The sequence below is a fragment of the Enterococcus sp. 3G6_DIV0642 genome (assembly GCF_002140635.1).
Taxonomy (GTDB): Bacteria; Bacillota; Bacilli; order Lactobacillales; family Enterococcaceae; genus Enterococcus_D; species Enterococcus_D casseliflavus.
This window is the reverse complement of record NZ_NGLH01000001.1, coordinates 1,271,141-1,328,811: the sequence shown is the minus strand read 5'-3', so window position 1 is coordinate 1,328,811 and position 57,671 is coordinate 1,271,141. Positions and strand designations below refer to the sequence as shown.

At 42.7% G+C, this 57,671-nt stretch carries 36 protein-coding genes (1 of these 36 cut by a window edge); 10 read left to right on the top strand and 26 right to left on the bottom strand.

All coding sequences use genetic code 11. The annotated features are described in order from the left end of the window. Positions 1 to 1,414, bottom strand: the 5' portion of a protein-coding gene (locus A5878_RS06265; RefSeq protein WP_086294966.1) for an oligopeptide ABC transporter substrate-binding protein. The gene continues 380 nt to the left of window position 1, outside the view; the window shows 1,414 of its 1,794 coding nt (coding positions 1-1,414); the start codon lies at positions 1,412 to 1,414; its stop codon lies beyond the left edge, outside the window. 376 nt (positions 1,415 to 1,790) lie between these two features. On the opposite strand from A5878_RS06265, the gene A5878_RS06260 reads away from it, so the two are divergent. The 5 genes from A5878_RS06260 (at position 1,791) to A5878_RS06240 (ending at position 6,548) form a co-directional block, all read left to right on the top strand. Continuing rightward, positions 1,791 to 3,092, top strand: coding sequence for a DUF1576 domain-containing protein (locus A5878_RS06260; protein ID WP_081116754.1), 1,302 nt, complete (start codon positions 1,791 to 1,793; stop codon positions 3,090 to 3,092). Next, positions 3,089 to 3,439, top strand: a complete 351-nt coding sequence (locus A5878_RS06255; protein ID WP_005225673.1) for a hypothetical protein — start codon at positions 3,089 to 3,091, stop codon at positions 3,437 to 3,439. Before A5878_RS06260 ends, A5878_RS06255 begins: the two co-directional genes overlap by 4 nt. Before the next feature lie 167 nt (positions 3,440 to 3,606). After that, positions 3,607 to 3,969 carry a YxeA family protein gene (locus A5878_RS06250; RefSeq protein WP_010747916.1) on the top strand — a complete coding sequence of 121 codons (363 nt, stop codon included), beginning with the start codon at positions 3,607 to 3,609 and terminating at the stop codon, positions 3,967 to 3,969. A 7-nt stretch (positions 3,970 to 3,976) separates the two neighbouring features. Then, the gene (locus A5878_RS06245) at positions 3,977 to 4,729 is read left to right on the top strand and encodes an ABC transporter ATP-binding protein (RefSeq protein WP_005225671.1); all 753 of its coding nucleotides are present in this window, start codon (positions 3,977 to 3,979) and stop codon (positions 4,727 to 4,729) included. 13 nt (positions 4,730 to 4,742) lie between these two features. Next, on the top strand, positions 4,743 to 6,548 hold the full coding sequence (locus A5878_RS06240; RefSeq protein WP_086294965.1) for an ABC transporter permease: 1,806 nt from the start codon (positions 4,743 to 4,745) through the stop codon (positions 6,546 to 6,548). Between the two features lie 104 nt (positions 6,549 to 6,652). On the opposite strand, the gene A5878_RS06235 is transcribed toward A5878_RS06240, so the two are convergent. The 4 genes from A5878_RS06235 to A5878_RS06220 form a co-directional block, all read right to left on the bottom strand. Next, positions 6,653 to 7,360, bottom strand: coding sequence for a demethylmenaquinone methyltransferase (locus A5878_RS06235; RefSeq protein WP_086294964.1), 708 nt, complete (start codon positions 7,358 to 7,360; stop codon positions 6,653 to 6,655). 161 nt (positions 7,361 to 7,521) lie between these two features. Further along, positions 7,522 to 8,250: a GntR family transcriptional regulator gene (locus A5878_RS06230; protein WP_086294963.1), complete on the bottom strand. Its 729-nt coding sequence runs from the start codon at positions 8,248 to 8,250 to the stop codon at positions 7,522 to 7,524. Between the two features lie 101 nt (positions 8,251 to 8,351). Then, positions 8,352 to 9,707, bottom strand: coding sequence for a PTS cellobiose transporter subunit IIC (celB, locus tag A5878_RS06225; protein ID WP_086294962.1), 1,356 nt, complete (start codon positions 9,705 to 9,707; stop codon positions 8,352 to 8,354). Further along, complete coding sequence (locus A5878_RS06220; protein ID WP_086294961.1) at positions 9,691 to 10,203, bottom strand: hypothetical protein; 513 nt, start codon at positions 10,201 to 10,203, stop codon at positions 9,691 to 9,693. The genes celB and A5878_RS06220 overlap by 17 nt, the downstream gene beginning before the upstream one ends. Before the next feature lie 418 nt (positions 10,204 to 10,621). Between A5878_RS06220 and A5878_RS06215 the strand changes: the two genes are divergently transcribed. Beyond that, positions 10,622 to 10,990 (top strand): iron chaperone, encoded by a 369-nt coding sequence (locus A5878_RS06215; RefSeq protein WP_086294960.1) that lies wholly within the window; start codon positions 10,622 to 10,624, stop codon positions 10,988 to 10,990. A gap of 77 nt (positions 10,991 to 11,067) precedes the next feature. Here A5878_RS06215 and A5878_RS06210 read toward each other — a convergent pair whose 3' ends face one another. Beyond that, positions 11,068 to 12,408 carry a peptidoglycan DD-metalloendopeptidase family protein gene (locus A5878_RS06210; RefSeq protein WP_086294959.1) on the bottom strand — a complete coding sequence of 447 codons (1,341 nt, stop codon included), beginning with the start codon at positions 12,406 to 12,408 and terminating at the stop codon, positions 11,068 to 11,070. Between the two features lie 284 nt (positions 12,409 to 12,692). On the opposite strand from A5878_RS06210, the gene A5878_RS06205 reads away from it, so the two are divergent. After that, complete coding sequence (locus A5878_RS06205) at positions 12,693 to 13,124, top strand: GNAT family N-acetyltransferase (protein ID WP_086294958.1); 432 nt, start codon at positions 12,693 to 12,695, stop codon at positions 13,122 to 13,124. A gap of 296 nt (positions 13,125 to 13,420) precedes the next feature. Here A5878_RS06205 and A5878_RS06200 read toward each other — a convergent pair whose 3' ends face one another. From A5878_RS06200 to A5878_RS06145, 12 genes are all read right to left on the bottom strand, one after another. Continuing rightward, positions 13,421 to 14,122 (bottom strand): response regulator transcription factor, encoded by a 702-nt coding sequence (locus A5878_RS06200; protein ID WP_086294957.1) that lies wholly within the window; start codon positions 14,120 to 14,122, stop codon positions 13,421 to 13,423. An 11-nt stretch (positions 14,123 to 14,133) separates the two neighbouring features. Further along, positions 14,134 to 16,734 carry a sensor histidine kinase KdpD gene (locus A5878_RS06195; RefSeq protein ID WP_086294956.1) on the bottom strand — a complete coding sequence of 867 codons (2,601 nt, stop codon included), beginning with the start codon at positions 16,732 to 16,734 and terminating at the stop codon, positions 14,134 to 14,136. 12 nt (positions 16,735 to 16,746) lie between these two features. Further along, on the bottom strand, positions 16,747 to 17,283 hold the full coding sequence (locus tag A5878_RS06190; protein ID WP_015509414.1) for a potassium-transporting ATPase subunit C: 537 nt from the start codon (positions 17,281 to 17,283) through the stop codon (positions 16,747 to 16,749). Between the two features lie 41 nt (positions 17,284 to 17,324). Further along, entirely contained in the window at positions 17,325 to 19,355 is a 2,031-nt protein-coding gene (gene kdpB, locus A5878_RS06185; RefSeq protein ID WP_086294955.1) for a potassium-transporting ATPase subunit KdpB, read from the bottom strand. Between the two features lie 11 nt (positions 19,356 to 19,366). Continuing rightward, the gene (kdpA, locus tag A5878_RS06180; RefSeq protein WP_086294954.1) at positions 19,367 to 21,043 is read right to left on the bottom strand and encodes a potassium-transporting ATPase subunit KdpA; all 1,677 of its coding nucleotides are present in this window, start codon (positions 21,041 to 21,043) and stop codon (positions 19,367 to 19,369) included. 259 nt (positions 21,044 to 21,302) lie between these two features. Next, entirely contained in the window at positions 21,303 to 27,230 is a 5,928-nt protein-coding gene (locus A5878_RS06175; RefSeq protein ID WP_086294953.1) for a bacterial Ig-like domain-containing protein, read from the bottom strand. Positions 27,231 to 27,257: 27 nt separating this feature from the next. Next, the gene (locus tag A5878_RS06170; RefSeq protein ID WP_086294952.1) at positions 27,258 to 27,986 is read right to left on the bottom strand and encodes a LytTR family transcriptional regulator DNA-binding domain-containing protein; all 729 of its coding nucleotides are present in this window, start codon (positions 27,984 to 27,986) and stop codon (positions 27,258 to 27,260) included. 614 nt (positions 27,987 to 28,600) lie between these two features. Next, the gene (locus A5878_RS06165; protein WP_086294951.1) at positions 28,601 to 29,635 is read right to left on the bottom strand and encodes a DUF916 and DUF3324 domain-containing protein; all 1,035 of its coding nucleotides are present in this window, start codon (positions 29,633 to 29,635) and stop codon (positions 28,601 to 28,603) included. A gap of 111 nt (positions 29,636 to 29,746) precedes the next feature. Then, positions 29,747 to 30,394, bottom strand: a complete 648-nt coding sequence (locus A5878_RS06160) for a WxL domain-containing protein (RefSeq protein WP_005225652.1) — start codon at positions 30,392 to 30,394, stop codon at positions 29,747 to 29,749. After that, a complete protein-coding gene (locus A5878_RS06155; protein ID WP_086294950.1) occupies positions 30,391 to 30,699 on the bottom strand; it encodes a hypothetical protein in 309 nt (102 codons plus the stop codon). The genes A5878_RS06160 and A5878_RS06155 overlap by 4 nt, the downstream gene beginning before the upstream one ends. 14 nt (positions 30,700 to 30,713) lie before the next feature. Next, entirely contained in the window at positions 30,714 to 32,183 is a 1,470-nt protein-coding gene (locus tag A5878_RS06150) for an adhesive domain-containing protein (RefSeq protein WP_086294949.1), read from the bottom strand. Positions 32,184 to 32,285: 102 nt separating this feature from the next. Continuing rightward, complete coding sequence (locus A5878_RS06145; protein ID WP_086294948.1) at positions 32,286 to 41,669, bottom strand: Ig-like domain-containing protein; 9,384 nt, start codon at positions 41,667 to 41,669, stop codon at positions 32,286 to 32,288. 1,159 nt (positions 41,670 to 42,828) lie between these two features. On the opposite strand from A5878_RS06145, the gene A5878_RS06140 reads away from it, so the two are divergent. Next, a complete protein-coding gene (locus tag A5878_RS06140; protein WP_086294947.1) occupies positions 42,829 to 43,713 on the top strand; it encodes a helix-turn-helix domain-containing protein in 885 nt (294 codons plus the stop codon). Between the two features lie 68 nt (positions 43,714 to 43,781). Here A5878_RS06140 and A5878_RS06135 read toward each other — a convergent pair whose 3' ends face one another. Continuing rightward, positions 43,782 to 45,344, bottom strand: a complete 1,563-nt coding sequence (locus A5878_RS06135; protein WP_179190633.1) for a polysaccharide deacetylase family protein — start codon at positions 45,342 to 45,344, stop codon at positions 43,782 to 43,784. Positions 45,345 to 45,635: 291 nt separating this feature from the next. Between A5878_RS06135 and A5878_RS06130 the strand changes: the two genes are divergently transcribed. Then, complete coding sequence (locus A5878_RS06130) at positions 45,636 to 46,253, top strand: CPBP family intramembrane glutamic endopeptidase (protein ID WP_086294945.1); 618 nt, start codon at positions 45,636 to 45,638, stop codon at positions 46,251 to 46,253. Positions 46,254 to 46,331: 78 nt separating this feature from the next. On the opposite strand, the gene A5878_RS06125 is transcribed toward A5878_RS06130, so the two are convergent. Next, positions 46,332 to 49,934, bottom strand: coding sequence for a MucBP domain-containing protein (locus tag A5878_RS06125; RefSeq protein WP_086294944.1), 3,603 nt, complete (start codon positions 49,932 to 49,934; stop codon positions 46,332 to 46,334). Between the two features lie 637 nt (positions 49,935 to 50,571). Here A5878_RS06125 and A5878_RS06120 point away from each other — a divergent pair. Then, positions 50,572 to 51,186, top strand: coding sequence for a helix-turn-helix transcriptional regulator (locus A5878_RS06120; protein ID WP_086294943.1), 615 nt, complete (start codon positions 50,572 to 50,574; stop codon positions 51,184 to 51,186). A gap of 117 nt (positions 51,187 to 51,303) precedes the next feature. Here A5878_RS06120 and wecB read toward each other — a convergent pair whose 3' ends face one another. The 6 genes from wecB to A5878_RS06090 form a co-directional block, all read right to left on the bottom strand. Further along, positions 51,304 to 52,437 (bottom strand): non-hydrolyzing UDP-N-acetylglucosamine 2-epimerase, encoded by a 1,134-nt coding sequence (gene wecB, locus A5878_RS06115; protein ID WP_086294942.1) that lies wholly within the window; start codon positions 52,435 to 52,437, stop codon positions 51,304 to 51,306. Between the two features lie 18 nt (positions 52,438 to 52,455). Beyond that, positions 52,456 to 53,670, bottom strand: coding sequence for a nucleotide sugar dehydrogenase (locus A5878_RS06110; RefSeq protein ID WP_086294941.1), 1,215 nt, complete (start codon positions 53,668 to 53,670; stop codon positions 52,456 to 52,458). After that, the gene (locus A5878_RS06105) at positions 53,663 to 54,913 is read right to left on the bottom strand and encodes a lipopolysaccharide biosynthesis protein (protein WP_086294940.1); all 1,251 of its coding nucleotides are present in this window, start codon (positions 54,911 to 54,913) and stop codon (positions 53,663 to 53,665) included. Before A5878_RS06105 ends, A5878_RS06110 begins: the two co-directional genes overlap by 8 nt. Beyond that, entirely contained in the window at positions 54,906 to 56,081 is a 1,176-nt protein-coding gene (locus A5878_RS06100) for a glycosyltransferase (RefSeq protein WP_086294939.1), read from the bottom strand. Before A5878_RS06100 ends, A5878_RS06105 begins: the two co-directional genes overlap by 8 nt. A gap of 27 nt (positions 56,082 to 56,108) precedes the next feature. Continuing rightward, complete coding sequence (locus tag A5878_RS06095) at positions 56,109 to 57,269, bottom strand: hypothetical protein (RefSeq protein ID WP_086294938.1); 1,161 nt, start codon at positions 57,267 to 57,269, stop codon at positions 56,109 to 56,111. Beyond that, on the bottom strand, positions 57,247 to 57,671 hold a 425-nt coding region (locus A5878_RS06090; RefSeq protein ID WP_179190632.1), incomplete at its 5' end, for an N-acetyltransferase. The genes A5878_RS06095 and A5878_RS06090, both read right to left, overlap by 23 nt.

Sequence of the window (57,671 nt, the reverse complement as noted above, 5' to 3'; positions counted from 1 at the left end):
CGATCAAACGACCTGTTGAATATTGAACATCTAAACCGATTTCTTGCCATTGTTGAACATAGTAATCCGCCAATGGTTGGGCAACTTCCCCACCAGACATTGACGCAAAGTTGATGGTCAATTTGTTGCCATCTGGATCTTCTCGGAAGCCATCGCCATCCACATCGATAAAGCCAGCGTCATCTAGAAGTTGGTTTGCTTTCTCCATATCTAAATGGTATCCTTCAGCATCGCTATTGTGCAACGTACCATAAACAGGTGGGATCAATGTTGAAGCATTTGAACGCAAGCCGTGGTAGAAACGCTCACCGATCGCATCATTGTCGATGGCATAGCCCATTGCTTGACGCAATGCTTTGTTCGCCATTTTAGCATTTGGATCAAAATCAACACTGTTTGTTTCATCATTCCATGAACCTAAATTAAAGCCAAGATACGTGTAAGACTGTTCTGGACGACCTAACATTTGGTAGCCATCCATGTTTTGATACGTATCAAAGGTATCTGTTGGCATTTTTAAGACTAAATCGTATTGCTTCGCGTTTAACGCTTCATTGATTGAAGCCGAAGGGACGTTACGCATCACGATTTTTTCTAAGTTTGGTGTATCGCCATAGTAATGTTCATTCGGTACATATTCCACCGTTTCACCTGGTACGATATTACTCATTTTGTATGGACCAAAACCGATTGGATTGGTTCGAACGGGATCACTTGAAGGCATATCTGCCACTTCAATGCCTTCAAAGGCATGTTTCGCTAATGCAGAATGCCAGATCGCTCCACCGGATTGCTGCATACCTGGATGCATTTCTTTAAACTCGATTTCAACAACTTTATCGCTGACTGCTGTGATACCTGAGATCGTATCAGCTTCGCCGCTGTGGTATTCTTCCATACCAACGATATTCGTAAAATCATTGTTGTAACGAACGCCATCATAGTCCTGATGTCCGATGACTTCATAAGAGAAGATCACGTCTTCAGCCGTTACATCGACCCCGTCAGACCATTTCAAGTCCTCACGCAAAGTGATCGTTGCTTTGTTATTATCGACATCTAATTCTAAATCAGCTGGTCCACCATTCACAATTCGGAAATCTTCATCTTGTAAGAACAAATATTCATGGCTTGGTAACATGAAGTCACGGTCATAAGCATCTTGATAAAACTCCCATTGAAACAACCCTTGGAATTGCGTATCTGTTACTACCGCAACATCTAAGACGCCCCCATCGATCACTTCATCGTTATTTTCAACTGCAAGCTGCAAATCATTGATATCAAATCCAGCTGCCTCAGTTGATGATTCTTGTGTATCAGTCGAACCTGTTCCACCTCCGTTACTTTGTCCGCAAGCCCCTAAAACAAGCGCTGCCAATAAAGTAATCATGCCAAACTTCGTTTTCTTCATACTCTTCCTCCTTATTTAAATCCCTTCCTCGTGATTCAGTGATCACTCGATCTTCGAATAAAAAAACCAAGCAAACAGTTTTTTTATCTTAAAATGGCTTTTTTATTAGAAAATCTGAACGAGATTAACTAAATTATAACAATTTTCGTAAAATTCTTTCTGTCAATAATTTCACCGATTGATGAAATTATTGAAAAAAGGGCGATTCTCCTTGATACATCGCCGTTATTTTTATTCCCATTTTCTTAAATTTTTCTTTTTCTCCCTTTTTTGGTTCTCATTTACCTTGTTCTCCCGCTACTTAAAACTGTCAAAAAATACTTTTTTGTCGCTAAAAGGTGTGATACTATGAAAAAAAGGAGCGTTCAATGAAACTATGGCAGATAAACGAGTTTTCTTACAAACAAAATCGAAACCCTTTGCACCTATCTCACAGCTCTTAACCCAGCGCTTGCTTTTGGCGTATAGCATCGTCTTGATCCTCATTGGCTTGGTTGCTTCCCCTCCTCAAGCTTTGTGGCAAGGCTCGCTGGCAATCTTAAATGCCCCCAGCAATTTGATTTCTGATTATTTTGCGATCGGCAATCTTGGAAGCGCCTTTTTAAACAGTGGCTTATTGACATTGATCAGTATCCTTCTCGCGAAAAAGCAAGGAACGATTATTAGTGGACCAATGATCGCTGCTTTTTTTACCATATCTGGCTTTTCTTTTTTTGGAAAAAACATCTTTAACTCGATTCCCATTCCACTTGGTGTCTATTTATACTCTTACATACAGCAACGCCCCGCAACACAATATTCACTGGTTGCCTTATTTGGCAGTGCCGCCTCGCCGGTGATCAGTTACTTAGCATTCGGTTTAGGGTTGCCTTTACCCGTCGGGATCGCTTTTGGTTATGGCATCGGTCTATTGATCGGTTTGGCGCTTCCTCCTCTAGCAGCTCAATTTTTACAATTCCACCAAGGTTTTTCTTTGTATAATATCGGGTTTGCTGCTGGCATCATCACTATGTTTTTCACGAGTTTTTTACGCCTGTTCGACTTGGAAGTCTATTCAAACAAACAGTTGACGACGGAGTATCACTATTATCTGACTGGGTTCTTGCTCATTCTTTGTCTTGCTATGTTTCTTATCGGGTATCTTCTAAATCAGCGATCCCTCAAAGGCTTGCCTGAGCTTTTTCAAACGTCAGGGAAATTAATGACGGACTATGTCACGATTTTTTCCCTTGGGGTCACGATGATGAACATGGCGATGATGGGGATGTTGATGCTGTTCTTTGTTTTCTTCTTACAAGGCGAACTATCTGGTCCCCTTTTAGGCGCAATACTGACCGTAATTGGTTTCAGTGCATTCGGGAATCACTGGAGAAATAGTTTGCCTGTCATGATTGGGGTAGTTTTAGCAACAAAGGTCGGTTTGACCTCTGATGTCTCGACCTTCAGCTTATTGCTGACAGCGATCTTCGGCACCAGTCTAGCCCCCATCAGTGGGTATTATGGTCCAGTTGCTGGCGTAATCGCTGGGGTGGTCCATGCAGCCTTGGTCACAAATATCACCTATTTACATGGAGGATTGAACTTATACAATAATGGCTTTTCCAGTGGATTTGTCGCAGCAGCAATGGTACCATTGTTAGATGAATACCAGCAAATCAGAAGGCGGAGAAGAAAATGATTGAAAAAGAACGGGCACGGCGAATCGTCGATGAAGTGGTCACCTACTTTTTGTCCCATGACTGTCAAAAGATAATAAGTGAGATGGCCTTTGAAGCAGAGGGGTTTAAAGCAGTTGTGCAAGGTCAATTTCCAGAGCAGCCCTCTGATTTAGAACATTTTATCGACATGCTCAACACACCAAGAGATAGCACGTTAGAAAATTATTATGTGGAGCTGTTAGGCGGTCATCAAACGATCCATGAAGAAAAAGATTACTATTTATTAGGATTAATGATTGACGAAGCCGCCATTATGTATGACGAGGGCCAACTAATCGTTGAACTATTTCGCAAAAAATACAACTGAAAAGCCCTACGCAAAAAACGTTTCTAAGCGGTGACCTTCACCCTTCAGAAACGTTTTTTGTTCGTTTGTCGTGACAAAAATGAAAGTTTATTGATAGATTTTTCACACTACTTTTCAGAAAACCAGCGTTATACTTTCATCATAATAAAAAATGAGGTGACCGATAGATGAAAAAACTTCTGATTGGACTTGCAGCGCTCCTCCTCATAGGGTTCGGCGCATTGCAGGTCGCACAAACCGTCATCATGGGCGGCGACAGCTACTATGTCCAAATCACCACAGATGGTGAAAAGACGACTTCTAAGGATGACAATGGGAATGTCTATACGCAATACCATTACGAATTGCCAGGGTATGATGAGAACGGCAAAAGCAAAACCCTTGATTTCAACGGTTTCCAAGAACGACCATTGCGTAAAGAAGCCTATTTGAAGCTTACTTGGAACGAAAAAAAAGGGGTAACTGGCTATGAAGAGGTCAAAGAAAAAGACATCCCAGCCAAAGCATTAACCCAATTAAAAGGAGCGTAACGCAACGATGGAAAAAATTATTCAAGCAAATGAACTGACCAAAGTATACGGAAAAGCCAACGAAAAACAAACCGAAGCCTTAAAAGGTATCAGCTTTGATATTGAAAAAGGCGAATTCATTGGGATCATGGGGGCTTCTGGTTCAGGGAAATCCACCCTACTAAACATTCTTTCAACTCTGGATCATCCGACAAAAGGTGCCATTCGCATCAACAATAGCGATATCACCAAACTAAAAGGCGATGCCTTGGCAGATTTCCGCAGCCGTGAAATCGGCTTTATTTTCCAAGACTTCAATCTATTAGAAAACTTAACGGCTTCAGAAAACATCGCTGTGCCGTTGTCTTTACAAGGAGTCAAACCAAAGATCATCCAACAACGGATCAAACGAGTCGCAGAACGCTTGTCCATTACACATATTCTCGACAAATATCCAGCAGCGATCTCTGGTGGACAAAAGCAACGGGTGGCAGCCGCTCGAGCCCTGATCACGGAACCAACGATCCTTTTTGCGGATGAACCGACAGGGGCCTTGGATTCAAAAAGTGCGAAAGACTTATTGAATATGATGGACGACTTGAATACCAATGACCAAGTATCAATTTTATTGGTCACTCATGATCCCCTTTCTGCCAGCTATTGCCAACGTATTTTATTTATCAAGGACGGAAAGATCCATCAAGAAGTCAAACGTGAGGATCAAAGCCGCGAAGCATTTTACCGCCAGATCCTTGTCATTCTAGGAAACTTGGAACAATAAGGAGGAAGAACACATGCTTTGGAAACTATCACTTACCGGGATCAAAGCTCGGTTGAAGGATTATATCGTCCTCTTTTCTGGTTTAGTCATGGCTTCAGCCATCTTTTATATGTTCGAATCAATGGCGAGCAATGAAGCCTTTTTAAAAAGCAACTCGATCATCAGTATGGTGGTCTTCGTCTTTCGTTTTGGCTCGGTTCTCTTAGGGATCATTACCTTTGCCTACATCTTATATGCCAATTCTTTCTTGATGGCGATGCGCCAAAAGGATTATGCCATGTTTATGATGTTAGGAGCCAAAGGACGAAAGATCGCCCAAATGATTTTTATCGAAACCTTTATGGTAGGTATCGTTGCCACCGCTGTCGGCTCTATCTTAGGGATCGGCTTAGCAAGTGGTGTCAATACTTTGCTAGTCAATCAATTAAACTTGCAGATCACCCATTATGCAGCATTTAGTCCAGAGGCATTGATCGTAACCGTCGTCTTCTTCTCGGTTCTCTTTTTGATTGCTGCCATCTTCAATGCACGGGCAATTGCCAAAAAATCGATTTTAGCATTATTACGAGAAACAAGCACGCCGGCACAAGTCAAACAACGGCCATTCTTGCTCTTCTTGCAAACCATTTTAGGTCTTTGTTCCTTAGCCATCGGCTATTATATGATGAGCGATTTGATGACCTTCCAATTGATCGGGATCGGCATCGCCCTTGTCACGATTGTTCTTGGCACATACCTAGTCTTTCGTTCGGTGATCATCGCTCTTTTATCCTTATTAAAGAAGAACGATACGATCGCGTTTAAAAAGTTAAACAATTTCACCTTGTCGCAATTAAGCTTTCGGATTCGTGAGTATACCCAGATGCTTTCGATGGTGGCGATGCTTTTTGCTCTAGCATTAGGAGCCTTGACGGTTGGTCTTGGCTTTAAAAACGAGATCCCTATCCTAGCAAAAACTGTTGCCCCTTATGACTTGTATTTGAACAATGCCCAAAACGCCTCTGACGAAAAAGTCAATGCGTTAAACCCGACCCTTGATGTGACCTACAGCATGAAAGAAACGGATGACACCATTTATTACGTGAAGGAACAATTCAACGAAAACAACTTGCTCAGCTCCAGTACGGATCAGTTGAGTGTCGATGTTACTTACAACAAGCTGACTGGCGATCAATTAGCTTCTGATGTGACCGCCCAAGATCAATTGCGTAGCTACCTCTTACCAGAACAACGAGGTAAGGAGATCCAAGTCGTCGATCAAACCGCTTTTGGTGCGGTCAATGCACCGGAAACCAGCTTGCGAATGGTACAAGTCAAAGACTTCCAAGCAAGCTACGATGGGCTGCGTGATTTGGCGCAAGCAAATCAAGACGCAAATTCTTCAGAAACCGCCGATATGAATTTCTCACAACGGGTCTTCGCCTACGACAGCTATAATGGGATTTTCTCTGGTTTTGAATTTATGGGCTTCTTCCTGGGTATCGCCTTCTTGACGATGTTAGCTAGCTGCCTGATGTTCAAAATTCTTTCAGGGGCAAACAGCGACATCCAACGTTACACGATGCTGAAAAAAATCGGTACCCGCACGCGTTTACTAAAAAGCTCGATCCGCAAAGAGATTGGCGTGCTCTTCCTAGTTCCTGGTATCTTAGGAATGATCCATGTCTTGTTCGGTCTAAAAATGTTCACCACCTTGATGATCGATCCGTACCATGACCTATGGTTACCTTTTGGCATCTTTATCGCCCTCTATGCCATTTATTACGTGGTGACCATTGGGTTATACACCAACATTGTTTTAAACCCAAAGAAAAAATAACAATCACACTCTGAATTGCTCAAAGCAAAGAGACCATCAAGCCATAAAGGGCATGATGGTCTCTTTCATTTTTTCGTTTTTTCTCGCACAAAGGGAAAGCAAGCTTAGGGTTTGACCCCTAGATGCATCGCCGCCGCACCTCCTGCATAGCTTTTGACTTGCAACACATCAAAGCCAGCTGCCTGAAATTCTCGTTTCAATGCCTCCCTGTCAGGAAAATCCCGTGCAGACTCCTGCAGCCAGGAATATTCTTGATAGCTTTTGGCGAACAGTTTGCCAAATAACGGCATGACATGGTGAAAATAAAAAGTAAACAGTTGCCGCCAGCCGATCAGTGTGGGCTGTGATGTTTCGAGACAAACGATTTTCCCGCCTGGGCGCAGCACCCGATGGATCTCTGCCAAGACTTGTTGGCGATCCGCGACATTTCTCAACCCGAACCCGATTGTCACATAATCAAAGTGCTCGTCTGGAAAGCTTAATGCCATCGCATTGCCAGTCTGCCACTGGATCTGCATTTGTTGCTTTTTCTGGGCCTTTTCTTTGGCAACCGTTAACATTTCTTCGCTAAAATCAACGCCAGTCACTTGCCCCGTCGGACCGACCGCTTCATTCAACGCAAACGCCCAATCCCCGGTACCGCAGCATAAATCTAATATCTCAGCACCCATTGGTACTGCCATTCGTTTCATGGTATCCTTGCGCCACCGTTTGTGCAGCTGAAAGGAGATAATACCGTTCATTCGATCATAACGGGAAGCGATCGATTCAAATACATCATGTACTTTGGTTTCTTTGGCTGTTGTTGCCATTGCGGCACGTCCCTTCTTTTCCTCGTTTTAGACGCTAAATACTCACACCCCTTAGGTGTCAGTTGCTAAAAGCTGCTGATGATTTTAGTCTAGCACGAAAAAACGAGGGGAACAAAGACCATGCTTGCCATCGTTTTTAGATGATTTGCATTGTTAATAACTTAAAGTATTATCTTTTTGTGCATATACAGGGTTGCCATCCGATAATCATAATGGATCATCGAAAATGCCAATAGTTCGCCATTTCTTAAGTAACTATCATCCCTTACAATCAATGCTGGCATGCCTTCTTCTAAATGAAAGAAGGCAGCTTGTTCCTTCGTTAACGGTTTGCTCTGGATAAACTTGTCGATGAAGGCAACCGTCAGCTGTTTTTCTTCTGCCAAAGCTTGGAACATCGACCCCTCCATCATCGTTTTGGAGATCTCCCCTACGATTTCAGGAATATAATAGGAACGTTCAATCAAATAGGGTTTGTCATCTAGCGTGCGAAATCGCTGGACTTCGATAAAGTGTTGATCTTTCGAAAATTGTTTATGACTAGGGAGAAACAACGCATCCGCTGCCTTGACCAGTCGTTTTGAAGCTTTGACTGTTCGAATATTTTTCTCCCCCCTTGTCAAATCTTCATTGAAGCCAAGATCTCCTTGCTCAATAGTGGGTTTTTGATTGCTTTGAAAGCGAATGTAAGAGCCTCGCCCTTGCATCTGGTAGATCCAACCCATCTTGCTCAATTTATTAAGGGCTTGGCGTAACGTATAACGAGAAACTGGATAAATCGCCAAAAGCTCTCGTTCACTAGGCATCTTCCCCTGCTCATTTCCAATGTCACCGGCTTCAATCTTTCTGATCAATTCTGCTGCTAAGTCTTCAATACTGAGTTTGGTCATCTAGCTATTCCTTTCTATTCGATTCTTTACTACTATTATCATCCTCGACGTAAAAAAAGCCAGCTATTTTTCATAGCCGACTTATCAAAAAAGCGGATTGATTATGCCTTCGTTGCGTTTGCTTGTTCGTCCTTGTATAATTTGCCATCATACATTTTGATGAATGGGAACCAAATCAAGAAAGCAACGACTGCACAGATGATTGCTAAGACAAAGGCACGCCAGTCACCACCTGAACCAATAAAGCCGGATAAGCCAATTGGCGTCGGCCACGCTACTTGGGCAATCGGCGGATTGACAAAGCCTAGGTTGATGCCAAAATAAGCAACGGACATTGAAGCCATCGGTGCTAAGAAGAATGGAATCGCTGTGTACGGGTTGTATACCACTGGCATCCCGAACAAAATCGGTTCATTGATATTGAAGAAGGATGGCACGATCGCTGCTTTTCCTAAAGCACTTAACTGCGCTGATTTTGCAAAGAAGGCGATGAAAATCACCATTCCTAACGTCGCTCCTGAACCACCGATCGTAACAAAACTATTGTTAAACTCACCCGCAAAGGCAATGTTGGCACCATTTTGGTTTTCCACCATATTTGACAACACGATTGGCGTCAAGAATGAGGTCACGATCGTTGCCCCATGAATACCGACAATCCATAATGCATGCATGAAGAAGTAGATAACAAGTAGTCCGATCCAGGTACTGGTCAATTGCGTCACGAAACTAAACGGAATCGCGATGACTTTGAAAATATCTGTGCCCATTGCGACTAATGCACCATTGATAACGATCACAACTAATGAAGTCAGTGCCGTTGGGATTAATGCTGTAAAAGAGGAAGATACTCCTGTTGGCACTGTGTCAGGCATTTTGATGACAATATTGCGTTTCACACAGAATGCGTAGATTTTTACGGCAATGATCGCCATGATGATCGCTGTAAAGATCCCAGTTGTCCCTAAACGAGTAACGCCGCCAGCCATTTCCCAACCATCGATGATTTTTTGGTCATCAGAAATCACATTGACTAGTGTTGCCATACCGCCTTCAAAAACTAATTGTGGCAAGCACATAAAGAACGCCATCATTGAAAGCAACGCACCATTGACTGGGCTAAGAACGATTTTCTCTTCTTGCGCTTGGATTTTCGTATACTCGTAACCAAACACGACACAGAAGTAGAGTGCTAAAATCCCCATTGTTGCGGTATTACCTAACATATAAAGATTTTGGATTTTATCGAATGACGCACTCCAAATACCTTCTAATGCAGGGAAACTTTGTGGCAAAACACTGACGATCAAGAACATCGATCCTACGATAGTGAAAGGAATCGACGCCATCCCGGCTGCCATGACCCCACGAACGATCCGTAATTGTGAGATTTTTCCCATTGGACCCATTAAGTAGCGGTCCAAGAAGGCAAACATTTTGTTATTTTCTGAATCCATTGACTGTTCCTCCTTGAGTTTCAAATGTAGTCAAATACGTGAAATATTTGTCGCGGTCATGCTCGATCAACCACGCTTTACGCTGAATGAACAAACACGCCATCATGCCGACAGAAAACAAGGCAAGTAAGATCCCTCTAACCGATTGATTCATAAAAGGAATCAACGTTGCTTGCTGCCCGATCAAAATACCAAAAATTGCAATGAGATTGACGCCGAATTGGAGCCAATAACCGATTTTTGTCACCAGTAAACGATTCGATTGCTGCCAATATTTTTGAGTTTGTTCAATAAGTATAAGTCCATCAACGATCAATAAGGCAATGGGAATCAAACCAGCCCATGTCCATTGAGACAGACTCAATATGGTCCAATAAAGATTGACAAAGAAAAAGATCGCAGTCATATAACGAAAAAGTAAAAAACGATTAAACCGCATACTTTTGTTTGCATATTCTTTTTTGGCTGCTTGGGTTACCGGTTTCCTTTTGGTCACAAGTCCTCCTCCTTTCTTTTTGCTTTCGCTCGAAAACTTGTTCGAACAAGTTATATTCTAGCAGAATTCTTGTTGAATGCAACCGATTTCTTTTTTGAAAGTGTTCTCTGAAAATAATCTGCTTTTTCATTCGTTATTTCTGAAAAGTTAAACTAATCTTAAGGAACCTTGCAGGATAACGAGGGAATGTTCCTGACTCTTGGCTTTTGTTCGAGTAGAAAAAAGTTATTTTTAGCATTTGTTTTTGCAAACAGTGTTTGATCCTGAAGGCGTTATCCCCAAACAAGGCAACAGGTTTGTAAACTTGCTAACTTTACAGTACACTCTAAGTAACAAAATGTTTGATTTCGAACACGCGTTATTTTTAGTGATCGACATTCCCTGTACTCGTTCCTTAAAACGAAAGGAGATCCTCCCAATGGATGTATTAGAAACTTACTTAACCAGCATTGAAGATCCAGTAAAGCAAGAAAAACTGCGTGCCGTATTTGCCGCTATTACCAAGAAATTTCCTGACCTCGTTCCAGTCATCAAGTGGAATCAGCCGATGTTCACCGCCCATGAGACCTTTATTATCGGTTTCAGCGTTTCAAAACCGCATTTTTCTGTCTCCCCTGAAACCAAGTGTCTTGAACAGTTTGCCGATGCCATTGAAAACGCCGGTTACAGCCATACGGATAACATTTTTCGCATCAAGTGGACTGAGCCGATCGATCAAGGATTGATTGAGGACATGATCGCTTTCAACCTGAAAGACAAAGCGGAGATGACCCGCTTTTGGCGCTGAGCCAATTTAGACTTCGTAAAAGAAGAGCAACCCAAAAAACCGCAGAAGCCTGTTCGCTTCTGCGGTTTTTCTGACTATTATAAGCCTAATTCTGGCGCCGGATCAAAGAATCCTGACCATAAGCTTGTTGACATCCCTAAATGTAGATGGACGCCAGTTGAATTCCCAGTCGTTCCCATACCGCCAACATATTGTCTAGCTGAGACGCTTTGTCCGACCGAAACAGCTGGCAGCGTACTAAAGTGCATGTAGTAGCTGTAAACGCCATTGGCATGTTTGATGATCGCATAGTTACCAGTTGACGGACCATAGCCCGCTTCAACGACTTCGCCTGCTTGGATCGCATAGATCGGCGTTCCTGTACCCCCAGTAAAGTCGATGCCATTATGTTGATTTCCTGATGCACCTGTTGGATCTGTTCGATACCCAAAACGACTCGAAATATGAACCGAATCGACTGGCATTTGCCATCCACCTGTGCTTGCTTGTTCCTTTGGCTCAGCTGCTTGCTGCACAGGTGCAGGCGTAGCTGCAGTTTTTTCTGACGACACCGATGTTTCTGGCGCCACTGCGGCTTCCGTCTTCGGCTGGGCTGCTGCCACTGCTGCTTGTTGAACGGCAGGACTTTCGGCGGTTTCAGCTGACTTGGCTTCTGCTGCTTGCTGACGTTTTGCTGCTTCTTCTGCTTCTTTGCGCGCTTTTTCTTCTTGTGCTTCTTGCTCAGCCAATTGCTTCAACGCTGCTTCTTTTTGCCGTTGTGCTTCTGCTTTGTCCGCTTCCAATTGGTCTTTTTTCTCTTCTTCGGTGTTCAACGCCAAGGCAAGGTCGGCTAGTGCAACTTCTTGATTCAACTTGACATCAGCTAATTCCGCTTGTTTTCCTTGCAATGCGTTTGACTGCTCTTCGATTGCAACCAATTGTTCCTGCAACTCTTTTTCCAATTTCTGGCTTGTTGCAATATCTTCTTGCTGTTGTTCGACAATGCTATTGCTGGCATTCATGATCGTTACTGAAGCGATCGCCCGTTGAATAGCTTCTCCGATGGACTCCGCATCAACGATTTTTTGGAACAAACGATTGGAAGGTTCCGACGTTTGAATGTCACGCGCTTGATTCGCCAGTACTTCTGTGCGCTTGATGATTTTCTCTTCAAGGACTTGGATCTCTTGTGCCAAGGCATTGACTTCTTCTTCCGTCGCCGTTTTCTTTTGTAGGATTGCTTGGATTTCTCCTTCAATCGATTGAATCTCTACCTCTGTAGATCGTTTCAGCGATTCTAATGAGGTGGATTCATTTTTTATGTCATTGATTTTTTCATTTTGCTGCTGGATCTTCTGATCAAAGCTGTCTGCGGATACCGTCACGACAGGCAGCGTCAGCAAAACAAGTGAACTTGCAACCAAAAGTGTCTTTTTCATTTTTTCTCCTTAACTAGATGTGTCATATCGCTTTCTCTAGCATACCGAAAGATGTCACTCTTGGGGCTGTTTTCACACAAATAACATCTGGCTGCAAGAAATTGACATCTAGCTGAAACAAAGTTGTTAGAATATTTCAACGAAAAAGATTGCTTTTCTTCGCCATTTAACCTTCGTTACTTATCAATCGGTTCATCTCCTGTCCGATTGCCTATGAAAATGCCGCGATTTGCAGTAATCAGCAGTGAACCTATGCTATACTGGATTAAAAAACGGAGGTTCTCATGATACAACAAGTGACCAAATTTACCGATTCTGAATTAGAAACTATCGCCCAGATTTGGCTGCAAAGCAATTTGGATGCCCATGACTTTATCTCAGCTGCCCATTGGCAAGATAACTATGACTTTGTGAAAAAAGCCTTTGCCGATGCCCTTATCTACACCTATTCGGTGGATGATCAGCCTGTCGGCTTCATCGGGATGTTGGATGAGTATATCGCTGGTATTTTCGTTTTGAAAGACTATCGTGCCCACGGCATTGGCAAGCAGCTTTTACAAAAAGTACAAGCAGAACACGAGAAGCTGACTCTGAACGTCTACCAAAAAAATACAGCTGCTATTGCGTTTTATCTCAAACATGGCTTTACCATCGTTTCTGAACAACTGGACTCTGATACCAATGAAATCGAAAACACCATGGAGTGGCATCGTTGATGCCGCTTTTTTTCCTTTTTCGTTTTTTCTACCTGTCAGTTAACTAACCCTTTGGCATCTTAAAAAAAATTCTACCGATCAAACAATAAATTTATAACAAATATACAAATTTTAAACGAGTGACATGATTGCTTGCTTTCCTCTTCATGCAGCCCCTTGTCCACTTAGATTTCCACTGACTGCAATCCTTTTTATACTGATAATATAAAGCAGTAGACTCTGTGCTGATTGAAGTGATTCATGTAAATAGCCTCCTCCTAAAGTTTAGGAAGAGGCTATTTACAGTTGAAACGAATTTATTCAGAGAGTTCTGCTGGATACTCCCGCAAGCGATACCCGACGCCGATTTCAGTGATCAAATATTCTGGCTGCAGCGTATTGGTTTCGATTTTTTTGCGAATGTTTGAGATATTGACTCGCAAGGTTTGTGCATCCGCTGCAAAAGGTCCCCAGACTTCGCTAGTCAGGGTATCGTAAGTGACGACTTTGCCTAAATTCTTGAACATAACTGCCATGATGCGGTATTCGTTTTTGGTCAAATGGATCTCATTTTGATTCTTGTACAGGATTTTTTTCTCAAAATCGATCGTTAACTCCTTGTTTACGAGAATTGGGCTGCTGCTAAAGGCAGTTGTCTCCTTGTGCCGTAGTGCCGTGCGAATGCGGGCAAATAATTCATTGGTACTGAAGGGCTTCGTTACATAATCATCGGCACCGAGGTCTAATGCTTGCACTTTGTCTTGTTCATCTTTGCGGGCAGAGATCACGATGATCGGTGTGTTCATGCGCTTACGAATGATTTTCAACAGCTCCATGCCGTCAATGTCCGGTAAGCCCAGATCCAGCAAGATGAAGTCGATGGTTTCTTCCTGCAAGAGCATCAATGCCTCCATGCCAGTGCCGACTGACGTAAAGTTGTAATGCTCTCTTTGCAAGACGACCTCCATAAAATCAACAATATTCGAATCATCTTCAATCAATAAAAAATGTCGCTGCATGTTCTCCCTCCTTACTGCTTTAAATAAATACGAAAGATCATACTGCCTGCTTTCGTTTCGATCGCCAATTTGCCTTCATGGGCATGGATGATGGTTTTCACGATACTCAGTCCGATGCCTAATCCATTTTTTGAATCCACCGGCACTTCGGTGTCATTGGTCAAATTCGCTTGGATTTTTTGGTATTGTCCTAAGGGGATCTCCCCTTGGTTTTCGATTTCAATGACCACTTCTTGCTCTTGAGAAACTCGCAAGAAAATCGGTGTATCGGCGGTTCCATGGCGAACCCCATTTTCAATCAAATTAAACAAGGCTTGTTCGATCAAGATGGGATCGACTTGAACAAAAATCAGCTGATCAGGCATTTTCACGATGATTTTTTGTTGCGGATAGACTTTTTTTAGGTGTGTCAAAACCGCTTCGATAATTTCTTCGATTGGTTCTTCACTGCGCTTGACCGCCATATTGGTCAAGTTGATGCGGGTCACCGACAATAAGTTTTCGACCATGCGGATCAACCACTGGGATTCACTTTGGATGTCTCCTAGCAGCTTTTGTTTCGTTTCCTTTTTGATCACGCCTTCGGTTTCGCTCAATGTTTCGGCAATGCCAGAAATTGTCGTCAAGGGGGTCCGCAAGTCATGGGAGACCGCACGCAGCAGATTGCTGCGGACTTTTTCCCGTTCGTTTTCTAATTGGATCTGTTCTTTCTCACTCGCTAATGAGACTTGCTCCAACACGGTCGCGATTTGGGTGATCACAAGGCGCAAGTAATTCAATTGACTATTGGCCAACTGATGCTCCTCGTTGCGTTCTACCCCAAGGGCGCCTAGTGGTTTGCCGTTTAAAACGATCGGCAAGTAGAACCCATTGGCACCAATCAGAGTATCTGTGCCGCGACCAGCTTCTTTTTGATTTTTCACGACCCAAAAAGCGACGGCTTTCTCATCCTTGCCAGTCAGTTGAGACAGTGTTTCTCTTGAAGAATGCAGACTTCTCAAGTGGCCTTCTCTGTCATATAACGCCACTTCTCGCTGGAGTAAGCGTGCCAAATAGGTGGTCGTACTTTCATAGATTTCTTGCTCATTCCGCGTTTCCATGTATTGTTTGTTCAGTTCATACAATATCTCCATTTGATGCTCTTTTTCCTTGGCATTTTCTGCTTGGGTCTTCAATCGAACCATCAAGTTACTGATCATCAAGGCAACGATCAGCATGATCACTAATGTGATTGGATAACCTGCTTTATAGACCGTCAAGGAATACAAGGGTTCGACAAAGAACCAGTTGTAAGAAAGGACACTAATGATCGATGCCATGGCACTCCATAGATAGCCACTCGTGTAACGGGCCACTAAGAGAACAAAAAAGATGTAGACCAGCATCAAGTTCTGCTCGCCGAAATGCAGATACTGCATGCCTTCTGTCACTAAGGTGGCGAGCATGATCAGCCCAAAGGTCAAGGTGAAATCTCGACCGCCGCCTTCAAATAATTGCGAAAACGTCAGCCGTGGTCGCTGCATTTTTTCTTTAAAAGGAATCAAATGGATCTCAATGTCATCAAGGCGGCGAATCAAGCGGTCTTCTAAATCCTCGACAAACAATTTTTGGAACCACTTTTGAGAAACCTGTTTCCCCATGATAATGTCACTGGCACCCGTCATTTTGGCATACTCTACGATGGTTTCAAAACTGTCATCCGCTTCAATGTTGATGACTTCTGCACCCAAACGCTCTGCCAACGGCACTTCGGTAGGTGTATCATCTAACGATCGAACTTGGATGACCGTCCATTCGGCACCGACTCCTTGGGCTAAGCGAGCGGTCCAACGAATGCATTTTTCTGCCATTTTCGGCAAGCGATCATCAATGATGGTCAAAAGTTTGCTTTGAACTCGTTTTCGACCGCCGTTCATTTGATTGATATGATTGGAAGCTTTTTGGATCGCTAATCCCCGCAGATGATCAAGTTTTTCTGGCGTAAAAAAATTTTTTAGCGCTCGTTTGGCATTTTCATCAGCATAGATTTTTCCTTGTTCCAATCGATCGATCAGTTCGTCTGGTTCAACATCCACTACCCGCAAACTGGCGTGTTGGAAAAAGGTGTCAGGCACCGTTTCTCTGACTTCCACTTCCGTGACCTTTTCCACGATATCATTCAGACTTTCGATATGCTGGACATTGATGGTCGTGTAGACGGTGATTCCTGCATTCAATAGTTCATCGACATCTTGGTAACGTTTTTTGTTTCGCGCACCAATGGGATTGGTATGTGCCAACTCATCGATCAAGACGATATCTGGTTTTAGTTGGATCAGTCGATCGATATCTGGCTCATAAAGGGTCAATTGCTTGTGCTGGTATTGCTTTAATGGTACTTGTGGTAACCCTTCAAGCAATCGATTGGTATCGGGACGTTTGTGGGGTTCGATATAGCCGATCACCACATTTTTGCCCATGAGCAAACACTCATGGGCTTCGGTTAACATCGTATAGGTTTTTCCGACACCGGCAGCAAAACCGAAAAACACCCGTAGTTTGCCACGTTTAGGTCCAAAGCCTGCTTGCAGCAGCATCTCTTCTGGGATCGTCTGCTGGTTGTTTTCACTCATAGATGCTTCCCCCTATTCCTCGGGTAATTGATCGAGCTGCTGATTCAAGGTCATGATATTGACGTATTCTCTCGTGGAGAACAGATCAGCTACTTTATTCCTGTTTATTATATCATGAATTATTTGTTCATCGATGCCTCTTGTGTCAGCGATCCGTGGCAGTTGAAAAAGTGCCGCTTCGACACTGATATCAGGATCAACGCCACTACCCGAAGCGGTCACGAGATCGATCGGCACACTGGTTTGGGTTGGGTTTTCTGCCAGCAACGTCGCTGTCCGCTCAGCTACAGTCTTTTTTTGGGTCGTATCATAGGGCGACAATTGTGAAACGGTTTGATCACGCCCTTGGAAGTAACCTGCTTGGTCAAAGGGTTGCGCAAGCAGCTCAGATCCTTTGACCGCTCCGTCTTCCACGATTTGACTGCCGTTGGCTTGATGGGCAAAAAAGACTTGTCCGACACCAGTGACCAACAATGTATAGAGACCGCCAAATAGCACGGTACTAACTAGTAAAAATTTGATACTGGCAAAGAGGGTGTTCTTCATCATGTTTTCCTCCTAAATGACTCCTTGACTCTGATGGATTTTTCTTATAGCAGAACAGCTGACAAAAGCAAATCTACTAGCTTGATGCAAATGAATGGTGCGATGATGCCGCCTAGGCCGTAGACGACCAGATTGTACCGCAGCATTTGGCTGGCTGGTTTTTCTTGGTATTTGACCCCTTTTAACGCCAAAGGGATCAAGGCGATGATCACGACTGCATTGTAGATGACTGCGGACAAAATCGCAGTTAAGGGACTACCAAGATTCATGATATTCAGCGCTGCGAGTTCTGGATAAATGGCATAAAACAGAACAGGGATCACTGCGAAATATTTGGCGATATCATTTGCGATACTAAAGGTCGTCAATGCCCCACGGGTCATCAGCAGCTGTTTACCAATTTGGACTACTTGCAGTAATTTGGTCGGGCTGGAATCAAGATCGATCATATTGCCCGCTTCTTTGGCTGCTTGCGTACCAGTGTTCATCGCCATTGCCACATCGGCTTGGGCGAGTGCGGGTGCATCGTTGGTTCCATCCCCCGTCATCGCCACCAAATGCCCTTTTTCCTGATATTCGCGAATCAGGTTCATTTTGTTTTCTGGTGTTGCTTCGGCTAAGAAATCATCGACGCCCGCTTCGGCGGCAATAGCAGCTGCCGTCAAGGGGTTGTCCCCAGTGATCATAATCGTCTTGATGCCCATTTTTCGCATGTCGGCAAATTTTTCTTTGACGCCGTTTTTCACGATGTCTTTTAAATAAACGACTCCAAGTACCTGGCCATTTTTTACTACGACCAATGGGGTTCCACCAGCCTTAGCGACCTTTTCTACGATCTCGTCACATGCCGTGGGATAGGTTTGCCCTTTTGCCGTCACATATTGCTTGATCGTATCCGCAGCTCCTTTACGGATCTCATCGCCACGATAGTCGATCCCAGACATCCGTGTTTTGGCACTAAAATCGATCCAATGAACATCGGCTTGCTGAAACTCCCGCTCACGAATATTGAAGGCTTCTTTGGCTAAAATCACAATACTGCGGCCTTCCGCCGTTTCATCGGCAAAAGATGCCAACTGCGCTGCATCTGCCAACTCTTTGGCGGTGACCCCTGGTACTGGCAAGAACTCACTGGCACGGCGGTTCCCCAGAGTAATGGTTCCTGTTTTATCCAGCAGCAAAACATCCACATCTCCTGCTGCTTCAATCGCGCGGCCACTCATGGCGATGACGTTTTCTTTGGTCAAACGACTCATTCCAGCAATCCCAATCGAGGAAATCAAGGCGCCGATCGTGGTCGGTGCAAGACAAATCAATAAAGCGATCACGATCACACTGGAAATCGCCGTTCCCCGACCAGATAACTGACTGCTAAAATCGGTAAAAGGAATCAATGTGATGGAAACTGCCAAGAAGATGATGGTCAGTGTCACTAAGAACAGCTGCAAGCCAATCTCATTGGGTGTTTTTTTCCGTTGCGTCCCTTCCACCATCGCAATCATCTTATCCAAAAAGGAGTGGCCATTTTCAGCGGTCACTTTGATGACCAAGTAATCGGAAACGACTAACGTTCCTCCCGTGACTGCACTGCGGTCGCCGCCAGACTCACGAATGACAGGGGCTGATTCTCCTGTGATGGCACTTTCGTCCACCGAAGCAGCACCTTCCACGACATCCCCATCGGCAGGAATTTGTTCGCCAGAAGGAACATACACCAAGTCGCCTTTTTTCAAATCGGAGGATCGGACTTCGATAAAAGCCTCTTTCGCTACATCTTCCAAGGACATGACTTTGTAGGTCATGATTTCTTTTTTTGCTTGCTTCAAACTATCCGCTTGTGCTTTGCCGCGCCCTTCTGCCACTGCTTCGGCAAAATTGGCAAACAACAAGGTCAACCATAAGAAGACGGTCACACTGATGCTAAACCACAACGGGACCGTTTGTTCTTGAAAACATAAAATCGTTGTCAAGATCGCCCCTAAGTAAACCACAAACATTACGGGGTTTTTGATTTGTTGGCGAGGGTCCAATTTCTTAAAGGATTTGCCGATCGCCCATTGATAGATTTTTTTCATTTTTCTCTCTCCTATTTCGTTGTAAAGAAGTCTGCGATTGGACCTAAAGCCATCGCTGGTAAAAAGCTCAGTGCACCGATCACGATGATCACAATGATCAGCATCGTGACAAAGACTGGACTCGTGGTTGACAAGGTTCCTTCATTACGAACGGTTTTCTTTTTGGCCCCCATGTTTTCTGCCAGATACAAGATGGCTGCGATGGGAACGAAACGTGAAACGAACATCAAGATACTACCCAAACTATTCAGGAAAACAGTATCTGCGGTCAAGCCGCCAAAGGCACTCCCGTTGTTGTTGCTAAATGAAGTTGCTGCATACAACAGTTCGCTAAAGCCATGGGCGCCTTGGTTGGTTAGCCAGCTCATGATGTCAGGATGCAAGGTCATCAACATAGCCCCGAAAAGCGTCAGTAGCAATGGCGTCAAAATAACGATACTCGTCATTTTAATGTCAAAGGCTTCGATTTTTTTGCCGATATATTCGGGTGTTCGTCCGACTAATAAACCAGCGATAAAGACCGTCAATAATAGAAAAGCGATCATGCCATAAAGCCCGCTGCCGACACCGCCAAAGATAATTTCCCCCAGCTGCATCAAGAACATCGGGATCGCACCCCCGAGTGGTGTAAAACTATCCAGCATGGCATTGACTGATCCACTGGAAGCAGCGGTGGTACTCACTGCCCAGAGACTCGACCAACCGACACCGAAACGTACTTCTTTGCCTTCTAGATTGGCATTCCCAAGCACTTGACTGAATTGCGGTCCATAAGCTTCACTGATCACTACGCCAATAAAAGCTAGGATCAAAAAGACGGTTGCGGTGATCAAGATCGTACGTCCTTGTTTCCACTCTTTGATCCAAAAGCCAAAGGCAAAAATCAAAGCAGCTGGCAGCAACAAGATCGCTAAGTTTTCTAAAAAATTACTGAACATCGTTGGGTTTTCAAATGGGTGAGCAGCGTTGGCGCCAAAGAAACCGCCGCCGTTGGTCCCTAATTGCTTGATGGCGATTTGACTCGCTACTGGTCCGAGCGCCATCCAAAAGGATTCCCCCTCAAATCCATTGACTTCCACGCCGCTACTGAACGTTTGAACGACACCTTGAGACAGGAGTAAGATCGCTAACATCAATGAAAGTGGCAAAAGGATATAGAGCAAGGAACGGGTGATGTCTTGCCAAAAATTCCCTACCGTACGTTTTTGTTTTTGCTGCAGCCCACGAATCAAGGCACACAATACGGCTAGTCCTACTGCCGCTGACAAGAAATTTTGCACCGTTAATCCTAATGCTTGGGAAAGATTGGTCAGTGCTTCTTCCCCAGCGTAAGCTTGCCAGTTCGTGTTCGTCACAAAACTGACGGCTGTGTTCAATGCTAAGTCAAAGGACATGTTCTCAACGGCTGCCCCTTGCGGTAACCAATGCTGGACCATCAATAATCCAGTCAATCCGATGATGGATAAGACACTGACGGCCAAGACGGACAATAGATAGGTTTTGGCCGTCATTTCTTTTTTGCTGACCGAACCAATCACTCGATAGGTCAACCGTTCAATGGGTTGAATAAAGCGGACAAACCGCGGTGTTTTTCCTTGCATGATTTCTTTGATATACCAGCCCAAAGGAACCGCGGCTGCTAGTAAGATCAGTAAAAATAAAAAGCCTTGCACAAAATAGCTACTCATCGTTCTCCCCCCTCAAACAAGTACCAAAAGAGATAGATCATTACGATCACTCCGATTATTCCTAAAACAAGATTCATATTCTTCACTCCTTCATGACGTAAGCATACGCAAAAAGAAATAAAAATAGTGTAAATCTTCTGCTAGCATCTTTATATCTTCTTTATACGGCTGCTTATCGGACAAGAAAACCGCAATACAGCAGGTATTAAAAAAAACAGCGGATATCTTTCACGATATCCGCTGTTAGAGTCATTGAGACTTATTTCGTTTTTCTGCTTTTGTTCGTGTGTTTCTTACGAAAGAAGACGATCCCCGCTAGTGCAACAAGGCTCACTCCTGCAATCGAATAGCCTTGAGTGATGGCTGTACCAGTCTTTGGTAACACCCGTTTGTCCTTTGCGGTCGCTTTGCTTTGTTTACCAGGCTGTCCTGCATCCGTTGGTTTTTCTTGCCCTTTATTAGAATCATCTTTCTCTGGCTGCTGATCGTTCTCCTCTGGTTCTTCTGCTTTTTCAACGACTTTGATCGTCGCTGTGGCGGTGACTGCTTCTTGTGAGTCAGTACCAAATAAGCGTGCGAAAAAGTTAGGAGTTGCTGCTTCATCAGTGACGATTGAATAAGTGACTTGATAGGTGCCCGTTTTCTTCGTATCCACTGAACCGTCCACCAGCAGTTGCTCCAACGTAAGTGTCTTACCATCACGATCTGTAGCGGAGACAAAATTGTCGGCAGCTGTCCAGTTGTCACCAACATAAATCACGCTATCTTTCACAGTCACAGAGGTCTGGTCTGCCAACACGGTAATTGTGGCAGTTGCTTCGGCTTTGCCGTTCCGATAGATGACTTGGTATTTTCCAGGCACATCAGTATTGACTGTACCGCTAATCAATACTTGATCATAATCGACTGCTTGTCCGCTTTTATCTGTTGCCGAGACAAAATTATCGACGGCTTGCCATTTCTCTCCTTCATAGATTGTACTATCTTTTGCTACGACCGTTTCTTCGTGAGCAACCACAGTGATTGTCGCTGTGGCGCTGACTTTTCCATTCGTATAAGTGACATCGTATGTGCCTTCTTGATTGGTATCGACGGTACCAGTAACGATTACTCCTGATAATTCAACCGTTTCTCCCGTTTTGTCTGTGGCTGAGACAAAGTTGTCGGCAGCTTCCCAATCGTCGCCGACGTACAGAGTACTGTCTTTGGCTTTGACACTCGTTTGATCAGCCAACACGGTGATCATGGCTTTCGCTTCGGCTTTGCCATTGCGATAAATCACTTCATATTTCCCTGGTGTGGCGCTATCGACTGTGCCTACTGTTGTGATATCAGTCAGTTTTACTGCGTTACCGTCTTTATCTGTTGCCGATACAAAATTGTCGGCGGCTTGCCAGTCATCGCCTTCATAAATCGTACTGTCTTTAGCAACTACCGTTTCTTGGTTGGTAACAACCGTAATCGTCGCCGTTGCTTTGACATGACCATTTTGGTAAACCACTGGGTACTCGCCTGCTTTGGAGGTATCGACTGAGCCACTAACGGTTACTCCTGAAAATGGTAGGCTTGCTCCCATTTTGTCTGTGGCTGAGACAAAGTTGTCGGCAGCCTCCCAATCGTCGCCGACATACAGAGTACTGTCTTTGGCTTTGACACTCGTTTGATCAGCTAACACGGTGATCGTGGCAGTCGCTTCGGCTTTGCCATTGCGATAAACCACTTCATATCTGCCTGCTTTAGAGGTGTCAACTGTGCCATCAACGGTTACTTCTGTTAGCGGCAATGCCTTGCCGTCTTTGTCTGTTGCGGAAAGAAAATTATTCGCGGCTTCCCATGAGTCACCTACATACAACGTACTATCTTTAGCTGCCACCGTTTCTTGGTTCGCAACAACCGTAATCGTAGCAATAGCTTCTGTTTTACCATTGCTATAAGTAACTTTGTACTGACCTTCTTTGCTCGTATTAACTGATCCACTAACAGTCACTCTTGAAAATGGTAGGTTTGCTCCTGTTTTATCCGTTGCCGAAACAAAGTTGTCGATTGCTTGCCAGTCGTCACCAACATACAAGGTGCTATCTTTAGCTTTAATTGATGTTTGATCAGCTAACACGGTGATCGTCGCTTTCGCTTCGGCTTTGCCGTTACGATAGATTACTTGGTATTCTCCTGGTACTTTCGTATCCACTTCACCACTGGTGGTGACTTCTGCCAAGCTTAACGGTTGTCCCTTCTTATCCGTTGCTGAAACAAAATTATCCGCAAGTTCCCATGAATCTCCAACATAAAGTGTACTATCCTTGGCAACGACTGTTTCTTGATTGGCAACCACGGTGATCGTCGCTGTTGCTTTTTGATTGCCGTTTTGATAAACCACTGGATATTGACCTTCTTTGGAAGTATCCACGGTTCCACTAACGGTCACATTTGTAAATGGTACATTCGCTCCTGTTTTGTCCGTTGCCGAAACAAAGTTATCCACCGCATGCCAGTCGTCCCCGACGTATAAGGTGCTATCTTTAACTTTGACCGATGTTTGATCAGCTAACACGGTAATCGTGGCTGTCGCTTCGGCTTTGCCATTGCGATAAATGACTTGGTATTCTCCAGGTGTATCCGTGTCAACTTCACCGGTGATGGTCACTTCTGTGATTGTCACTGTGTTACCGTCTTTATCCGTTGCCGATAGAAAATTATCAGCTGCTGTCCATGCATCGCCTACATATAACGTGCTGTCTTTTGCTGCTACCGTTTCTTGGTTGGCAACCACGGTGATCGTCGCTGTTTGGCTAACACTACCGTTGATGTATTTGACCTCATAGGTGCCAACGTTTGTCGTGTCGACCTCGCCATTGACGGTAATTTCCGAGAAGGTCAACGCATTGCCGTGTTTGTCTGTTGCTGAAACAAAGTTGTCTTCAGCATGCCATTCATCTCCCACGTAGATCGTGCTATCCTTGGCGTCGATCGTCGACAAGTCTTCTTCTGGTGTGATGCCGACAGAAAGATGATTGCCTGTCCGGTTCACTTGCACCTCTTTACCAAGCTGAAGTTCCTGTGGTATGACGTAACCTTCTGGGACGTAGGAAACATAAAGCGTATAGTTCCCCGTATAAATATCAGTTAATTGGTATTCTCCATTTTCATCCGTTACGACAGAAACGATATCTCCAGTCAATTGATTCCAAAGCGTCAAAGTAACCCCCGCAATCTTCTCAGTTGGTTCTTCGGTATTATAAACATCAAGCGTGGCATTGGTTTTGTAGATGATCCCGCTGGAATCGCCTGCCGAAAATTGCAGATTGGCCACCGTCGAGGTAGCCGTCCGTTTGGCTTCCGATAAGGTATCGATCGTATCAGAAACGATCGTGGCTGAGGCTGAGATTTGGCCGGCGTTTTGTGAAAGGACGTTGTAACTGATTTCGATATTTTTCGTTAGAACATAGTTTGAAAAGACAAGCTGTACGTTCCCATCAACTTCTTTGACTTCATAGCTGTCATCTGGCACATTCGAAACAGTGATCGATCCTAAATCGATTTCGCCATTGGTGTTCCCTAACGATTTTAGAAGGATCGTTGGATTTGCTACTTTTTTCGAGCCATCATCGATATTTTTTGTCGTGACTTTGACCTGCGTCATGTTTTTCGTATTATTGACGGTATTTTGCGTAATGCCAATAATATCTGTCGCCGTATTGGATACTGAAACTGTGGCTGTGCCTTGCTGATTATTTGATAACGGTTCTTTTGCATAACCAGGTACATAAATCGTACTCATTTCCTGCCATCCATTGGCGTATTGATAGGAAATAATGTAGCGCCGATTGGTCGTCCCAAAATCAAAGGTATAATAGTTGGTTTCTTCATCATGGGTGATCGTTGGATAATTCGGATTGCTTTCCTTCATGGCTTGGTTATCATAATAACCGCGATCCCAATACTGTGGATAAATGCCACTGACTTGTTCATTGGAAACATCGATGATCGAAAACACGACATCGGTATTTTTCGGTACATGAGTTTCAACAGTCAAATCACTGATGGTATCTTGACGCGCGTTGACTAAAAACTGATTTTTACTACTTTGGAGCGTGCGTTCAGAATACAGTTTTCTTCCGGTATAGACGGAGGTATGAACCGTGTCAAGTCCCGTTGCGGAAATCGTGATTGGAATTGTATCGTTAGGAATCGATTTTGTCGGTGCTAAACTGTCTGGCACGTAATTGAAGCCGATATCAAATTGAACGGAATAAGTAATGGGCGACGTAAAGGTGACCATCGTTCCGCCTGCTACTTCTTCAATCGTATAATCTTTTCCTAATGTGTAGTAAAAACTGACTTTTGGTACCTTTCTCAAAGAAAGATACTCTGGGTGTTCAATAAACATTTGTAAATTTTCGATTGGTTGTGAGTTACTGCCTTCGATGTTGATGGAAGTATCACTCATGTAAGCACCATTTTGATCATAATTTCCCCAAGCCGTTTCAGCATTATTCGGATTAAGAACACTGATTGGTTCGACATAGTTGTCTTCAACGATTTTGAATTCTCTATTGGCGATCAACGGTGTCGAGACATTGAGAATGATATCTTTCTGATCAAAGGGTACGGTTATGTTCGTGGAACCAAGAGTGAGATTGCTGTCTTTTGTAGCAGTCACAATCAGTTTGTCCCCACTATTTTCGACAGAAAAATAATCCGCAAAAGTCACATTTTGATAGAAGGCGTCTCTTGCTGTTAACTGTTTCGCCGTGATCGGCTGTCCGTTTTGACTCGAAAGGATGATTTGTTGACCAGCTTTCATCTCCGTCGGCATTTGATGAATTGATACATAGTAGTTTCCTTTAGAAAGGCCATTCATAAAACTGGCAGAAGCAACCCCCATATAATACCTAGAATCGACTTCTTTTTCATCTTTGCTGGTTTTTGCGATAAAGGAAAACCCTCTATTTTGGGCAGTTGTTTGTTTTAGCTGTACCGAACCAAATCCGGTCGTTGGATACCCTTTTGAAAAAGAAGCAGTATAATCCGTCAGCTCGGTCAAACTCATGGTGAATTGATAAGAAACCCCATAAGCCTTTTGTTTGTCCATCTGTTTGACTTCAACGGCAGTATTGTAAAGACTATTTGAAGTGATCGCATAGTCCGTCCCTTCGACTAATGCTGTCTGTGTTTCTGGTTTGATCTTTCCTTTGATATCCACCTCATAGCTGAAGACTTTTAACGGTTGGGTCTCAATCTTTTTGAAGGAAGCCCCCGGCGTATCAACCAAATTCAGTGAAAGAGTTTCCGTTCCAGATAATGTCCGATCGGTATTGTAGTAGACCATTCCTTCCATCCCAAAGACATTTTTTTCTGACACATATTGAATCGGATCGACTTCTTCATACAAATCAATCGCATAGCTTGTCTGGTTTTGATCGCCGATCTCAATCGTTAGCTGAGGCTTATCTTCTGAATATAGATAACTAGTCAACTCGATCGAAAAAGAGGCATCATGAACCGATTGATTAAACGTGATCATCAGTTGATGAGCTGCACTATCTACAGCCCACGATGCATTGATCGCTTCATTGGTTCCTTGCACATCACTAAAGCCAAGGCCTTGCGGCAAGTCAAAAACAGCAGTGGTGCCAGCGAAATAATCTTTGTCATTGATTTCAAAATCCAATTTCAGTTTCACTGGACTATTGTTTAAGATTCGTGTTTCTTCCGTTCGGCTGAATTCTTCGCCAGAAATGGTCAGCAGGGTGCCTTGTTCCAAAAGTTCTTGGTCATTGATGCGCGTGCTGACACGAGGTGTGTGTTGCTCTTCTTTGGTTTCTTTTGAATCGGATGTTGAAGAACTTTCTTGTCTCGCATGGCTAGAATCTTCCGTTATATTTGAGGAAGCCGATGTGGTCGTTTCACTTGGTTCCGTGTTTTCTGAACCAGCTGATGATTCCTCTTTGTTCGCTTCGGAAGAATAATCTGTTTCAGCATCCTCAGCTGCTTGTGCTTCGTTTCCGTTAGCATCATTTGTCGATTCAGTCATCGTTTCTAGTAGTTGATCGGATTTGTCTAGCGTGTTGACGGTCTGTTCTTGTTCGGTTGTTTCCGCTATCGCCATGACCGGAGTGATCACTTGAGTGATTCCTAGTGCGGTAACAACGATCCCATGACGAATTCTTTTGCTTCTCTTATTCATTTTTTCCTCCAATAAATGTATGTAGTTTTAACTGATTGCCTTACGGATTTTTTTCCCGACTTCTAACTCTTCTCCATTAAAAAAGCACAAAACATTGTTTGTTCGATCGATCATTTTGATTTGTCGCGCATTGATAATGTAGGATTTGAAGACGTTATAATACTCTGGCAGCTCTAATTGTTTGATCACCTTCAAGGAAGTTTCGAGGAATTCGATCGACTTTTTTTGGTGAAAAGCGATTCGGTTTCGCTCTCCTTTGATCGTTGTAATATAGTTGATTGCTTCTGCATCAACCACCATCAACTCTCTTTTACTGACGATTTTTAATAAGTGCTTTTTTCCGAGTAATGATCGTTTGACTTCGATCGCTTCCGTTAATAAATTTCTTAGCTGCATTGCCACCTCCTTTTCTTTTGTATCGATGATCCCTAAAGGACAGATAAGATTCAGCTTCTTGATTTCGATTTTGGAGGCATAGGCACCATAAAAAGCGATCTGACACTTTTTGCATTGTTCCCTCAAGCTTCCTGCTAATTGAAAACTTCGATCAAATCCTTTCATTTCAATGGAAAATAAGAAGAGATCGTTCACATCTGTTAGGTATCCGTCAAGAAACGGGGCTAGTTCTTCAGGCGAAAGAATCTCAACTAAAGAATGCGGAACACGACTTTCCGTAATCATTTTCTTCATCAAATTCCCATTAAAAAAGTTGTCATCTACTATATAAACAGCGAAATTGCTCAAATTTGCAGACATCTTAATTCTCCTTTTTGCATCATTTCTAATTGTATTCTTAATCAAAAATGCCTGCTTGCACTTTCAAACGAATTAAAGAAACATTCATGCAAAAAAGGTCGTTTAAATTAAGAACAAAGTAAGAAAAGACGCTGTAATTGGTCTAAACCTATTATAGATAAAAAGACACGCTAAAGAGTTTTTTTAAAGCTTTTATAAAGGAGTAAGCGCAGTCAACAGAAAAATATTATGTTTTTTTAACAATATCTACGACAGACTTTAATGGAAGCGGAAACATTATTATGTAAAACTTTATGATAATTCTCTGTGAAAAAAACGAGCAGAACTCAACATCACAAACGTTATTTATTTCTCGTTGAATGTTTCACTCATTTCAACGATTGAAGAACAATTATTCATCAGTCATGACATGACTTCCTATTGGTGAATGTCAAAATTCCTCCTTCACCGTTCTCAACAAAACGTGCGGAACACGAAAAAACCATTTATTCTCAATGATAAATGGTTTTCTTTACTGATTCTTTTTATGAGAGGTGCTACTTTTAGCTTTTCGAAAACATTTCTTACTATAATAATAGACTTTTCATGCATCCACCTTTGATTTCCACTACCTGCTAGTCATCACTTTTATTCAATGCTCGCTTCAGCTTACGATTATGCCAAATCAAATAGGCGATGATCAGACATAAAACACCACCGATCAATAAATAGAGAAGGATCGGCGAAGAGGTTTCTTCAATACTGACATCTTGCTCGTTTCTTTCTTGCGCTTCTTGCCTTGCAACTTGGAAGGTAGGCTCTCCTTGCCATTGTTGATCAGCTGCTTTGAGGGTCGTTTTTATTTCATACTCTCCTGATTGCAGTTCGTTTCCATCTAATGGCAGTGCGTAATTCATTAACGCATTGGGCGCTAATTGGATCTCTTTTTCTCCTTTGATCGCTGTTGCTTGTCCATCATGAAACACTTCATAAGCAAGCGTGACCTTACTAAGATAATTTGCCGCTGTATTTTCCACCGCTACGATAATGACATTGCGGCGATTGATTTCTTCCAGATGGGCTTCCTCAATTCGAACCGCTGGTGGGATGTCGGTCTCTTTGTTACGGAGCAACACCGCCACTTCTCTGGCTAGTAGGTTTTGGACATTTCCTTGAAATTCTTCACTGCCGGTTTGCTGGACGTATAGTCCCCCTGCCAAAATCCCATCAAAGGATTCAGATGGCATCTGGACTGTCAAGGTGATTTCTTTTTGCTCATTAGGGGCTAACGAAAGGGTTTCATCACTTAAAGTGACGAGTTCTTCGATCGCGTATGGAGCAGAAGGCGTTGCTTCCTCATTTGCCCCAGAGTACTCAACGACACCCGTCATGTTCGTGACCGCTCGATTAAAGGATAGCTGTAGATTGATCGGTTGCTCGCTTTTATTGGAAACCATGACCGCTAGTTTTTCTTCTGCCTTGGGCTTCAGCAACAAATCATAGTACATCAGCTCTTTGTCCCGCTGTGACTCTGGCAATTTGATTTGAACATCGAAGGTATCAAGTGAATCTGCTGCTCCCGTAGTGCTCGTACCAATGAAAAATAAGACCGTTAAAATACTTACTACCCAATACTGAAATCCTTTGCCTCGAACTTTCTTCTGATGCATCCTGTCAGATCCTTTCTACACAAAATAGGAAAGAAAAATCAGCTAGCATAAAAAGCAGCCGCTCAGGCAAGCTGCTTTTTTTCTGCTAACTGTTACGCAATGACTACTGCCCTATGGGGTCGTCGGAGCACTGCTGATCGTCCAAACGAGGGTCGTTTGGTAGGTTGCTGATTGTTTTTCCGTATTGGCTGGGATCGAAAGGGTAAATTGTTCTAAAGGCATCGACGTTTCACCAATCCCTTCGCCAGCATTGGCGGTCAAGAACGCATACTCATTGTTGATCGCCGCAAAATCAAGCTCGCCATTGGCAATATCACTGGTTCCTGTTGGCGGTGAACTCAAGTTATTGGTCAACGTCCCCGTATCTACCGTTAATACCGCACCGTCCAACGTGCTGTCTCCTGCCGTAAATTGGGTTGCTTGCCGTACTTTGATCGCCCAAGAAGAGTTCGCCTGTCCTCGGTTATCGCTGACCGCAACTGCCCCTCTTTGCAGCGTTGACCCATCCCCAGGTAGTCCAGTTCCATCCGTAGTAGCCACCCATGTTTCGGCATTTTCTGTTTGGATTTCATGGGCACCAAAATCTAAATTCGTTGGTAGCTGCGTATTGGGATCACTCCCGCCTTTATCCGGGTCAAACACGATGCCCCCAGAGGTATATTCTACGACACCGGTCGTGTCATCTGCTTGCACTGTCGCACCAATGCTAAGTGCAGTCAATACGCCCAATGCGCCTATTATCGATTTCTTTGAAATCATTTTGCCATCCTCCTTTTTTTGATGCAAATGATCAATGTCAGACTAGTGAAGAATCCGCCTATTACGGGCAGCCAAAAGTGATTGGTTTCTGCAAGCTGTGGCAGCGGTTCTTCTGAGTTAGTGACCGTTTCTTGACTGGTCGGTGGTTCAATTTCTTCATCAATGGAATCACTGCTAGCTGTTTCCGATGGTCCTTCATAAAACTCAATGTTGCCGGTCGTCGTATTGGCTACTGCTGATGGAACGATACTGTAGAAACTGCCGATCATCAAAACCAGAAGTAGCACAAGGGAATTTTTTTTCATTCGGCTCTTCCTTTTCAAGGTGTATCGGAAACGGTCCACACGACTGTGGCGCGATACTGACCTTGAAATTTCGGTGTTTTCTCAGGTACAAATAAATTGAACTGGGAAAAATTAACAGTCAGTCCACCAGTCGATGCCGCATTTTCCAACGTCACCACATTTTTTTCGACATTTTGCTGCAGAGCAATCGTTGCATTATCAGGTAAAACCACTCGACCGTCTGTAAATGTCGAATTGACAGTTCCAAGCTGAACCCTTAATTCGGCAGCTGGCAATGTTCGCGTGCCATTGACCCAATTGGTGGATTGTCTGACCTTGACTTGCCATTTTTTCTGACGATTGCGGGTATCATTGATCCGTAAAATCCCAGTTGTAGCTGCTGCGCTTTGGTCGCCGTTGGCGGTTGCCCGCCATGTCTCACTCTTTTTCGTTTGAATGGCATGTCGGCCAAAATTCAGCTGAGTCGGCAGATTCGTCCGATCCATCGTCAGTGCTTCGACCATGAAATAAATCATGGTTTGGCGACTGCTGATATTTAGCGCACTAAAGTTCAAGAGATTGATGTCCGTCGGCTTTGCCTTCAACACAGAAGCCGAAAAATTGGCGGTCCAATTTGCGGACAACTGTCCTGGACCCGAAAGTAGCGTAGGAATTTGAACATCCGTTGCTCCTAAAACGGCTGCATCCGCCATTTGTTCTTGGACGGTTGCCAAATTATTTAACGCTGACGTTACAGTGTTAAGCAGGGTATTCAGCAACCCTTGCAGCAATGCACGAACAACGCCACCAATATCGATGCCGATCACTCGGATCTGGGTATTTTGAATCGCCGTACTTAAATTCCGTAAAATTTGCGGGACATTGGTTCCTAAAACGACACCGAGGTTCGAACTCATATTGGCATACAACGCTTCTCTTTGGGTGGTGAACTGCAACGGACTGCTTATTTCTACATTGCCTAAATTACCAACGGTTTTTAGCAAGGAAATTTGTTGATTGACAGCCGTTAAATCGATTTGCACAATCCCGAGATTGAGATTTAAGGAGCTGGTCAAGGAATCAAGCGCTGTTAAGATCGCATTCAAAAGCGGGACATTGGCAATATTGACTGTGGTCGACGTTTTGATAGCTGCTGATCCATTGGCACTGATGCGATTTCTCAACTCTGTTGGGATCGCCAACAAAGCAAATTTATCCTCACCGTTGACATTGACAGAAGCATTCAAGCCCCCGTTCCCTTTGATCGAAAAAGTCACTGGTCGATTTGTCACACTGCCTGGCCAAGGGGCACTTGCTGAAGTACCACTTGTATTGGCACTCGTCAAATTGCTTAAAATTTCCACATCTAATACGTTCACAGCCGCCTCGGCTTCTTTGGTCGTTGTTAATAGATACAAATTGACGAAACTGATGCTGGTCAACAAGAAAATCAACTGAGCGATCGTCCATTTGTAAAAGCGTTTTTCCCTCCTTCTGCTTTCCATACCATTTCTAACCCTTTCTTTACGAAACGATGATCAATGCTTCAAAGTTTTGATTCACTAGAGATACCAGCGGAGGATGTCCACTCCGCTGGTAAAGTCATGCTATTTTTGCTGGTCTTTTTTCTTTCTTGCTTTGAAGAACAAGCCAATTCCTCCGACAACGAAGACTGCTGCTCCAATCACTGAAGCGTACCAGGTTCCTTCTGATCCCGTTTTCGGCAAGAATTTACTTCCCCACCAGCTTTGGTTGTTATTGTTGCTGTTCCAATTATTGTTTCCCCAATTGCCCCAGTTGCCCCAAGCGCCATTGCTTCCGTCGGTACCATTCGTACCATCAGAACCATTGGTGCCATCCGTGCCATCGCTACCGTCAGTACCATCTGAACCATCCGTGCCATTATCACCCGTTGGTACCACGATTGGTGTTGCAGCACTGCGGTATTCTCTGCCACCTGCTGTAACGATCGCAACAACGTTAAGGGTTTCTTCTGGTGACACATCCTCTGGATCTAATGTGATGCTAAACGCACCATTTCCATTGGTCGTTCCAGTTCCGACAACATCACCCGCTTCATTCAAGATTTCGATCGTCGCATTGGCTGGTCCATTCCCGAAGACTGGATAGCCATCGGTAGGATTGCCAGTGATCGTAGCAACCGGTGCATCAACCGTCAAAGCATCGACTACGGTCGTCGTCGGATCACTTAGGGTTTCGCCATCTGCTAAAGCAAGAACCGTAACGGTTTCACCTTCCGTTGCTTCCGCGGATAGCTCAACACGCCAGTCGCCATTTTGATCGGCGATCGTTGTGATTGGTCCTTCAGCCGCGAAGATGGTCAGGAATCTACTTGTTAACGGATCGCTGATGGTAACGGTGATCGTAGCACCTGGCTCACTCGTTCCGCTGATCGTTGTATCACCAGCCGTGACTGGGTCAATGGTTGGTGTATCTGTCTTGATGCTTTCATCATCGACAGGTACGACGATTGGCGTCGCATTACTGCGGTAGTCATCCCCACCAGCCGTGACGATCGCCACAACCGATAAGTTTTCTTCTGGTGCGACATCCTCGCTAGTCAATGTGATCGTGTAGTCACCATTTTCATCGGTAGTGCCTGTTCCAACGACATCTCCCGCTTCATTCAAAATTTCAATCGCTGCATTGGCAGGCCCGTTCCCAGTTACTGGATAGCCTTCTTGGGAATTACCCGTAATGGATGCTGAAGGTGCGTTGACCGTGATGCCATTAACAACGGTCGTTGCTGGTTCACTGGCGGTTTCTCCTTCACTTTGCGCCACTGCTGTTACGATTTCATCTCGAGAAACTTCCGCAACGTCCACTGACCAATTTCCTGCTTCATCTGCTTCGGTTTCAACCGCTTCTTCGCCTGTTACCGTCACGGTGACCATCGCTCCCGCTACAGCAGTACCGGTAATGGTCGTGTCACCAGCTGTGACTGGTTCGATGATTGGTGTAGCGGTTTGATCGATCGTATTCTCAACGGGCACTACGATTGGTGTCGCATTACTCCGATAGTCTTTGCCACCAGCGGTGATGATCGCAACGACATTCAATGATTCTTCAGGAGAAACAGCTTCACCAGAAAGCGTGATCGTGTAGTTGCCATTTTCATCGGTAGTGCCTGATCCAACGACTTCTCCCGCTTCATTCAAGATTTCAATCGCTGCATTTGGTGCTGCCATCCCCGTCACTGGGTAACCATCCTCTGGATTGCCAGTGATGGACGCGGTCGGTGCTGAAACCGTGATGCCATCCACACTCACTGTGATTGGTGCACTAGGATCTTTTTCAGGTGATTGTGCCACAACAGTGACGGTATCACCCTCCGCAACTTCAGGTACCTCGACTGTCCAATTGCCCTCTTCGTCCGTTTCGGTCGTGATCGGTTCATTTTCCCCAATCGTTACCGTCACCGTTGAACCTGGTTCGGCAGTCCCGCTGATCGTCGTATCGCCAGCTTTGACTGGATCGATCGTTGGTGTTGCAGTTTGTTGCTCTTCTTGATCCAAAGGTACCACGATCGGTGTCGCGTTACTGCGGTATTCTTTGCCGCCAGCTGTCAGAACTGCAACGACGGTTAAGCTTTCCGCTGGTGCAACAGCTGTTGGTTCAAGAGTGATACTGTAGTTCCCTTGCGCGTCTGCAGTTCCTGAACCGACGATTTGTCCATCGCTATTCAAGATTTGTACGGTGGCATTGGCTGGTGCCGTTCCAGTTACTGGATAGCCGTCCGTGCTATTGCCTGTGATCGTTGCACTAGGAGCAGTGACCGTCAACGCACCTACACCAACTGTGACTGGAGCGCTTGGCTCTTTGTCAGGTGATTGTGCCACAACAGTGACTGCATCGCCTTCAGAAACTTCTGGTACTTCTGCCGTCCAATTGCCTTCGTCATCCGTTTCAGCCGTGATTGGTTCCGCATCTGGTACGGTGATCGTCACGGTTGAACCTGGTTCAGCCGTTCCGCTGATGCTGGTATCCCCCGCCGTGATTGGATCGATCGTTGGTGCAGCTGTCTGATCCACTACCGTATCTGCTGGTACGATGACCGCTGTTGGATTACTGCGATACTCTTTCCCACCAGCTGTAACGATGGCAACGACGTTTAAGGTTTCTTCTGGATCGACAGTTTCAGCAGTTAAGGCCACTGTATAGTTGCCGTCTCCATCGGCAGTGCCTCTTCCAACGACTTCATTGGCTGCGTTCAAGATCTCGATCGCTGCATTGGCTGGTGCTGTACCAGTCACTGGGTAGCCATCCGTGCTGTTGCCGCTGATGGAAGCTGTTGGTGCTGCGACAGTCACTCCTTCAACGATGACAGTGATTGGATCACTTGGGTCTTTGCCGTCACTGTCTGCGACGACTGTGATGGTATCCCCTTCAGACAATTCTGGCACATCGACACTCCAGTTGCCTTCGTCATCTGTTTCGGCGGTTTCTTCTGTGCCATCCGGTAGTGTTACAGTCACAGTTGAGCCTGGTTCGGCGGTTCCGCTAACTGTTTCATCGCCTGCTTTGATTGGATCAACCGTTGGTGCCGTTGTTTGATTTTCACCCGGTTCAGCTGGCACCATGATCGGTGTCGCTGGACTGCGATAATCCTTGCCACCAGCTGTGACCACCGCAACCACCGTCAAGTTTTCTTCAGGAGAGACATCTTCACTGGTCAAATTGATCGTGTAAAGCCCTGCATCATCGGTTGTACCCGTTCCAACTGTCTCGCCAGCTTCATTCAAGATTTCGATGGTCGCATTCGCTGGTCCTGTTCCGGTCACTGGATAGCCATCGGCTGCATTGCCGCTGATAGACGCACTAGGCGCCGCCACCGTTAATGCCCCGACCGTGATCGTTGCTGGTGTACTTGGTGTTTCATTTTCTATTTCTGCCACTGCTGTAACAGTCGTCCCTTCGGAAAGCGCTGGTACCTCAGCTTGCCAATTGCCCTCGTCGTCAACTTCAGCGGTGATTGGGTCTTCCTCACCGACCGTCACGCTGACTGTTGCTCCTGGTTCGGCTGTTCCGCTGATTTCTGTTGCGCCAGCCACTGCTGGATTGATCGTTGGTGTCGCCGTTTGATCCGCTGGCACCACGACAGCCGTTGGTTGACTACGGAAGTCATCCCCACCTGCGGAAACGATGGCAACGACACGGACCGTTTCCCCCGCTGATACTTCTTCACTGGTCAAGGTAACGGTGTAAACGCCATTCTTATTGGCTGCCCCTCTGCCAATCACTTGATCATCAGCATTTAAGATTTCGATTGCCGCATTGGCTGGTGCTGTACCAGTTACTGGATAACCATCTTCACTATTGCCAGAAATCGTTGCCGTTGGTGCTGCCACGATCAGCCCTTGCACCGTCACTGTTACTGGTAAACTTTCTGTTTTGCCGTCTGCCAAGGCAATAACTGTCAAGACATCATCCAGAGAAACCGTCGGCACAGTTGCCGTCCAATCACCTTCGTCATTCGCTGCCACTGTAACAGTATCGCCATTTGGTAGTTCAACCGTTACATCTGCCCCAGGTTCAGCCGTTCCGCTAACGGTTGTAGCCCCAGCAACCACGGGTGCGACAGTCGGTGCTGCTGTTTGGTCTTCTGCGTTATCTTCTGGCACCACGATAGTAGTTGCTGGACTGCGGTATTCTTGACCGCCAGCAGTTACCACTGCTACCACTCGCAAGTTTTCTGCTGGAGAAACACCTTCTGTCAAGGTGATCGTATACTCACCGTCTCCATTGGCAGTCCCACTGCCCACCACTTCATTGTCATCATTTAAGATTTCAATGGCTGCGTTGGCTGGTGCTGTCCCTGTGACTGGATAGCCGTCAGTACTGTTGCCAGTGATCGTTGCCGTTGGTGCTGCCACGTTCAAGGCACCGACACCGACACTGATTGGTTCACTTGGGTCTTTGCCTTCAGCTTCAGCAACCACTGTGACCGTGTCGCCTTCTGAAAGCTCTGGTACGGTGACCGTCCAATTGCCTTCCTCATCCGTTTCGGCAGTCACTGGATCTTCTCCAGGAATCTCCACCGTCACCGTTGAACCAGGTTCGGCCGTTCCTCCGACGGATGTATCCCCTGCTTGCACTGGCTCGATCGTTGGTGTGGTCGTCTGGTCTGCTGGTACCACGATGGAAAGCGGTGCACTGCGGTATTCATCGCCCCCAGCGGTTACCACTGCCACCACCTGAAGCGTTTCTGAAGGATCAACATCGTCGCTGCTCAAGGTGATGCTGTAGGCACCTTCCTCATTTGCTTCGCCACTGCCGACAACCTCACCGGCTGCATTTAAGATCTCAATCGTTGCATTCGGCGTTGCCGTTCCTGTAACTGGATACCCCTCTGTACTATTGCCGCTGATCGCTGCTGTCGGTGTTGCCACACTAAGTGGATTTACGATGACCGTTGCTGCGTCACTTGGCGTTTCCCCATCAAGGGTCGCTACCACTGTAACTGTTTCTCCTTGAGAAACCTCGGGCACCGTTGCCGTCCAATTGCCTTCGTCATCTGCTTCGGCAGTGACGGGCTCTGCGTCACCAATCGTTACCGAAACTGTCGCACCAGGTTCAGCCGTTCCGCTGATCGTGGTGTCGCCGGCTGTCACCGTTTCAATGGTTGGGACTGCGGTTTGATCCAATGGTACTGTGATTGGGGCAGCCGCACTGCGGTAATCTTGACCACCGGCTGTGACTACCGCCACCACCCGTAAGGTTTCAGCTGGAGACGCATCATCACTCGTCAACGTGATCGTGTATTGGCCTTCGTCATTGGCAGTGCCAGTACCTACTACTTCGTCATCGGCATTCAAGATTTCGATGGCTGCATTGGCTGGTGCCGTTCCCGTTACTGGGTACCCATCGGTACTATTGCCACTGATCGTCGCGGTTGGCGTAGCAATCGTCAATCCATTGACCCCAACACTGATTGGTGCACTTGGGTCTTTGTCTGGTGCTTGTGCGACCACTGTGACGGTTTCTCCTTCAGAAACTTCAGGAACTTCAACCGTCCAGTTGCCCTCGTCATCGGCTTCACCAGTCACAGGTTCTTCACCTGGGATCGTTACTGTCACCGTAGCGCCTGGTTCGGCAGTCCCACTGATCGTCGTGTCCCCTGCATTGATTGGGTCGATGGTTGGTAATGCTGTTTGTTCAAGCTCATCTGCTGGTACCGTCACTGGTGTGGCAGGACTGCGGTACTCATCCCCGCCAGCTGTTACGATCGCAACGACAGACAAGGTTTCTTCTGGTGCTGCATCGGCTGGTGCGATGGTTACCGTATAGTTTCCATCCCCATCGGCTGTGCCAGTACCAATCACATCGCCTGCTTCATTCAGTACTTCGATCGCTGCATTCGCTGGTGCAGTCCCCGTGATTGGATAACCATCGGTACTATTGCCGCTGATGATCGCTGTCGGTGCTGCCACCGTCACTCCTGCGACCCCGACGCTGATTGGCGCGCTTGGCTCTTTGCCTTCAGCTTCCGCAACAACTGTGACTGTATCGCCACCAGAAACTGCTGGCACTTCTGCAAGCCAGTTTCCTTCGTCATCCGTTTCAGCCGTTACTGGTTCTTGATCCGTGATCGTCACAGTAACCGTCGACCCTGGTTCTGCCGTTCCGCTAATCGTGGTATCACCCGCTGTAACCGGATCGATCGTTGGTGTCCCTGTTTGTTCAATGTCTGCTGGTACCGTGATTGGTGTGGCATTACTGCGGTAGTCTTGACCGCCTGCTGTCACAACTGCCACCACCTGCAAGGCTTCTTCTGGCGCCACATCGGCTGGATCTAAGGTCACGGTATAAGCACCCGTGTCATCCGCCGTCGTGCTACCAACAACATCGCCTGCTTCATTCAAAATCTCAATTGCCGCATTCGGTGTCGTTGTTCCGCTGACTGGATAGCCATCCGTGCTATTGCCTGTGATGGAAGCGCTCGGTGCACTGACCGTAACACCATCAACGGTCACGGTAATCGGTGCACTTGGATCTTTGCCTTCGGCCTCGGCAACGACTGTTACCGTATCGCCTTCTGATAATTCAGGAACCGTCGCTTCCCAGTTGCCTTCGTCATCGGCTTCTGCCGTGATCGGATCGCCTTCAGGCAGCGTGATCGTCACTGTTGCCCCTGGTTCAGCCGTTCCGCTGACAGTCGTATCCCCAGCTGTTACTGGGTTGATCGTTGGTGTTTCCGTCAAGTTTTCTACATCATCTGCAGGAACTACAAGCGGTGTGCCTGTACTGCGATAGTCTTCACCACCAGCCGTCACGATCGCTTCCACCCGCAAGTTGTCGCCAGCTGCCACCTCTTGAGGATCAATGGTGATCGTGAAGTTGCCATCGTCATCGGCTGTTCCACTACCAACGACATCGCCTGCTTCATTCAAAATTTCAATCGCTGCATTGGCAGTCGCTGTTCCCGTTACTGGATACCCATCTGTGCTATTTCCAGTGATCGTAGCTGTTGGCGCCGCCACAGTTAAACCGCTTACGCTCACGGTGATTGGGGCACTCGGATCTTTGCCTTCAGACTCAGCTACGACCGTCACGGAATCGCCTTCTGCCAATTCAGGAACCGTTGCTTCCCAGTTGCCTTCATCATCGGCTTCAGCCGTGATTGGGTCGCCTTCAGGAAGCGTGATCGTTACCGTTGCCCCCGGTTCGGCTGTCCCACTAACAGTTGTATCTCCAGCACTGACTGGATCGATCGTTGGTGTTTCCGTCTGCAGGATATCTGCAGGCACCACAACAGGTGTTGGGTTGCTTCGATAGGTTTCGCCGCCAGCGGTCACAACCGCCGTCACATTCAGGGTTTCTTCCGCGGCAACATCCGCTGGATCTACCGTCACCGTATAAACGCCATTCTCATTGGCAGTACCTGTTCCGACAATTTCGCCATCCGCATTGGTGATCTCAATGGCCGCATTTGGTGCAGCTGTTCCAGTCACTGGATAGCCCTCTTGACTATTTCCTGTGATCGAAGCCGTTGGTGCATTGACCGTTAAGGCGGACACGGTGGTGCTTGCTGGCTGACTTGGTGTTTGTCCTTCTAGTTCGGCGACAGCTGAAACCGTATCGCCCTCTGACACTTCGTCCACGTCAACACGCCAATTGCCCTCTTCATCGGCTTCCGTCACGATCGGATCTGCACCGTTGATCGTCACAGTAATCGAGGCACCAGGCTCAGCCGTTCCGCTGACGCTTGTATCCCCGGCAGTCACCGGTTGAATCGTTGGTGTTCCCGTTTGTTGCTCCGCATCATCTGCTGGAACGACGATTGGCGTATTGCCACTACGGTAAGTTTGCCCACCGGCAGTGACGATTGCGACAACATTCAAGTTTTCATTTTCTGCTACATCTGCTGGGTTCAACGTGATACTGTAGTTGCCGTTCTCATTTGCCGTCCCAGAGCCAACGACTTCACCTTCGGCATTGGTGATTTCAATGGCTGCATTTGCTGCGGCTGTCCCTGTCACAGGATACCCATCGGTGCTGTTTCCTGTAATCGAAGCCGTCGGTGCATTGACCACTGGTGCCGCTACCGTTGCCGTTGCAGGTTCACTCGCCGATTCCCCATCAGCTTCCGCTACTGCTGTGACTGTATCACCTTCTACCAATTCAGGGACATCGGTCGTCCAATTGCCGTCACCATCTGCGGTTATGGTAATAGGTGCACCGCCGTTGATCGCCAATGTGATGACTGCGCCTGGCTCAGCTGTTCCGCTGATCGTCGTTTCCCCTGCTGTCAATGGATTGATCGTTGGTGTATCGGTTTGATCTTCTGGTGTGTCTGGTGCAAACCAAATCGAGTTATTGCCGTCAGCATCCGTAAATAAATCAATGGTGATGAGGTCAAGCTGAGACATCGTTGCTTCGAAGCGAGCTTCGTAAGGAGTGGAAGGATTCGCCACACCATTTTCAACCAATTGCGCATAGGTCGGACTGGTAACATTCGTTGGAATCACCACGTTGGTTTGACCTAAAACAGAAGCAGAAGCAACCTGATCTGCTAGATCTGTCGTAGCATTCAAGACATTTTGAGCAGTTTCAACCGTGCCATTTAAAGTCGCTTTGGCGGTATTGACTGTTGTTTGAACCAGTGTATTGATCCCGCTGATCAAGGTACCAATTCCTGGGATGCCGCTGGCACCATCTAGAATACTGACTTGGATCTGTGCCGCTTGTAAATTATCAAGAATTTGATTGATGCGCTGATTGACAACGATAAATAAACCATCATCCACATTGGCAATCAGGGCACGTTCGTTATCGGTTAGTCCAGCTGGAACTTCAAAATTCGCTTGGCCAAATTGTCCAAGCTGGTTTAGTAAGTCTAACTGGGTCGTAATTTCACTTAAATTGACGGTAATCACTTGGCTGACATCTACGATTGAAGCCGCCGTATACAACGGATTCGGCAAGCCACCAACGATTGTTGGCGGAATATCCAATGCGTCAGCTAAATTTTGATTGACGATCCCATCCACCGTGCTGATCAAGGTATTGACTGCTGGTGTGACTGTCCCGATCAATGTTTGCAAGGCTGGGAAATTTCCCAATTGTAGTGTCACATTGGTGGAAATTGATGCATTTCCTGCCGGTTGAACCAAACCAGTAAGCCCTTGAGGAACCCCAACAACTGCGACTTTATCCCCATTCAAGACATCAACCGTTACTGCATTTGATCCAGAAATCGAGAAATTGACTTGGTTCGTTGCACCAGGAGTTGCGTAAGGTGCAGACGCACTCGTGCCTGAGTTATTAGACGCTGTGATATCTGAGAAAAGTTCAGCTGAAACCAAAGCAGCTTCAACCGTCGTTGGTGCCCATAATAAACTTGCTGGCACGACCACCGTACTCGTCAACAACATCCCACTGACAGTTAAATTCGCAATAATATTTTTCTTTGTTCGAACGCGTGTGTTTTTCTTTGAATCCATGAGCTTTTTGTAATTTATGCCTTTCATTCATTCTCCTCCTGTTCGAAATAATTTAACCGACAAAAGATAAAACTGATGATCTCTGGAATGTTTCCTGCCCCCTTTAAAACCAGATGAAAATCTATTTCAACCCAACACCCAAAGGCATAGAGAGAAAACAAAAGTTACCGATCGCAAAGCGAATATTTTTTCGCATGCTTTCTGAAAAACCCAGTGATCTTTGTTCAAATAGTTTCGCAGCACATTAGCATACGCTTGTGAAAACCAAGAAATAAAATAACTAATTGAACACACTGTATAACAAAATTCCAGCAAATTTATTTCTTTCCAACAAATTATAAACACGATAAATAATTAAAAAAACACTGAAATTAACGTTACAAAACATAAAACATTTATTTTATAAACAAGCGCAGATTATTTATATTTATCTTATAAACAGATGCATAACGATAAAATGCTAACATTTTTTATCAAAAAAGCACCTTACTATTCATAATTAATCAATATAATGAATACGATTACATTTGTTTCTTTATACTCAACAAGAGAGAAAAACGATGATGTTGTTTTTTCTTGTCTTCAACCCCGTTTTTTACCTACGAAAATAAAAAAACAAAAATAATTCAGGCGCTTTTCACGATATTGTCTAAAATAACTCTTACCGACGAAAAAAATGGGCTCGAAAAGCTCCCAGAACGTTCTGTGAAAAAAGGAATGAAAATCTCCTATTAAAATCGAGCGTGAGCAATCATGAAATGAAATTTCTTCAATCGCCATTTACTTTTTTCTTTCAGGGAAATTCTTCCGTAGCTATTTGGTCTTATATTTTGGACGTAAGCGTTCATTCGCTTCTTTTTGTTTATACTTGCTGGTAAGAAGGAAACGCTGCTGCCCAATCGTCTTCTTCTAATGCCACATAAGGAGCATGAGAAGATGGATTGGTTAGTAATGATTCTTGTATTGATATGTCTTAGTTTTGTCTGAGAAAAAAGCGTGAGAACGAATCGTTCTCACGCTTTCTTATTATTTCACGCCCTCTCTGGGTGCACATTACCGCGAAACATCCTTCCATCAAATCAGAAGCGGTCTGAAATATAAGACCTTTTTAATTCCTACACTGGACTTGTTTTACTATAATGGGGATACATGATTTCATTAATTCAATGAGAGCGGAGACTTTCTTATGTATGGCGAAACGATCAGACAAATCCGATTGAAAAAAGGCTTCACCCAAAAAGAAGTCTATGGCACGATTATTTCAAAGTCTTATGCCATCGAATTTGAAAAAGGCAAGCATCAGATTGCTGCCAACCTGCTATTGCAAATCTTAGAAAATCTATCAATGGATATCGATGAATTTCTCTATATCGCGAATGGCTATCGGCTGGATGAGCAAAACAGCTACAACCATCGGTACACGCAATATTCAAACAAGCACGATATCAACCAGTTACAAATTCTGTTACAGGAACTGCAGCAAACCTCTAGCCGACTTAACAATGTCCGCATCGCAGAGGTTCGCTCACGGATCCGCATGCTGCAATGCTTGGCAGAGCATGTGGTCTATCGGAAACGTGCGGTTTTGGAATGTGATCGTCAAACGATTATTTCCTATCTCGTTGATGTTGAGAGCTGGACGTTACAAGAAATCCAACTATTTGGCAACACCATCGATCTTTTGGACAACGACCATAATTTCCTCTTTTTCAAAAAAGTATCCAAGATGCTCGAGTACTACATCGATATGGAAAAAGGTCGGGAAATTTATTGCGCGCTACTGATCAATTTGATCGAATATACACTAAAACACCAGCAATACGATGCGACGGAAGTTCTCGTCGTCCAATTGAAACTTTTGGCGACAGACTACAAAGAATTTTTCCACCAAACCGTCTGCAAATTTTTCCAAGGCGTGTTGCTCTTACGAACTGGTGATCATAAAGCTGGTGAAACGATCACGCAAAAGATGCTAGCTATCATGCGAGAATTGGATCAAGGTGCCCTTGCCGATGATTTTGCTTTGCTGCTGGATGATGACTACCTCCGAGCATTTGCCTCCTCCGAGTGATAAAACGGCAACTGCAGTGTTCGTTAAAAAAAGGAAGTGATGATTGCCATCCCTTCCTTTTTCAGCTATTAGCTAACACTGCGTTCGTCTGTCGCACCAAAGTATTGATACATTGGTTTTTGGTTGCCATTTAGCAATTGATCCACCGTCACAAATTCATAGCCTTGCGCTTTCAGCGTTTGAATAATACCTGGTACGGCTTGAACGGACTTTGGATGAATATCATGAAGTAAAATAATCGCCCCATCATAGACGTTGTTTTGAACGACTTTCAAAATTTTGTTCTGGTCTTTCAGCTTCCAATCCTCGGTATCAACACTCCATTGAATGATCGATTTTCCTGCCGCTTGGGCGCTTTGTTGATCGATCGCCCCATATGGCGGGCGCAAATTCTTCGGTAAGACCCCTGTCGCCTGATAGATTGCTTTGTCCGTTTTGGTTATTTCCGCTTTGACCTCCTCTGGCGATAGCGTGTTTAATTGGGGATGTGAATAGGAGTGACTGGCAATTTCATGCCCTTCCTCATGGACTTTTTTCGCAACTTCAGGATATCGATCCACCATTTGGCCTAATTCAAAGAACGTTGCCTTCACATCATTGTCTTTCAAGATTTTTAAGAGATCCAATGTCGAGGTATTGTTTGGTCCATCATCGAAAGTCAACGCAACATATTTTTTGTTTTCGTCTAACATCGCTTGTTGCTCTTTCAATTGATCCGCATTGACAAGCTCTGGATCAATAAACGGCGCAATCTCTTTGTAAGCCAAAGTGATCTCGGATACGCCTGTTTGATTTTGCGGCAACTGGAGCGTTATTTTTTCAGGATCATAAGTAAATTTCGAGTCATAGGTAATTCGGTCCATCCCCAGAACCGCATCAAGGATTTTAGTCGGTTCTTTGGCTTGATCCAAAAGCTTTTGTTGAATGACTTGCTGGATCCCTAACAAGCTGCCTTCATCGGGTACTAATTCCTTCAAGGATAGTTCATTGCCAGTTTTCTCGGAAATAAAAATTGGATCGGCAACCACGCTATCCGCATCTTCAAACCGCCCAGTCTCCCGATTCCAAACATAGCTGTCCGCTTTTAAGGAATAGGTTGACACTTTTGATGCAACTGCTTGTGCTTGAATCCGGGCGATCGTAACGGTCTCTTTGTCGGCGTGTTTTTTGCATAGCTGGTTCGCCATGGTCGATAATTTCTTACTTGCATCCTTTACAGGGATGGCATTTTCTTCTTTTGGTCGGAAAATCAATTCTTTTTTGTCGCCATCAGACAATGTTTCAAGTTTTGCGGGAATTCCCTCTTTGGCTTGTTCTTCTTGGATCGATGCTAATAGCTTTTGCGCGGCAGCTTCATATTTTTCGCGTGCCAATGCTTCTTGCTGCTTCAAAGTAAAAGCGATATAGCCCCCAGTGGCGATAATGACAATTGTCAGCAGCGTCATCAATGAAAAGAGATATTTGCGATGGGTTGGCTTCTTTTTAGAAACTTGACGATTGGCAGTTGGCGTGCGTCTTGTCGTTCCCGTTGTTTGCTTTTGATGTGATTCGACCCTCGAAATAGGTACTTGTTTTTCAGAAGTCGCTTCTCTATGTTGTGAATTATTTGAATCATTGCTTGATTTCTTCATAAACATTCTCCCTCAAACATAATAACGTAAACAAAATGTAACATAAGCGTAATAATATTTCAACAGTGTTACAGTGATTCTTATAAACTTCTCTTTTTGTTCACAAATTTTGAGAATTGCTCTTAGAAATCCTTTATTCTGCTTTTAAGAAAACCAATTCTGCCAAGTATGATATCGTGTTCACTGCTTTTTCTTTTTGTTTAAAAATAATGAGAGATATCTTTTTGTACTTTGAAGTTTTTTCTGTTTATAATTCAGCATGTGGCAATTACTATGAAGGATGTGTTCAAAATGAAACACAAATCAGCAGTTTATTTATTCGTTCTTACCTTAATCATTGGGTTAACCTATCAATTACTTCCTTATACCCCACTAAACGATTCCGTGTTATCGATCGCCGGTACCATCTGGAATCTGGTCTTCGCATTTAGTGCAGGGTATTTTCTCTTACGAACGACCTTTTTGGAGCAGTTCAAACATTTTCGTTTCACCGTTTTATTGTGGGGTGTCCCTTTCGTCATTTTGACTGGCGTGTTCTTTTCCTTTATTTATGCCGCTATTTTTGGACAACCAACAACCAACTCGATCAGCGAAACCATCACTGTCCAAATGGTCTTTTTGCAAGTCCCCTTTATGCTGATGGGAGAAGAATTGCTTAGTACCAACCTCTTGTTGGCCTTGCAGAAAAGAGGCCTTTCTTTTGCCTGGTCATCCATCATTTGCAGTGTGCTATTCGCTTTATGGCACATCTTAGCGTACGGCTTTCATCCAGCTCAATTATTGATCACCTTGATGCCTGCCAGATTGGCACTCAACTACGTTTGGAAAAAATCCAATAGCGTATGGGTCAGCTGGATCTGCCATTTTCTCTATGACTCTCTGGGATTCATTTCATTTTTAGGTAAATAAGCAACAAAAAGGACAGCTGAAGCCTAGCTGTCCTTTTTGTTAGTCAGTAACGCCTTTCCCCAATGGCTTACTTAATCACTATTTTCGCTTTCTGAAATAAAGCCAGCTTGCCGTGGCGATAAAGCACAAACCAACTACAAATGGGAACAACGTCCCCTGTTCATCGGTCTGCGGCAATCTTTGTGCAGAAGCGCTTTTTTTCGAAGTAACAGTCGCCGTTGGTTCTTTTTTATCAGAAATAACGACGGTTGCTGCATTTTCTTTTGTATAAACATACGTCACAGTTGCCTCTTCCTTACCGAATGTACCTTTGGCATTTTGCGGCAGCCGACTTTCGTTTAATATGTAGCCTTCGATTTTTACTTGATATTTTTCTGTGCTGGCATCATAAGACTCGCCTACGTTTCCACTAATTGTTTGTGAAGCGTGAATTTCTTTAGCTTCCGTATCCACGTACTCCACAGTGACATCCGTTGCTGGTATCGGATTTTTTGTGTAGATATACGTTACTGTTTGCGTTGTTTCGCTAAATATGCCTTTACTATTTTCTGGTAATTGGCTTTCGTCTAAAGTGTAGCCTTCAATCACTAATTGATAGTTCTTCTTGCTGGTATCATATGAGTCACCCATGTTTCCACTGATCGTTTGTGAAGAGTGAATTTCGTTGCCTTCTGTATCCAAGTACTCCACTGTGACATCCGCTGCTGGTATCGGATTTTTTTTGTAAATGTAGGTGACTGTTTGTGCTGTTTCGCTAAAGACACCTTTACTGTTTTTTGGTAATTGGCTTTCGTCTAAAGTGTAGCCATCGATTGTTAGCTGATATTTTTCTGTACTAGCATTATAAGAATCGCCCACATTTCCACTGATAATTTGAGAAGGATGAACTTCTTTGCCTTCTGTATCCACGTACTCCACTGTTACATCCGCTGCTGGTACGGGATTTTTTTTGTAGATGTAAGTGATGGTTTGCGCGGTTTCTCCAAACACACCCTTGCTGTTTTCTGGTAATTGGCTTTCGTCTAGTGTATAGCCATCGATCGATAGTTTATATTGATCTGTGCTTACATCGAAAGAGTCGCCTACATTCCCGCTAATCGTTTGACTAGCGTGGATTTCGTTGCCTTCTAAATCTACATACTCAATCGTGACATCCGCTGCTGGTACAGGATTTTTTGTGTAAAGGTAGGTGACAGTTTGCGCGGTTTCACTAAATACGCCAGTACTGTTTTCTGGTAATTGGCTTTCGTCTAGTATATAGCCATCGATCGATAGTTTATATTGATCTGTGCTTGCATCGTAAGAGTCGCCCACATTCCCGCTAATCGTTTGAGAAGCGTGAATTTCGTTGCCTTCTGTATCCACATACTCCACTGTTACATCCGCTGCAGGTGTCGGATTCTTTGTATACACATAGGTGACTGTTTGCGCTGTTTCGCTAAATACACCTTTACTATTTTCTGGTAATTGGCTTTCGTCTAGTGTATAGCCATCGATTTTTAGTTGGTATTGTTCTGTGCTAGCATCATATGAATCACCCACATTACCGCTAATCGTTTGGCTAGCGTGGATTTCGTTGCCTTCTGTATCCACGTACTCCACTGTGACATCCGCTGCTGGTACGGGATTTTTTGTGTAAATGTAGGTAACGGTTTGCGCTGTTTCTCCAAACACACCCTTACTATTTTCTGGCAATTGGCTTTCATCCAATGTATAGCCATCGATTTTTAGTTTATATTGATCTGTACTAGCATCGAAAGTGTCGCCCACATTACCGCTAATCGTTTGAGAGGAGTGTATTTCGTTGCCTTCTGTATCCACATATTCAACAGTTACATCCTCTGCGGGTATCGGATTTTTTTTGTAGATGTAGGTGACTGTTTGCGCTGTTTCGCCAAATACACCCTTACTGTTTTCTGGTAATTGGCTTTCGTCTAGAGTGTAGCCTTCAATCACTAATTGATAGTTCTTCGTGCTGACATCGTATGGTTCGCCTACGTTTCCACTTATAATTTGAGAAGGATGAATTTCGTTGCCTTCTGTATCCACGTACTCAACCGTTATATCTGCTGCTGGTATCGGTTTTTTTGTGTAGATATATGTGACGGTTTGTGCCGTTTCGCTAAATACGCCTTTACTATTTTCTGGTAATTGGCTTTCGTCTAGTGTATAGCCATCGATTGATAGTTTATATTGATCTGTGCTTGCATCGTAAGAGTCGCCAACATTCCCGCTAATCGTTTGGCTAGCGTGGATTTCGTTGCCTTCTAAATCTACATACTCAATCGTGACATCAGCTGCGGGTACAGGATTTTTTGTGTAGATGTAGGTGACTTTTTGTGCTGTTTCGCTAAACACACCTTTAAGATTTTCTGGCGACTGGCTTTCATCCAATGTATAGCCATCGATCGATAGTTTATATTGATCTGTACTAGCATCGAAAGTGTCGCCCACATTACCGCTAATCGTTTGAGAGGAGTGTATTTCGTTGCCTTCTGTATCCACGTACTCGACCGTCACATCCGCAGCTTGTATCGGATTTTTTGTGTAAATGTAGGTGATGATTTGCGCTGTTTCGCTAAATACGCCAGTACTGTTTTCTGGTAATTGGCTTTCGTCTAGGGTATAACCGTCAATTGATAGCTTATACTCATCCGTACTAGCATCATATGAAGCACCAATGGTACCAGATAAAGTCTTCGTTTCATGGATTTCTTGCCCTTGAGTATCAAGATATCTGACAGTTACCTCTCCCACCTGCTCCGGATCAACAATGACATTGACTACATGTGTCGTATATACACTATATGAAGCTTGTCTAGCCATAAAAATTGCTACGTAAGTCCCCGGTTTGCTTGGATCAACATTTGTATAGTAAGGAATGATCTGTGAATCAGAAATACTTTTTTCTATGTTGCCGCTAAAATTTAACTTAAACGCCTCGATCCCTAATGCCTGTGTTGAGAATTCGAAGGTACTGTTTACAGGAATATGAATAGTATCGGGGCTATCTCCAAAAGCATACTCGCCTACAATTTGACGCTCATAAAGTGCCAATGTTTTGGTTTCTCCTGCTTGCAAATTGATAGAATTTCCAATCGATGTAAATGCGTAGTTCAATCTTTGATTCGTTGTACCCACTTGCTTAATAAAGTAGCCCCCTGAAGGAACCTGAATCGTTACCTTTCCTGAACTGTCCGTGACTAACAACGTCACTTCACCAGATGTCGAGGAGGTCAATGTGAAATAAGCGCCTTGGATTGGCTGGTTTGAATTACTATCTAAAACTTGAACCGTCAGTTGCGCATTGGCAGCTCTTGCAGACGACGGATCAACAGAAGAAGGGACATTATTTACAGGGCTTGCAGCAGGTTCTTCTTTATTTTCTGATCCGCTGATGGCTTCTTTACTGTCACTACTTGCTTGTGTTTGCTCATTCTTAGCATCCACACGCGCTGAGGTCGTTGTTGTTAGCGTAGGATTTTCTACTTGAGAGGTAGCTTGTCCAGCATCCGCAGAAGCATTCGTATCATCAGATTGTACAGTTTTCACTTCTTCCTGATCCACCTGCGGAGATTCTGAAAACACTTGGCTTTCCGCCACTACCTGAAATGCTGGCGTTACCACCGCAGCACTTAATAAGATTACTAAAGATAGAATAGATTTAAACTTCTTTTTCACAAACTTTCACCTTAACCTTCTTTTTCAAAATTAAAACCTTTTTATCCAAACTTTTTTTACGCCTAAAAATCATTATAATTTATTAATTTTTAATTTACAAACAATTTTTTATTTAGCGTAGCATCCACTCCTATCAAAAATTTTTTATGCGGACACATGAAATACCATTGATCGTATGTATACTTAATTCACTTGTCATCGCATTGCATCACCTCTTCACAATTTTATAATTCAAGCACCCTTACCTTCAAGCAAATCCAGTGCAAACCAGCGCAAATCTTCTTTGCATCCTTGTTTTATCAATGATTTCATTTTTAAAAAAGCAAATTATTTTTTACTTAAACGTGGCATTCTTTTTTTGAATGATTCGAGCAAGTCTATCTTCTACTCTCAATATGTGCTATCTTTGAACATTTATCAGTTCATATATGACAATTGTTACCTATTACAGGTGAAGGATTCACTGAAAAAAATCGAGCACTTTCAGGAAATTTTTTAGGAATATCTGACATAAGCTCATTTAAATTTAATCTTTTAAGAACAAAGAAAAGAACTTGTGCATTTTTTCGTTAAATCGAGCTTTACAATTGTTTCTTTGAACCGCTTTATGATAGGATAGGTCAGAAGGAGCATTGAAATGACTATAGCTGAAAAAATAAAAGAGAGTCGCTTGAAGTTAGGACTCACCCAACAAGAAGTTTCCGAAAAATTATTTGTTACCAGACAAACGATCTCAAATTGGGAAAACAACCGAAGTACCCCAGACATCGATACATTGATCAAATTAAGTGATTTCTATCAAATCGATTTAGAGTCACTGCTAAAACCAGAACAATTAGCAGAAGAACCAGAAATAAAGATCGAGGAGAAGAAAAAAACCTTCCGTCTTCCTCTATACTTGCTCAATTTAACTGCAGTCGTCGCTTGCGTTTTCACCGACTTCTTAACACCAACAGGAACAATGACCCTATGGACAGCTGCTGCACATTTTTTGTTACTAGTTAACTTTGTCCTTTTATTCGGCTTTTTCCTCACAAAAAAAAGACCCCTCCCTGCAAAAACAATTGTCTTTGCATTAGGAAAAGGTCTGATGATCTTAGCCATTATATTAGGTTTTACTCTTTGGTCGAATAAAGGAGCTTCCGCTGATGCGTTACATCTGATTGGCCATAATTATGGTCATTTTATCTATTTGACGTTTAAAGCAATCGGGGTGATTTATTTGTTTGATTGGCGGAAGTTTATCTACTAAAAAATTTAAGCAGTTTAAAAAAACGCGTGCTTTTTATCCTATTCAGATAGACAGTTAAAATCCATATTAAATAGAAAAGTACTCTGATATCTATACAAGATATCAGAGTACTTTGTTTCAAAACTCAGAAGGTTTTTCATTAGTTAAGCCAAAGCTGTATGCAATAGCATCTAAAATTCTCTGACTAGCAAATCCATCTCCGTAAGGGTTTGAAGCTTTAGACATTTGGTCGTAAATATCATTATCTTCAAGCAATTCTTTGGCAGACACAAATACTTTATCTTCACTTGTACCAACTAATCTTAATGTGCCAGCCTCTATTCCTTCTGGTCTCTCAGTTGTATCACGTAAAACTAATACAGGTTTTCCTAAGGAAGGAGCTTCTTCCTGCACTCCTCCAGAATCTGACATAATCATATAGCTATGATTAGCAAAGTTTTGAAAATCCACCACGTCTAATGGTTCAATTAAATGAATTCGATCGCAATCAATCAAAGTTTCTTTTACGGTTTTTCGAACTATCGGATTCTTATGCATAGGGAATACCACATGTACATCATCAAAGCGTTCGACAATTCGATTTATCGCTTTGAAAACGTTCTTCATAGGATTTCCTAAGTTTTCTCTTCTATGCATTGTAACTAGTATTATTTTTTTATCCCCTATATCTGTTAATAAAGAATGACTATATTGGTCTGAAATGGTATATTTCATGGCATCAATAGCCGTATTTCCGGTAACGTAAATATCGCTGATATTTCTTTTTTCATTTAATAAATTTTTCTTACTCATCTCAGTAGGAGCAAAATAAATATCTGCTAAAACATCAGTGAGCTGTCTATTCATTTCTTCGGGAAACGGAGAGTACTTATTCCAAGTTCTTAGACCTGCTTCTACATGCCCAATTTTTATTTGATGATAAAAACTAGCTATTGATGCCGAAAAAGTTGTTGTCGTATCACCATGAACAAGAACAATATCTGGTTTTGCTTCTTCAAAAATCTGATCTAATTCTTTTATTACGCGACTTGTTATACCTGCTAATGTTTGTCCATCTTTCATTATATTTAAATCGTAATCTGCTGATAAATCAAAAATATTCATTACCTGATCTAACATTTGGCGATGCTGAGCCGTCACAGTTACAATTGACTCGAATCGAAGATCTTCTTCAATAGCTTTGACAAGTGGTGCCATTTTGATAGCCTCTGGCCTTGTACCAAATATTGTCATGATTTTAATTTTATTCATTTTATTCCTCTATTTTCGTTAAAGTTTGTATGAAAAATCAAATATGTTATGAGGATCCAAAACTAGTTTGTTTTTAAGCTTATCTTGTTGGGATTTTATTTGTGAATGTGGAACCATTACTACCACAATCTCACTATCATTAATAAAAGAATCAAAATCCATGATTTGACTTTTAACTACTCTATTATGAATCATTGGATCATAAACTCTGAAAGGTTCCGCGAAATGCTCTCCCATTTTCTCAAACATTTGCACTGTTGGGCTTTCTCGATAATCATCAACATCCTGTTTATAGGATAATCCGTAAATACCTACCTTTGACTTGTCAGTAATTCCGTGGTCTTTCATTATGTCTGTAATTCTGCTTAAAACTAGGTCAGGCATAGATTCATTAACTTCTAATGCCGCTGAAATCAATTTCGTTAATCTTGGATAATCTCCAACTAAAAACCACGGATCAACAGGTATGCAGTGTCCCCCCACTCCTGGACCAGGATTTAATATATTTACCCTAGGATGCATATTTGAAATTCTAATAATTTCATGAACATCCAGATTATCATATCTTGCTATTTTAGTTAATTCATTTGCAAACGCGATATTAACAGCTCTAAATGTATTTTCTACAACTTTGCTCATTTCTGCTGTTCTAATATCAGTACAAATAATTTCTCCTTTACAAAATGTTTGGTAGATGGTTTTAACTTTTTCAGCTATTTCCGGTAGATCAGCCCCAATTGTTCTTGAATTGTTCTCTAACTCATAAATCATTTGTCCTGGTAGTATTCTTTCTGGTGCATGAACTAAGTGAATGTCCTTATTTAGTTCTAAGTCAGAATCTTTTATTAATGGTCTAATAAATTTATCTATTGTGCCTGGAGAAACAGTAGACTCAATAATTAATATAGTTCCTTTTTTACAGACCTTCAATATTTCTTTCGTTGCCGCTATAACATAGGAAGGATCAATTTTTTTGTTTAATTTATCATATGGAGTTGGTACTGTAACGATATAAACATCGGAAGCAATATATTCATTAGTAAATTTAATATCTTTGCTTATAGCTTGATTAAATAAATTTTCTAGTCCATTTTCTTCAAATGTTAATTCTTTTCTGTTTAATTTGGAAACTAATTCCATATTATAATCCGTACCGACCACTTCATTGTTATTTGCTGCTAAAATAAGCGATGTGGGTAAACCAATATATCCTAAACCTATAACGTTAATCATTTAATTTCCTCCTGTTTTTATAAATATAAAAGTATATTAGAACATAATTAAGAGAATATCCTAAACTGATTAAGATTAGAAAACTTTCAATAGGCAAATTCATTCTTTTAGAAACAATATATATTATTAATGAAATTACTAAAAAGAGTGATTGAAAAAAAAGTTCTATAGCTTGATTTTTTGTGACTATAAAATAATTCATCAAGGAAGATACAACCAATCTCACTCCAAACATTATTGAAAGGATTCTTACATAATCACCTGTCACGATCCAATTTTTCCCAAAAAGTATTGAAAAAAGTTGAGGTGAAAAAAGAAATAGCACAAGAGAAAAGGGAATAGCTAAACATAGCAAAATCATAGTATATTTTTTTAAGGTTTTCTCGATAGTATTATCTGTGTTCCACTCATCTGCTGAACTTTTCATAAATACTTTAGACATATTACCTGTTATCAATACTAAAGGTAATCCCAATATACGAAATGACAAACTATAATATCCAAAGATTTCAGTACCATATAAAGCCGTTATTAAAAAATTCAAAATTGTATATGACATTGAGTTAATAAAATGAGCTGGAAATGAATATTTAATCATATCTGCGTTATTAAAGAAAAAATTTTTCATTTCAGTCCTTGAAATATTGGCATTCTTAATTTCATTTTTTGGAACTATTCTCATTAAACTAATAAAACCAAGAAAATTTCCGAGCAGCAAAGAAAGCAACATACCATTAACACTAAAATTCAACAAACCTAAACATATCAACAATATATTTTGGGCTAAAGAACGTAAAAAATTATATTTACCAATAAGATTATAATTTTCATACCTGTTACTATAGGCTACACCTAAATTTGAAACTCCTGTAATTACCAATATAAAAAAAATCAGAAGGAATTGAAATAAGGATAGATTCATTCCGGAAATATCACAATACAATTTATACAAAACTACTGTAAAAAAACTTAATAAAAAAATTATCAAATAAGATAGTTTTAAAGCTATATAAGAATTTTTTTCACTTTTTTCAGATACAATTAAAGAATCAAATTTTAACGACAATATAGGCATTACCATGGAAACTACGGATGATATTAAGGTATAGAACCCAAATTGTTCAGGACTAAAAATACGTGTTGTCACTGGAGATAAAATGAAAGTAATTAGTTGCGCAAAAATCGACCATATAGTTAATTGAACCATGGGTGAATGTTTCACTCTATTCAAAAATTCATGCATTTAACTTTTCCACTTTCATTAATTCTATCACTCTTTTCATTTGACTTACCCATGTATAGTTTTCCACTGCAAAATCATGCATCTTTTCTTCATAATTTTCATTTATTTTTAAATTATTATAAAATTTAATAAGCAACTCAATATCTATTGGGTTTTCATTAGCATCTACTTGAAGAGCATAGCCAAACGTATCGCTTATTTTGGTTTCTTTGTAAGCATATACAAACGGAAGTCCAAGTGAACAATATTCTTTAGTCTTAATAGTTGAACCCTCTATTAGTCCAATTCTATGCATACCGATCGAAGAGATTGCAACATCCGTCTTATTGTAAATAGAAATTAATTGCTCGTTAAATTTTGGTCCATGAAAAATAACGTGATTTTCTAAATTATTAAGTTTAACTAAATTTTTAAGATTGGAAATTTCAGGACCATCACCGACTATATTAAAAATAATTTTTTTATTGTTTTTAATATCATCAGTATATTCTTTTATACCATAAATAACTCTGTCAAAACCATGCCATTTAGATACATTAGCGACGCCTGTAAGAACAAAAGTACTTGAATCATGGATTTTATTCGTCAATGGTAAGTATTTAGTTACGTCTACACCATTATCAATTGGGATAGTTTTTACCCCCCATATGCTATCGTATGGCATGTATGTTACTATTCTATTTACGTATTGATTAAGATTTCTAGACAAAAGATTATGCGTCATAAACAAAACGTTTTTCAAAATATATTCAATATATAATTTTTTATTTTTTAAATCTTTTAATTGCTCATCGAACTCACCTTTTATAGGATAAGTAGGAACTTCTAGGATTACCTTATCTTTTCCTACACATTTAAATAGTGATAATACACTGAAATCAATAGTATTTGGAAATCTTATATATACATAATCATAGTTACTTGATATTGCTTCCATTTTAAAAACTTTATAAATACTGCGTTTGTATCGGGACAAGCCTTTTTTTATTTCAAATTTCTTTTTTATTTTCCCATTTTTTTGTATTAAAAGTTTGTTTCCTTCTCTATACATTAACTCGCTATTAATACCTAAATCATCAAAAGCATTTAATTGTGAAAGAATTTTTTTTTTGACACCTGCCATCTGCGGCAAATTAATATCAAAGTAAACCAAGTATAGCAATTTCATATTATCCCTCGCTTCATGTTCAATCTATTAAAGTACTATGGTTAGTTTTTTTCTACTTATACTTAACAATATATAGTTGACAGAAAACCAATACAACGGAGATACCCAGTATACGTTAGATAGCATAAGTGGAATAAATACTGAAACTATAAAAAAGAAATATACATTTTCTTGATTAGATTTATCATTTTTCATTTTAAACAGTTTGATTAAGTAGATAGACACAATAAATAATGGTAAAATCAAATAAATAACCCCACCTTCAATAAAATATTGTGCAAATAAATTGTGAGTATATACCCCATTTATACTTTCAAAATATCCTATTCCTCTACCAAATAAAATGTCTTTTACTCCGCCGATATCACTAGTAATTTTTTCAAATAAAAACATTCTTCCACTATCCAAATTTTGGTTTTCTATTATCAAATTCAGAGTTTTATCTATCGCATAAATTTCAATATGTAAATAACTCAGAACATCCTTCAAAAAAAAGAAAACCTTTGAAATATTTGACATGACAGCAAAAATTACAGCCCCAAAAACTCCAGTTAAAAAAATTCTAAGTCCAGTCGAATATTTATCTTTGTATAATATTTTCAGTAAAAAGAAAATCAATATACATAAAACTACACCTCGATTTCCTCTAGTTATAAAGAAATAACTTGATATTATAACCGTTATAGCAGCAACAAATTGATTAACTAAATTTTTTGAGTTTATCAAAACATATAAACTAGCAATGAAATTAGGCAACATCGAATAACTTATACCTAAAAGAATACCAATATCATAGTCATGAGTATAAACATTGTAAAGTAATATAGGTAAGGACAAACTTAAAATGTAACTCATCGAAATGAAAAATAAATCAAAATTAATAACTTTTGATAAAACAATAAAAGAAAAAAAACTGAAAAATAAAAAGTAAAACACATAGCTTTTGGTTGCTTCGAAATCAAAATTTATTACTGACAAAATTGAAATAAAAATAGTAACTAAAAAATATATAAATGATATAAGAGAAATTTTAATCTTACGTGTATTAAGATAAATTATTAAGAAAACCACTGCATAAATAAACTTATTGTAGTCATAATTCCCCAAAGAATAAGATATTAAATTTGCTGAAATAAAAATCGTAATTAAGAACATTACAAATTGATTATGCATTAACTTGTCTGTCATCTAATGGCCCTTCCATAATGCTTTTTTCAAAATAAACTAGATTATTATCAGTCTTTATAGGTTTAAATCCTAACCGTTTATAAAAATTTATTCCTCGAAAATTTGTATTCAGAACAGAGAGATAATAACTTTGATATCCCAGATCGTTTAAATAAACTTCAGAAAAATCGATTAAAGACTTTCCAATACCCTGGCTTCTATTTTTTTTATCAATTGCCAAAGACAACAAAGACATTCTAGGCATATCATAGATATTACTGTCTGATTTTACTGTAGAAATTACTCTAGATAATGTTCCACTGATCACAGGTTTATTAAGCAGCACAAATTTTTTTAATATATTTTTAGAAAGAAGCAAGAAATTATTCTTATTAAGAACGTCTTTTCCTAAATTAGTTAAAT

Excerpts from the sequence above, each read along its gene's own strand:
- A5878_RS06260 (WP_081116754.1), top strand. The coding sequence starts at position 1,791 with ATGGCAGATAAACGAGTTTTCTTACAAACAAAATCGAAACCCTTTGCA.
- A5878_RS06255 (WP_005225673.1), top strand. The coding sequence starts at position 3,089 with ATGATTGAAAAAGAACGGGCACGGCGAATCGTCGATGAAGTGGTCACC.
- A5878_RS06250 (WP_010747916.1), top strand. The coding sequence starts at position 3,607 with ATGAAAAAACTTCTGATTGGACTTGCAGCGCTCCTCCTCATAGGGTTC.
- A5878_RS06245 (WP_005225671.1), top strand. The coding sequence starts at position 3,977 with ATGGAAAAAATTATTCAAGCAAATGAACTGACCAAAGTATACGGAAAA.
- A5878_RS06240 (WP_086294965.1), top strand. The coding sequence starts at position 4,743 with ATGCTTTGGAAACTATCACTTACCGGGATCAAAGCTCGGTTGAAGGAT.
- A5878_RS06235 (WP_086294964.1), bottom strand. The coding sequence starts at position 7,360 with ATGGCAACAACAGCCAAAGAAACCAAAGTACATGATGTATTTGAATCG.
- A5878_RS06230 (WP_086294963.1), bottom strand. The coding sequence starts at position 8,250 with ATGACCAAACTCAGTATTGAAGACTTAGCAGCAGAATTGATCAGAAAG.
- celB (WP_086294962.1), bottom strand. The coding sequence starts at position 9,707 with ATGGATTCAGAAAATAACAAAATGTTTGCCTTCTTGGACCGCTACTTA.
- A5878_RS06215 (WP_086294960.1), top strand. The coding sequence starts at position 10,622 with ATGGATGTATTAGAAACTTACTTAACCAGCATTGAAGATCCAGTAAAG.
- A5878_RS06210 (WP_086294959.1), bottom strand. The coding sequence starts at position 12,408 with ATGAAAAAGACACTTTTGGTTGCAAGTTCACTTGTTTTGCTGACGCTG.
- A5878_RS06205 (WP_086294958.1), top strand. The coding sequence starts at position 12,693 with ATGATACAACAAGTGACCAAATTTACCGATTCTGAATTAGAAACTATC.
- A5878_RS06200 (WP_086294957.1), bottom strand. The coding sequence starts at position 14,122 with ATGCAGCGACATTTTTTATTGATTGAAGATGATTCGAATATTGTTGAT.
- A5878_RS06195 (WP_086294956.1), bottom strand. The coding sequence starts at position 16,734 with ATGAGTGAAAACAACCAGCAGACGATCCCAGAAGAGATGCTGCTGCAA.
- A5878_RS06190 (WP_015509414.1), bottom strand. The coding sequence starts at position 17,283 with ATGATGAAGAACACCCTCTTTGCCAGTATCAAATTTTTACTAGTTAGT.
- kdpB (WP_086294955.1), bottom strand. The coding sequence starts at position 19,355 with ATGAAAAAAATCTATCAATGGGCGATCGGCAAATCCTTTAAGAAATTG.
- kdpA (WP_086294954.1), bottom strand. The coding sequence starts at position 21,043 with ATGAGTAGCTATTTTGTGCAAGGCTTTTTATTTTTACTGATCTTACTA.
- A5878_RS06175 (WP_086294953.1), bottom strand. The coding sequence starts at position 27,230 with ATGAATAAGAGAAGCAAAAGAATTCGTCATGGGATCGTTGTTACCGCA.
- A5878_RS06170 (WP_086294952.1), bottom strand. The coding sequence starts at position 27,986 with ATGTCTGCAAATTTGAGCAATTTCGCTGTTTATATAGTAGATGACAAC.
- A5878_RS06165 (WP_086294951.1), bottom strand. The coding sequence starts at position 29,635 with ATGCATCAGAAGAAAGTTCGAGGCAAAGGATTTCAGTATTGGGTAGTA.
- A5878_RS06160 (WP_005225652.1), bottom strand. The coding sequence starts at position 30,394 with ATGATTTCAAAGAAATCGATAATAGGCGCATTGGGCGTATTGACTGCA.
- A5878_RS06155 (WP_086294950.1), bottom strand. The coding sequence starts at position 30,699 with ATGAAAAAAAATTCCCTTGTGCTACTTCTGGTTTTGATGATCGGCAGT.
- A5878_RS06150 (WP_086294949.1), bottom strand. The coding sequence starts at position 32,183 with ATGGAAAGCAGAAGGAGGGAAAAACGCTTTTACAAATGGACGATCGCT.
- A5878_RS06145 (WP_086294948.1), bottom strand. The coding sequence starts at position 41,669 with ATGAAAGGCATAAATTACAAAAAGCTCATGGATTCAAAGAAAAACACA.
- A5878_RS06140 (WP_086294947.1), top strand. The coding sequence starts at position 42,829 with ATGTATGGCGAAACGATCAGACAAATCCGATTGAAAAAAGGCTTCACC.
- A5878_RS06135 (WP_179190633.1), bottom strand. The coding sequence starts at position 45,344 with ATGAAGAAATCAAGCAATGATTCAAATAATTCACAACATAGAGAAGCG.
- A5878_RS06130 (WP_086294945.1), top strand. The coding sequence starts at position 45,636 with ATGAAACACAAATCAGCAGTTTATTTATTCGTTCTTACCTTAATCATT.
- A5878_RS06120 (WP_086294943.1), top strand. The coding sequence starts at position 50,572 with ATGACTATAGCTGAAAAAATAAAAGAGAGTCGCTTGAAGTTAGGACTC.
- wecB (WP_086294942.1), bottom strand. The coding sequence starts at position 52,437 with ATGAATAAAATTAAAATCATGACAATATTTGGTACAAGGCCAGAGGCT.
- A5878_RS06110 (WP_086294941.1), bottom strand. The coding sequence starts at position 53,670 with ATGATTAACGTTATAGGTTTAGGATATATTGGTTTACCCACATCGCTT.
- A5878_RS06105 (WP_086294940.1), bottom strand. The coding sequence starts at position 54,913 with ATGCATGAATTTTTGAATAGAGTGAAACATTCACCCATGGTTCAATTA.
- A5878_RS06100 (WP_086294939.1), bottom strand. The coding sequence starts at position 56,081 with ATGAAATTGCTATACTTGGTTTACTTTGATATTAATTTGCCGCAGATG.
- A5878_RS06095 (WP_086294938.1), bottom strand. The coding sequence starts at position 57,269 with ATGACAGACAAGTTAATGCATAATCAATTTGTAATGTTCTTAATTACG.